Consider the following 57,671-nt stretch of genomic DNA (forward strand, 5'->3'; position numbering starts at 1 on the left):
CAGCCGTCGCGCTGGCCCAGCACCACGGCGCCGAGCAACTGGGTTTCCTCGCCGCGCATGACGTCGGCCGACGGGCCGCGACGGTACGCGTAGCCGGGCACGATGTGGCAGTTGGCCGACCAGGGAGCTTCATTCACCTGCGCCAGGTGCGCCGGCAATTCGGTCAGCGGCACCGAGGCGTCGAGGTAGTTCACTTCCTGCCAGCCCGAGGCGCTGCCGACCATGCCGGACATGATGACCGGGACGGCGGCATCGATGCCCATGGCGGCGCGCAGGCTGTCGAGCGAGGCGCCGAAGCGCTCGCGCCCGCCCACGGCCAGCATGCCCTGGTCATCCTCGTACTCGGCCAGGCAGTTGGCTTGTTGATCGATCAGGTAGGCGCGCCGGTTGCTGGTACCCCAGTCAACGCCGAGTATGGTCTTGTCCACTATGAAATCCTTTTCTATGCTGCCAAGATGTTACGGAATCGACAGTCATGCCGCCAATGAAATATCAGATAGGAGTAATACCAAAATTGTATAGGCTTATGCGTTACCCTGTTGGCTTGCCCAGCCGCAAACGTTGCCCGATGGTTGCCTTTGGTTTAGTATGTCCGTCTATAAAATAGTTTTGTCTATTCATTATGGCTTCTCCGTCTCTCCCGCCCCGCCTGCTGTTCACCGCCGGTGCTGTCATCGCCGTCCTGATCGGCGTCGGCGTGTACGTTAGCAATTCGACACCGGAGCCTGCTCCCGCCGTCCCTGCGCAACCCGCACCGATCAAGCCCCTGCCCACGCCACCAGCAACGCCGCCGGCCGCCAAGCCAGCGCCACGTCCACCGGCAGCGGTCGAACCGGCCGCGCCGGCGGAACCGAAAGTCACGCGCACCAAGGACCAGGCCTCGGCTGCCCTGCTGGCGTTGCCGGAACTGCGCGCCTGGTCCACCATGCTGGAGAAAACCTCGAACGGGAAAGTGCACGGCGCGCTGATCGAATACGATCCGGCGCCGCGCAAGCTCAACGGCAAAACCTATTACCAGTTCAGCTTTGTGGAAAACAGCGCCGACGCGGCGCTGCGGTGGGAAAGTTTCCTGGTCTCAGCCAATGACGACGAGATACTGGTGGAAGACGCCACCAACGATGAAGTGATCAGCCTGGCGCGCTGGCGCCGTGAAAAGCATCCGGAAAAACGCACCAGCGTTGATGGCTGATGCGTTTGATTTTATAGGAGGGCGGGTCTCAAGTCCGCCGCCCGCCTGACCTTCCCCACCCACAATACCGACAGCACCGTCAATCCCGCCGCCAGCCAGCCATTGAGGCCGTAGCCGATGATGTGCCCGGCTGCGTCCGTGTGCAGCGTCATGCCGCCCAGCAGGGCGCCGGAGCCGCTGCCGATCGACTGGATTGCCGAATTGGCCGACAGAAAACCGCCGCGACGCGACGGTTCCGGCACCGTGGTCATCAAGGCCTGCAACGGGATCGTCCGGCCCGACACCGCCGTCATGAAGAACGGAAAGAACAGGATCACGGCAATCAATGGCATGGCCGGCATATGGGTGACGAACAACATCGGCACCGCCGACGCCAGCGCCATGTAGCGATAGACCTTGTGCGCCCCCACCCGGTCCGACCAGCGGCCGATGCGGCGCGCGGTAAACAGCGTGGCCACGCCGCCGGCCAGGTACACATACGTCACCTCCGCCGGCGCGATGCCTAGATTGCTGACCATGACCGGTGAAATAAACGGAATCACCAGCATGCCCGTGGCCATGTTCATGAACGACAGCAGGAAGGCCCGCAAGTGGTTGGGCACCCGGTACAGCGCAACCAGGTTCGGCAGCACCGCCTTGAGCGGCACCGGGTGGCCCAGGTGACCATCGATCGCCGGCAACGCGCGCGCGGCCAGCAGCCAGACCAGCACCGACAACACCACCAGCAGATAAAACGGCGAAGCCCAGCCGAAGTGCGCGGCCAGCATCACGCCGGTGGGCACGCCGGCCACGGCCGCCATGCTGAACGAGGTCATCACCACGCCGGTGGCGGCGCCGCGCCGGTCGGCCGGAATCAGGTCGCCGATGATGGCCATGATGATGGCGCCCAGCACGCCACCGGTCACGCCCGCGAATGCGCGCGAAGCGATCAGCACCTCGAACGTGGGCGCCAGCGCGCACGCCAGGTTAGACAAGGTAAACAGCGCAAACATCCACAGCAGCAGCTGCTTGCGGTCGAAGCGGTCGATATACATGACCGCCAGCAGGCCGGACAAGCCGGCGCACCAGGCATATGCCGACACCGCGCCCGAGACGGCGGCCGGCGTGATCGAAAACGCCGTCATCAGCTGCGGCGCGAGCGGCATCATGACCATGAAATCCATGATCACGGTGAACTGCGTGAGCGCCAGCAGCCACAGCACCAGGCGCTCGCGCGCCGGGGTCAGTGCAGAACCAGGCGCGGGGATCAATAAGCCAGCCGCGGTCATGCCAGCGCCGTGATGTCGGCCGTGGCCTGGCGCAGGATGGCGCGGATTTGCTCGAGCTTGGCGGGCGTCGGATGGTTTTCCTGGCCCTGGGCGATCACCGCGTGCTTGAGCTCGTGCATGATGGTGCGCAGGTCGTCGCGCGCCTCGGCCGGGTCGCTCATGCGCGCCACGATGGCATCGACGAACTGGCGGTTCTCGGCCAGGAACGCCTCGCCTTCCGGGGTGATGGTGTGCAGCTTCTTGTTGCCGTCGGGCGAGGCGGAGACATGACCCATATCGAGCAGCATCGACAACAGCGGGTAGATGGCGCCGGGGCTCGGGGTGTAGCCGCCGCCGGAACGCTGTTCGAGCTCCTTGATGATCTCGTAGCCGTGGCGCGGCTTTTCGGCGATCAGTTGCAGCACGATATAGCGCATGGCGCCGGCGTCGAACATTTTCGGGCCGCGCGCGCGGCCGCCGCCACCGCCATGACCGTGATGGCCGTGGGCAGCATGGTGGCGATGGGAGTGGTGGTGTGGATTGGTCAGCATGGCAATGTCCTTGTCAGGTGGAAAAACCTCGTTACGACATAACGAGTTAAGATATAACTTAGTAAGACATATCTTATCCTGTTTACGTCAGACTTCAAGCAGCAATTTGTAACAGGCGAAAAAAAGGCAGACCGCGCTGGTCTGCCTTTTCCAAGGGGGATGGACGACGGTCAGCCGTCCAGGTGCGAAATCAGCAGCCGGCGGCCATCGGCCTCGCCCTTGGCTTTATGTTCGACGACCAGCTTGCCCTGCTGGGCGTCGAGCGAGATTCCCACCGACAGGATGTCGATCAGCAGCAGCTGCAAGATGCGCGAGATCATCGACAGGAACGTGGTGCTGTCCTCGGAGTGATCGACCGCCAGGCACACGCTGGCCTTTTTCGCCAGCGGCGAGTTGCTGGCCGTGATCGCAATCACGTCCGCGCCGGCCGCACGCGCCACATCGACCGCCTCGAGCAGGTCGGGCAGCTTGCCCGAGTTGGAAATGGCGATCACCACGTCGCCCGGCTTGAGCAGCTCGGCCGCCAGGTTCAGCAAGTGCGAGTCGCCGTACGCCGACGTCGGAATGCGGAAGCGGAAGAACTTGTGCTGACCGTCCAGCGCCACCACGCGCGAATTGCCCATCGCGTAAAACTCCACGCGCTTGGCCTTGGCCACCAGCGCGATGGCCTTGTCGATCGAGCGCACGTCGAGCTGGTCGCGGAATTTCAGGATCGCGGAAACCGTATTATCGATCACCTTGGCGCTGAGGTCGTGCGTGCTGTCGCTCACCCGCACCTGGCTGTGACGCACGGGAATCGCGCCCGTCAGGCTGCTGGCGAACTTCAATTTAAAATCGGCCAGGCCGAGGAAACCGAGCGAGCGGCAGAAACGGATCACGGTCGGCTGGCTCACTTCGGCCAAGCGCGCGATGTCGGCGATCGGCTCGTTAAGCACCAGGCGCGGTTGTTCCAGCACCAGCTGCGCCACGCGCTGTTCGGCCGGCGTCAACTCGTGCTGCAAGTGGCGCACGCGCTCCATCAGCGTATTGGCGCCGCTGCGGCCACGCAGGTGTTCGGACAGGATGGTGGCCACGCCGTAAAACGCCGGGTTGGGCGTGGTGATCACGTAGGTCGGAATCTCGGACAGGTAGCTGGTAAACCGCCCTTTCGCCTCGAAGCGCGAGCGGAACGGCGACTGCGCGAACCACTCGCCCATGCGCGGCACGATGCCCCCGCCAATGAACATGCCGCCAAACGCGCCCAGGGTGACGGCCAGGTTGGCGGTAGCGCCGCCGAGCATGGCGCAGAAGCATTCGAGCACCTCCAGGCACAGCGGGTCCTTATCGGTGAGCGCGCCGGCCATGATCTCCTGCGAGGTCAGGTCGCGCACTTGCCGGCCGTTGCGCTTGGCGATCGCGCGGTAGATGATTTCCATGCCGGGGCCCGAAATCAAGCGCTCGGTCGAGACATGCGACCAGGTTTGCCAGGCGTACTGCAGGATCGAATATTCGCGCTCGTCGGCCGGCGCGAAGTTGGTGTGGCCGCCTTCGGAACCGAGCGTGACGAAACCATCGACGGTCGGAATCACGCCCGACACACCGAGGCCGGTGCCCGGCCCCAGCACGCCGATCACGGAGTTGAGCGCCGGCTTGCCGCCGCCCACCTGCATCAGGTCTGCGGGCTTCAAACCAGGCAGCGACATCGCCAGCGCCGTGAAGTCGTTGACCACCAATAAAGTGTGCAGGCCCAAGGCGCGGCGCACTTCGTCGGTGGAGAATTCCCAGTCGCGGTTGGTCATGCGGATGTAGTCGCCGCTGACCGGGTTGGCCACGGCCAGCGCCGCGTGGTTGAGCGTGATGTCGGCGTGGTCGGCCAGGTACGAGCGCAGCATGGCCACAATGTCGGCATAGTCATCGCACTTGAGCACGCGCACGGCGCGGAACTCGCCCGGCGCCGTCTGCAAGGCGAAGCGCGCATGCGTGGCGCCGATGTCGGCCAGCAGGCGCGGGCCGTCGGCAAAGGCCGTGCGGTTGAGTTTTTGATCCACTTCGGATTGTTTCATGTTGGTTCAGTCAAGGCAGTTGGCGGAAGCATACCCGAAATAGTGCGTAGCAAGAAGTCAACGCCGCATTCGACCGGCGCTTACGCCGCGTAGCCGAACCATGCACCGAACGCCGGCAGCGACACGACGCCGTTATCGATCGCCCCCGGCAAGCCGTAGCCTTCCAGCTGCTGCGCGCCAGCCGCCTGCGGCAGGCTGAAACTGACCGGCTCCGCGCCGAGGTTGAACACGGCAATCACACCGCGCTCGCCGTCGAGATCGCGGCGCAGCGCCAGCACCGGTTCCGGCGCATCGTAGAAGCTGATTGCGCCGCGCGTCAGTTGCGGCAGCGTGCGGCGCCAGGCGATAAAGGCGCGGGTAAAGGCCAGCGTCGATGCCGGATCGTTTTCCTGCACGGCCGCCGCGCGTTCGCGGTGCTGCGGCGAGACCGGCAGCCATGGCGCGCCGGTGGTGAAGCCGCCATGGTCGTCGCCGGTCCAGGCCATCGGCGTGCGGCAGCCATCGCGGCCCTTGAACTCAGGCCAGAACGTGATGCCGTACGGGTCTTGCAGCAGCTCGAACGGCACATCCGCTTCGGCAAACGCCAGTTCGTCGCCCTGGTACAGGCACGGCGTGCCCTTGAGCGACAGCTGCATCGCCAGCGCCAGCTTGGCAAACGCCGGCGGCGCGTCCGGGCCGCCCCAGCGCGAGGCCACGCGCGGCACGTCGTGGTTACCGACCGACCATGACGCCCAGCCGCCTTTCACCCGTTCCTCGAACTGCTCCACCTGCTGGCGAATGTAGTGCGACGACAGGTGATTGACCAGCAGATTGAAGCTGTAGGCCATGTGCAGCTTGTCGCCGCCGGCCGTGTATTCGGCCATGGTGGCCAGCGAATCGTCGGAGCCCACTTCGCCGATCGAAATCGCCTGGTATTCGTCGAGCAGCGCGCGCAGCTTTTGCAGGAACGGCAGGTTTTCCGGGCGGGTCTTGTCGTAGTCGTGCGCCTGCATGCCGTACGGGTTTACATCGGTGACGGTGATCGAATCGCGGTTGGTGGCCGGCGGATTGCTGCGCAGTTGCTGGTCGTGGAAGTGGTAGTTGCACGCGTCGAGGCGGATGCCGTCCACGCCGCGTTCGAGCCAGAAGCGCAGCGCGTCCAGGTGCGCCTGCTGCACTTGCGGGTTGTGGAAATTGAGCTGCGGCTGGCTGGCCAGGAAATTATGCATATAGTATTGACGCCGGCGCGTATCCCACTGCCACGACGAGCCGCCGAACACCGACAGCCAGTTGTTGGGCGGGTTGCCGTCGTCCTTCGGATTGCTCCACACGTACCAGTCGGCCTTGGGGTTGTCGCGGCTGGCGCGGCTTTCCCGGAACCACGGGTGGTCCTCCGCCGTGTGCGCCATCACCTGGTCGATCATGATTTTCAGGCCCAGGCTGTGGGCGCGGGCGATCAGCGCGTCGAAGTCGGCCAGCGTGCCGAACATCGGATCGACATCGCAGTAATCGGCGATGTCGTAGCCGAAGTCCTTCATCGGCGACGTGAAGAAAGGCGAAATCCACACGATGTCCACCCCCAGCGATGCGATATAGTCCAGCTTTGCCGTAATCCCCGGCAGGTCGCCGATACCATCGCCGTTGGTGTCGTAGTAGCTGCGTGGGTACACCTGGTAGATGATGGACTCGCGATACCAGTCTTTGGCATGCGGCGACACTTGAGTTAGTTGCTGAGTCATAAGAGAATCCGGGGTTGGCTAGGCAAGGAAAAAGAATTTGTACAGAATATACATGACGAACATGTTTTTTTCAATGCGATTGCCGGTGGGGAATTATCACATTTAATTCTTCAAAATCAAATACTTAGAGATTTCAACAGGAATTTCAAAGGTAGAAATCAGTAGTCAAACTACATAAAATCAGGAGAAAGACCAGTGAGCAGCAACGCCAGCACCGTCGATATCAAGGACGGCAACGGGCCCTTGCCTCGGCAGATCCCGTACATCATTGCCAACGAAGGCTGTGAACGCTTCAGTTTTTACGGCATGCGCAACATCCTCACGCCGTTCCTGCTCAGTACCCTGCTGCTGTTCATTCCGGCCGAACACCGCACCAACGAAGCCAAGCACGTGTTCCACACCTTCGTCATCGGCGTGTACTTCTTCCCGCTGCTGGGCGGCTGGCTGGCCGACCGCTACTTCGGCAAATACAACACGGTCTTCTGGTTTTCCCTGATCTACGTGGCCGGCCATGCGTGCCTGGCGATTTTCGAGCACAACATCAAAGGCTTCTACTTCGGGCTGGGGCTGATCGCGTTCGGCTCGGGCGGCATCAAGCCGCTGGTGGTGGCGTTCGTGGGCGACCAGTTCGACCAGACCAACAAGAACCGCGCGCGCCTGGTGTTCGACGCGTTCTACTGGATCATCAACTTCGGTTCGTTCTTCGCATCGCTGCTGATGCCGCTGCTGCTGCGCGACTACGGTCCGTCGGTGGCCTTCGGCATTCCCGGCATCCTGATGGCGATTGCCACGCTGGTGTTCTGGATGGGCCGCAAAAAATACGTGCACGTGCCGCCGGCCGCGCCGAATCCCGATTCGTTCAGCAGCGTGGCGCGCACCGCGCTGCTGGCGCGCGTGGCCGGCCAGTCGCGGCCAGGCCTGATGGTGGCCGGCGTGGGCGCCCTCGCCGCCCTGGTTTCGCTGTGCATGATTCCGCAGTGGGGCTTTGTGATCGCCTTCTGTACCGCGCTGGTAATGCTCTTGGCGTTCGGCTGCTTCGGCGTGTCGATGCAGCTGGACCGCGCCCGTGGCATCCATACGGCCGAAGCGGTGGAAGGCGTGCGTTCGGTGCTGCGCATCCTGATCGTGTTCGCACTGATCACGCCATTCTGGTCGCTGTTCGACCAGAAGGCTTCCACCTGGATCGTCCAGGCCAACGCCATGAACAGCCCGCAGCTGTCGCTGTTCGGCTGGGACTTCACGCTGCTGCCGGCGCAAATGCAGGCGATCAATCCGATCCTGGTGATGCTGCTGATCCCGTTGAACAACGTGGTGCTGTACCCGCTGATGCGCGCGATCGGCATCACGCCCACGCCGCTGCGCCGCATGGGCGCCGGCATTGCGCTCTCGGGCCTGTCGTGGATCGCCGTGGGCGCCATCCAGCTCAATATGGACGCGGGCGACAAGGTCTCGATCTTCTGGCAACTGCTGCCGTACGCGCTGCTCACGCTGGGCGAGGTGCTGGTGTCGGCCACCGGCCTGGAGTTCGCCTACAGCCAGGCGCCCGCACCGATGAAAGGCATCATCCTCAGCTTCTGGTACCTGGGCACCACCATCGGCAACCTGTGGGTACTGATCGTCAACGCCGGCGTGAAGAACGATACGGTCAGTGGCCACATCGCCAGCACGGGACTGTCGGAAAGCGCCTTCCAGATGTTCTTCTTTGCCGGCTTTGCGCTGGTGTGTGCGGGATTGTTCGCACTCTATGCCACCCGCTACAAGATGGTCGATAACTACCGCAAAGCATAACCGTCCGTACCAAAACTACAGCTTTTAGATTACCATAGGCCGGCAATTCTCCTTGAATTGCCGGCTTTTTTGTAACAGCACTACTAAATCTATAGTTTGGAGACGAGATTGGCCAAGATTCTTACCGGCGTCGCACTGGCGCTGAGCTGCGCGGCAGCAACCGCCGCCCCCACCATCGCCGACTGCGACGGCCCGTTTGCCACAGTACTGCAGGCCGGCGCCGCGCCGGCCGCCGAGGCGCGCGCCTACTGGCTGGACCGCCAGCTGATCCAGTGGCCGGCCGCCGACACCACCGGCACCTTCAAACTGTATTACTCGGCCACCGCGCAGCTGCGCGCCACCGCCGGCCAACGCGTGACCGGCGCGGACGGCGCCGTGCTGCTCTCGCCATCGATCACGCCGGCTCCGGCCGCGCTGGCGCAGCGCTTCAAATTCATCGGCAAGGGGCCGCTGCTGGCCGTGGCGCCAGGTGATGCCGCCCGCATCCCGGCCCTGCTCACCGGCCAGTTGCTGCTGGTGCGCGAAGCGCCCGATGGCACGGTGCTCGATGCCACCACCGCGCAACTGCCCGGCGCCCTGGACGACCTGTACGCCAGCGCCGCCCAAGCGCCCGACCTCGGTGTGACCGTGCGCGCCAAGGCGGCCGGCTTCAAGCTGTGGGCGCCCACCGCACAGAGCGTGGCCGTGTGCACCTACGCCAGCGGTTCTTCAACAGCGACAGCGCTGACCACCATGCGCCGCGACGATGCCACTGGCATCTGGTCCGCCGAGCTGCCCGGCCAACACGCGGGCAAGTACTACCAGTACCTGGTGGACGTAGTGGCGCCCACCGCAGGCCTGGTGCGCAACCTGGTCACCGATCCGTACTCGGTCAGCCTGGCCACGGATTCAAAGCGCAGCTACATCGCCGACCTGGGCGCGGCCAGCCTCAAACCGGCAGGCTGGGACCGCACGCCGATACCGAAACGGGTGAGCGCACAGCCGGACATGGCGATTTACGAGCTGCACGTGCGCGACTTTTCGATCAACGACGCCACCGTGAGCGCAGCCAACCGCGGCAAGTACACGGCCTTCACGGAAACCGGCTCGAACGGCATGCGCCACCTGCAAGCGCTCAGCAAAGCCGGCATGACCGACATCCACCTGCTGCCCGTGTACGACATCGCCACCGTGCCGGAACAGGGTTGCAAATCCACGCTGGAGGAGATCGCCGCCCTGCCCGGCTTGACACCCGACGGGCTGGCACAACAGGCGGCCATCACCGCCGTCAAGTTCACCGACTGCTACAACTGGGGCTACGATCCGTACCACTACAGCGCTCCCGAGGGCAGCTACGCCACCGATGCAGCCGATGGCGCCAAGCGCATCGTCGAATTCCGCCGCATGGTGCAGGCGCTGCACAAGATCGGCCTGCGGGTAGGCATGGACGTGGTGTACAACCACACCTTCATCGCCGGACAGGATCAGCGATCGGTGCTCGACCGCGTGGTGCCCGGCTACTACCACCGGCTCGATGCGAAAGGCGCGATCGAGCGCTCCACCTGCTGCGACAACACCGCCACCGAACACGCCATGATGGCCAAGCTGATGATCGATTCGGCCGAGCTGTGGGCGGTGCAGTACAAGATCGACTCGTTCCGCTTCGACTTGATGGGCCACCAGCCGCGCGCAGCGATGGAACAACTGCAGGCGCGCGTGAACCAGGCCACCGGCCGCCACATCAACCTGATCGGCGAAGGCTGGAACTTCGGCGAAGTGGCCGACGGCGCGCGCTTCGTGCAGGCGTCGCAGCTGTCGTTGAACGGTACCGGCATCGGCACCTTCAGCGACCGCGCGCGCGACGCCATGCGCGGCGGCGGTGCAGCCGACGGCAGCGCGCAAATCGCCAGCCAGCAGGGCTGGATCAATGGCCTGGTATATGACGCCAATGCCAGCGCGGCGCCACGCACCAAACAAGACCTGATGGACGCAGCCGACATGGTCAAGGTGGGCCTGGCCGGTTCGCTGCGTGGCTTTACCATGCAAACCCGCCAGGGCGAGCGCAAGCGCCTCGAAGACATCGTCTATGGCGGCAACCAGCCAGCCGGCTACGCCAGCGAACCGGGCGAGACCGTCAACTACGTGGAAAACCACGACAACCAGACCCTGTTTGACATCAATGTCTTCAAGCTGCCGCTGGGTACCACCACGGCCGAGCGGGCGCAGGTGCAAATACTGGGCGCGGCCATCAATGCGTTCAGCCAGGGCGTGCCCTACTTCCACGCCGGCTTCGACATCCTGCGATCGAAATCGCTGGACCGCAACAGCTTCGAGTCCGGCGACTGGTTCAACCGCCTGGACTGGACCTACCGCGACAATTACTTCGGCACCGGCCTGCCGCGCGAGGAGGACAACGGCAAGGATTACGCGCTGATGCGCCCCCTGCTGGCGCGCGCGGCGGACATCAAGCCCACGCCGCAGGACATCGCCTGGACCCGCGACGCCTTCCGCGACCTGCTGGCCATCCGCGCCAGCAGCACCCTGTTCCGCCTGCGCACGGCCAAGGATGTCGAACACCGCCTGCGCTTTTACAACACCGGCGCGCAGCAGGTGCCGACCGTGATCGTGGGCCACCTCGACGGCGCCGGCTACCCGGGCGCCCATTTCAAGGCCATCACCTACGTGATCAACGCGGACAAGGTGGCGCAGCAGGTCGCCGTCAACGCAGAACAGGGCCGCCGCTACCGGCTGCACCCGGTGCACCTGCGCGCTGGGGCAGCCGACCGTCGTATCGCCGGCGGCGCGGCATATGCCACGGCCACCGGTACGTTCTCGGTACCAGCGCGTAGCGCCGTGGTATTCGTGGAAGAGTGAACTGGTGCGCCTTGGTGCACGATTGGCCCACGCACCGCGGCAAAACTTAAATCATGGTACTATTAATTTCACGAGCGCAATAATATTACGATTTATGCAATCGATTGTATCCACGCCGCCCTGCATTCAATAGCTCGTTGTCACGCAGTGGGCAAGCCACCGCCCGCTGGCACCACCAAAACGAAAACGACCATGACTATTTCTTGCCAGACCACGGAACGACAGCGCCTCGATGCGCTCCACAAGCTCCATATTCTCGACACCCCGCCCAGCGAAGCGTTCGACCGCATCACGCGCCTGGCCGCGCGCCTGTTCAATCTGCCCATTGCCGCCGTCTCGCTCACCGACAGCGACCGCCAGTGGTTCAAGTCGCGCGTGGGCATCGATCACTGCTCGATCCCGCGCGTGAAAGCGCCGTGCGGTAACGTGGCCGACAATGCCGAGCTGCTGATCGTTCCCGACCTGCAGGACGATGCGTACTTCCGCGACAGCCCGCTGGCTGCCAGCGGCATCCGCTACTACGCCGGCGCGCCGCTGGTGACCGCCGACGGCCACTGCCTGGGCGCCATGTGCGTGCTGGGCACCGAGCCGCGCGACACCACGCCGGAAGAACTGACCATGCTGTGCGACCTGGCGGCGATGGTGATGTCGCAAATCGAGATGATGCACGCGCTCGGCCGCGTCGATCCGATCAGTGGCCTGCCCAACCGTAACCAGTTCATCGAAGATTTCCAGGATCTGCAACGAGACAGCGCCGAGGGCGCCGAGCGCGTGGCGGTGCTGATCAACCTGGCCACACCGGCGCAACTGGCGCACGCTGTGCGCGCCATGAACCCGCGCTACCTGGACGAACTGGTGACCGACGCTGCCGCCTGGATCCGCGCCGAACTGGGGGCCGGCCGCAAGGTTTATCACGTGTCCACCACCCAGTTCGCCATGCTCAACACGCCGCAGGTGAGCATCGACCAGTACACGCCGCTGCTCGAGGCCAAGCTCGATCGCGCGATTGCCACCGTCAAGAGCCGCTTCGTGGCCACGCCCACCATCGGCGTAGTGCCTTTTGATATCAGCAACACCGACGCCCTGAGCGTGTTGCGCCGGGCCCAGAGCGCGGTACAGGACGCCATTGAATCGGGACGCAGCGTGGCCATGTACTCGGCCGGCGAAGACCAGGTGTACCGCCGCCGCTTCAACCTGCTCAACGACTTTAGCACGGCGCTCGAAAGCGCCGACCAGTTGCGCCTGGTGTTCCAGCCAAGGATCGACATCGCCAGCGGCCTGTGCGTGGGTGCGGAAGCGCTGCTGCGCTGGGACCACCCCACCCTGGGCGCCATCGGCCCCGGCGAATTCATGCCCATCGTCGAGCGCTCGCGCCTGGCGCAGGCGGCCACCACCTGGGTACTCAACACGGCGCTCGACCAGCAACTGGCCTGGCGCCATGCCGGCCTGGCGCTGCAGCTGTCGCTCAACGTCTCCGCACCCAACCTGCTGGAAGCCGACTTTGCCGACCGCGTGGTCGAGGGCCTGCACCGGCGCGGCCTGCCGCACCATTGCCTGGAACTGGAAATCACCGAGAGCGCCATCATGGAGCATCCGACCAAGGCGCACGCCACGCTCGATGCGCTAGCCCATGCCGGCATCCACCTGGCGATCGACGATTTCGGCACCGGCTACAGCAGCCTGGCCTATTTGCAGCGCATGCCGGCCGACGTGGTCAAGATCGACCAGTCGTTCGTGCGCGGCATCGAACACGACCAGCGCCAGCAAGGGCTGGTACGCGCCATGATTTCGCTGTCGCAGGAACTGGGCCACCGGGTGGTGGCCGAAGGCGTGGAAAATGGCGCGGCGCTGGCCTTCCTGCGCTCGGCCGGCTGCGACGAGGCGCAAGGCTATTTATTTGCCAAGCCGCTGGAAATGGCCGATTTCGCCCGCTGGCACCAGGCCCAAGCCGTGCAGGACGAGGCGCCCGCGCCCGATATCGACAGCGCACTGGAAGCCGTCGAACGCGCGTTCACCATGCGTGCGCCGCGCGTGCTGTGCACCACGCCATCGCCGCGCATTTTGCTGGCGGCAGCGCGACGCCGGCCTTTGATACGTTAATCGGCCTGGCCGATCAACACGATCGGATTACGGGTGCCGAAATTGACGCTGCCCGCGCGTACCACGGCGGTCTTGCCCGAGTAGTAGTCGCGCACCTTCTGGCCGTTGGCAAACACGCCGTGCACCTTGATGGCGCTGGCCTTGTCGATCGGCAGGTCGAGCGCGACGACCACCTGGTCGCGCAGGCCATCCTTGTCGTACGTGCGTTTGAAGATGTAGGGCTGTGCCTGCAGTTGCTGGTGTACGCCAGCGCCCACCGCCACGTGGGCGCGGCGGAACTGGCCCAGTTTGCTCCAGTGCGTGTACACGTCGCCGACCTTGTAGCCGTCGCGCTGCGTATTTTGCGCCAGCTCGTCCCAGTTCATGAACGAGCGCAGCTTGGCGTCGCCGGTGGCGTCGGCGATATCGAGCTTGCGCGCGGTTTCGTCGCCGTAATAGATCTGCGCGGCGCCGGGCGCCAGCAGCAGCTTGGTCGCGCTCTCGAACGGACGCTTGCGTGCGGCGTCGAATGGCGGCTCGTAGTCGTGCGAATCGATGTAGTTCAATACCGAGTAGCCTTGCAGCGCGCCGCCATGCAGGATGTTCGAGTAGCTCGAGAACAGCGCCTCGTAATCCTTGTTCGCGTCGCGCACCAGGCCGAAGTTGATCAGGCTGTCGAAGCCCTGCTGGTAGTAGTTGGCGATGGTGCCGCCACCAAGGTCATGGGTCTGGCCGTGGGCGATATCGTAGTTATAGACCTCGGCGGTCATGTAGAACTTGTCGCCGAGTTTCTTGTCCGGGTTGGCCTGCTTCCAGTCCTCGTAGGCCGCATCGGCCACGGTGCGCAGTTCTTTCCACACCTTGGGTTCCACGTGCTTGACGGTGTCGGCGCGGAAGCCGTCCACGCCGAACTTGCGGATCCAGTCCGCGTGCCATTTCATCAGGTAGTAGCGCGGTGCGCGCGGGTAGCCGGTCTTGGCGAAGAACTCGTCGAGCTCCCTCATTTGCTGCGTGTAGCGCCCTTCGCGGCGCCATTTTTCCACCAGTTGCGGCGGCAGTTCCACTTCGGCGTCGCTGTCGGTGCGGATGTCCGGCAGGTTTTTCACCAGGGTGCAGTCGATGGTGGTTTTCGCGTCTTTATAGGTACAGGTGGGGTCGGTGCGCACCCAGTCCTGCGGCCATACCGGGTCGATCGGGGTGACCGGGCCGGTGTGGTTCATCACCACGTCGAGGATCACGCGGATGCCGCGCGCATGGGCCGCTTCGACGAAATTGCGGAAATCGTTCTCGGTGCCGAGGTTGGCGTCCACCGCCGTAAAATCGCGGGCCCAGTAGCCGTGGAAGCCGTACGACTTGCCGGTGCCCTCGTCGGTACCCGCGTGGATCTGTTCGACCGGCGGCGTGAGCCAGATGGCGTTCACACCCAGTGCGTCGAAGTAGCCGTCGTTGATCTTGTTGATCAGGCCTGCGAGGTCGCCGCCCATGAAGCCGCGCAGCGGCGCCGCGTCCTTCTGGCGACCATATGCCAGGTCGTTGCCGGTAAAGGCATTATTAAAACGGTCGGTCAGCACAAAATACACGGTGGCGTTTTCCCACAGGAAGGGCTGCGCCGCCTTGGGCGCCACGATGGGCGGCGGGCCTTTCTTCTTGACGCCGGTGGCCTGGGCTGCGGCGTTGCCGCCGGTTGCAGCCAAGGTAATGGCCGTCGTCAGTGCCAGGGAAAGCTTGGTCCACCGTGTGTATGTCATGCTGTCTTCCTTATGGTTTTACGTGGTAACGGTCGGACGCGCGCGTCCGGTCCAGCCCTCGATGCCGGCCACCTGTTCGGCAAGCAGGATCAGGGCCGAGAGGGCCTGCTGGGTAGGCAGGTGGTGCAGTTCGGGATCGGCTTCGTAGCGCTCCAGGTACACGCGCAGGGTGGCGCCTTCGGTGCCGGTGCCCGACAGGCGGAACACGATGCGTGAGCCGTTGGTCATCACGATGCGGATGCCCTGTTTTTTCGAGACCGAGCCGTCGATCGGATCGGTGTATTCGAAATCGTCGGCGAAATCGACCACGTAGGCGCCCAGGTCCGCGCCCTGCAGGGTGGCAAGCTTGATGCGCAGCGAATCCATCAGCTCATTGGCGCCCTTGGTTTCCACCGCCTCGTAGTCGTGGCGCGAGTAATAGTTGCGGCCGAAGCGCGCCCAGTGTTCGCTCACCAGTTCTTCCACCGACTTGCCGGTCGCGGCCAGCAGGTTGAGCCAGAACAGCACGGCCCACAGGCCATCCTTTTCGCGGATGTGATCGGAACCGGTGCCGTAGCTCTCTTCGCCGCACAGGGTGGCCTGGCCGGCGTCGAGCAGGTTGCCGAAGAATTTCCAGCCGGTCGGGGTTTCAAAACTCGGGATGCCCAGCGCTGCTGCCACGCGGTCCGACGCCTGCGACGTCGGCATCGAGCGGGCGATGCCTTTCAGGCCGGCGCGGTAGCCCGGCGCCACGGTGGCGTTGGCAGCCAGCACAGCCAGGCTGTCCGATGGCGTAACGTCGAACTTGCGGCCGACGATCATGTTGCGGTCGCCGTCGCCGTCGGAAGCAGCGCCGAAATCGGGCGCGTCGTCGGCCGCCATGATCTCGATCAGCTGGGCGGCGTTGACCGGGTTCGGGTCCGGGTGCAGGCCGCCGAAGTCTTCCAGTGGCTCGCCGTTGATGACGGTGCCGGCTGGTGCGCCCAGCATGCCTTCGATGATGGCCTTGGCGTACGGGCCGGAGACGGCGGACATGCCGTCAAAGCACATGCGGAAACCGCCGCCGAACAGCTTGCGGATGGCGTCGAAGTCGAACAGTTGCTGCATCAGTTCCGCGTAGTCGGCCACCGAGTCGATCACGACGATCTCGGTCTGCTCGATGTGCGAGGTGCCCAGCACGTTCAGGTCCACGGCGGGCGCATCGCTGATGCGGTACTCGGTAATCGCTTCGGTGCGCGCGTAGATCGCCTCGGTGATGCTCTCGGGAGCCGGGCCGCCGTTGGCAATGTTGTACTTGATGCCGAAGTCGCCGTCCGGGCCACCGGGATTGTGGCTGGCCGAGAGCACGATGCCGCCGGCGGCGCCGTGCTTGCGGATCACGCAGCTCACGGCCGGGGTGGACAGCACGCCGCCCTGCCCGACCAGCACTTTGGCGTAGCCGTGGGCCGCCGCCATGCGCAGGATGACCTGGATCGCTTCGCGGTTGTGGTAGCGGCCATCGCCGCCGACCACCAGCGTTTTGCCGGCGACGTCGCCCAGCGTGACGAACACGCTTTGCACGAAGTTTTCGAGGTAGCCCGCCTGCTGGAAGACGGTGACTTTCTTGCGCAGGCCGGACGTGCCGGGACGCTGGCCGGAAATCGGTTGGGTAGTGATGGTTTGAATGCTCATAGTCGCTCCGCGTGAATGAAGGGGCGACGCGTTGCCACGCCGCCGTCGTTGCCATTATCTCACGGGCAATATTACATTATTAACGTTCGGGGGCTGCGTTATCTTGCACGGCCAGCGTCAAAATCGCCGCCACCAGCATGCACACGCCGCCCAGCATCAGGGTCTTGACCGCCTCGCCCATGAACAGGTACTTGGTCACAAAGCCGAGCAGCAAGCCGCTGACGATCTGCGGAATCACGATGAAGAAATTGAACACGCCCATGTAGTAACCCATGCGCTTGGGCGGCAGCGCGCCGGCCAGGATCGCGTACGGCATGGTCAGAATGCTGGCCCAGGCGATGCCCACGCCCACCATCGGCAGGTAAGACAGCTGCACATCGTGGACCGCGAACAGGCTGATCAGGCTGACGCCGCCGATGGCCAGGCACAGCGTGTGGGTGAACTTGCGGCTGGTATGGCGCGCCAGCACCGGCAGCACGAACGCGGCCAGCGCAGCCACGCCGCTGTACACGGCAAACATCACGCCAACGTGGCTGCCCGCCGCCTGGAACGCGGCCGACTGCGCGTCGGTGGTGCCAAAGACATTTTTACCGATGGCGACGTTGGTATAAATCCACATCGCAAACAGGCCGATCCAGGTAAAGAACTGCACGGCCGCCAGTTGCACCATGGTCTTGGGCATGCCGGCAAAACCGGCCAGGATTTCCTTCAGGGCGTGCAGCAGGCCCTTGTTGCGGCGCTGCTCGGCGCGGAACGCTTCCATGTCGTCGGGCGGCAGTTCCTGCGCGGTGAGCACGGTCCACAGCACGGCGCTCATGTAGATGGCGCCGCCGGCGTAGAACGAGTAGCGCACGGTATCGGGAATGGCGCCAGCCACCGACTCGTTGGACACGCCCAGATAGTCGGCAAAAATGGTGGGCAGCAGCGAAGCGATCACCGCGCCCCAGCCGATAAAGAAGGTCTGCATGGCAAAGCCGGCGGTCTGCTGCGACGGTCCCAGCTTGTCGCCCACGAAGGCGCGGAACGGCTCCATCGACACGTTGATCGCGCCATCGAGCATCCACAGCACGGCCACGGCCATCCACAGCGCCGACGAGTGCGGCATCAGGAACAGCGCGATCGACGCGAACAGCGCGCCGAGGAAGAAGAACGGGCGACGGCGGCCCCAGGTCGGGTGCCAGGTGTTATCGCTCAGGTAGCCGATAACCGGCTGCACCAGCAAGCCCGTGACCGGCGCGGCCAGCCAGTACAGCGACAGGTTGTCGGGGTCGGCGCCGAGGGTGGAGAAGATCCGGCTGGTGTTGGCGTTTTGCAGCGCGAAGCCGAATTGAATGCCGAAAAAGCCGAAGCTCATATTCCACAACTGCCAGAACGACAATATGGGCTTCTTGAGGTGTGAGTGCATGCTGCGCGTCCCGAGTATTTTGAATTTGTAGCAAAATAACATGCAGACACAGGTGTGTCAAATGAACTTTTCCCTAGTAAAATAACGGCAAACCGCAGTTTCACTACCGATTTTTGTAGTCAAATGTAGCCAAACAACAAAACGACGGGGCACCACACTGACATGATACGCATTTCCTTCTCCCAACTCGCCACCAGTGTACCGCTGGTCGTCCTGGCGCTGGCCCCGGCGGCCGCTGCCGAGCGCACTTTCGAGTCAATGGTGGCCGCCAGTGGCCAGCTCGACATCCGCACCAGCGATGGCCGCTACGTGATCAAGCCCTACTCCGCCGCCATCATGGAGACCACCTTCATCCCCGCCGGCGAAGCGTTCGATCCGGCCTCGCACGCGGTCGTGCTGGCGCCAGCGGCAGTCAAGGCCACGGTCCAGGACCAGGGGGATCGCATCGAATACGCCACGCCCGGCATCGCGGTCACCATCACCAAGTCGCCGCTGCGCATCAGCTACAGCTACAAGGGCAAACCGCTGGTGGCGGAAAAGCGCGGCTACCTGAAAGTGCGCGACGACGTGGTCACCGGCAGCAAGGACATCAACAAGGGCGAAGCGCGCGAACTGGACGCCATCGAATTTGCGCTCGACGCCAATGAGGCGCTGTACGGCGCCGGCGCGCGCGCCGTGGGCATGAACCGGCGCGGCAACCGCTTTACCTTGTACAACAAGGCCGACTACGGCTACGGCGCCACGTCCAAGCAGCTCAACTACGGCATGCCGATTGCCATGTCGTCCAAGCTGTACGCGCTCCACTTCGACAACGCCCAAACCGGCTACCTCGATTTCGACAGCAGGAAGGACAACAGCCTGACCTGGGAAACCATCGGCGGCCGCAAGACTTACCAGGTGGTGGCCGGCGACACCTGGCAGGACGTGGTGGGCAACTACACCAGCCTGACCGGCAAGCAGCCATTGCCGCCGCGCTGGGCCTTCGGCAACTTCGCCATGCGCTTCGGCTACCACACCGAGGCCGAGGCGCGCAAAACGGTCAACCAGTTCGCCCTCGATGACATCCCGCTCGACGCCATCGTGATGGACCTGTACTGGTTCGGCAAGGAGGTCAAGGGCACCATGGGCAACCTGGCCTGGGACAAGGACAGCTTCCCCACCCCCACCGGCATGATCGCCGACTTCCAGAAACAGGGCGTGCAGACGGTGGTGATCTCGGAGCCGTTCATCGTCAACACGTCGAGCCGCTGGCAGGAAGCCGTCGATAAAAAAATCCTCGGCACAGGGCCGGATGGCAAGCCGCTGTCGTACGATTTCTTCTTCGGCCACACGGGCCTGATCGACATCTTCGGCACGCCAGGCCGCGACTGGCTGTGGGATATCTATAAAGGCCTGCGCCAGCAGGGCGTCAAGGGCGTCTGGGGCGATTTGGGCGAGCCGGAACTGCACCCCACCGCCATGCGCCACGCCACCGGCAGCGCCGACGAAGTCCACAACATCTACGGCCACCAGTGGGCGCGCCTGGTGGCCGAGGGTTACCAGAAGGACTTCCCGACCGAGCGGCCCTTCATCCTGATGCGCGCCGGGTATTCGGGCACGCAGCGCTACGGCATCATCCCGTGGTCGGGCGACGTCGATCGCAGCTGGGGCGGTTTGCAGTCGCAACCCGAGATCGCGCTGCAAATGGGCATGCAGGGCGCCGGCTATATGCACTCGGACCTGGGCGGCTTCGCCAACCCGGTCGAAGACGATGAACTGTATGCGCGCTGGCTCCAGTACGGCGTGTTCCAGCCCGTGTTCCGCCCGCACGCGCAGGAAGAAGTGCCGTCGGAACCGGTGTACCGCAACGCGGCAACCAAGGCGCTGGCGCGCACCGCGATCCGCCTGCGCTACGCGCTGCTGCCGTATAACTACACGCTGGGCTTCGAAAACAACCAGCGCGGCCTGCCGCTGATGCGCCCGATGGTGTACGAGGAACCAGGCAATCCCAAGGCACAGTCGATGTCGTCCACCTACCTGTGGGGCAAGGACTTCCTGGTGACGCCGGTCATGACCAAGGGCGCCAGCACGGCTGATGTGTACTTCCCGGCCACCGCCGCCTGGTTCGACTTTTATACCGGTGAGCGCCATCCGGGCGGCGCCAGCAAAACCGTGGCATTGAAGGCCGACCACATTCCCGTGTACGTGCGCGCGGGCGCCTTCATTCCGATGACGGCCGTGGTGCAGACCACGCGCGACTACAACACGCGCCGCATCGCCCTGCACTACTACCACGACGCCTCGGCCACCGCCGGCAGCGGCCAGCTGTATGACGACGACGGCGCCACCGCGCAGGCCTACGAACAGGGCAAGTACGAACTGCTGCGCTTTGCCAGCGTACTCAAAGGCCGCACCTTGACCTTGAACGTGGCGTCGGAGCTGGGCCGGCAGCAAACCCGCCAGCCCCGCGCCTTCGATGTCAGCGTGCACAACGTGGCGAACAAGCCGGCCAGCGTGAAGGTCGATGGCAAGGCTGCTGCCTTTGCGTGGGATGCTGCCAGCAAGCTGTTGACGGTGACCTTGCCGGCCAATGCGGCAGCTGCAAGAAGCGTGGTGGTAACGCTGTAACTAAGGCTGTAACCAAGCTGTAAATCAAGCTATAAAACGCATCGAGCGCTTCACACGCCCAAGGAGTGTGAAGCGCTCGATGCTATCGAACTACAACCGCCGGTGATCAGGTGCGCTGATACACGTCCTCGAAACGGACGATGTCGTCTTCGCCGAGGTAGCTGCCGGACTGCACTTCGATCAGGTGCAGCGGCAACTTGCCCGGGTTTTCCAGGCGATGGTTCATGCCGATCGGAATATAGGTCGACTGATTTTCCGACAACAAGGTGACGTTCTCGCCGCACGTCACGCGCGCCGTACCGCTGACCACGATCCAGTGCTCGGCGCGGTGATGGTGCATTTGCAGCGACAGCTTGCCACCCGGATTGACGGTGATGCGCTTGACTTGGAAGCGCTCGCCGATGTCGATACCCTCGTACGAACCCCACGGGCGATACACCTTGGTGTGGTGCAGGTGTTCGGTACGGCCGTCGGTGTTGAGATGCTCGACTACTTTCTTGACGCGCTGCACGTGGTCGCGGTGAGTCACCAATACCGCGTCGGCGGTTTCCACGACCACCAGGTCCTGCACACCGATAACGGCCACGATACGGCTTTCAGCGCGCACCAGGCTGTTGGTCACGCCGTCCAGGTACACATCGCCACGACTGGCGTTACCCTCGGCGTCGCGCTGCTGCACTTCCCACAGCGCCGACCACGAGCCGACATCGTTCCAGCCGATGTCGGCAGCCACCACGACCGCACGGCGCGTGTGCTCCATGACCGCGTAATCGATCGATTCGGACGGCGACGCGGCGAACGATGCTTCGTCCAGGCGGCAAAAGTCGAGATCGCGGTACGCCATGCGCACTGCTTCGGCAGCGGACGCTTCCATGGCTGGCTGCAGGGCGCGCAGCTCGTCCAGATAGGTTTTGGCCTGGAACAGGAACATGCCGCTGTTCCAGTAGTACGCGCCGTCTGCCAGGAAGCCCTCGGCGGTGGCCAGGTCAGGCTTCTCCACGAAGCGTTCGACGCTGTAGCTGCCGGACTCGGCAACTACTGGCGCACCGCGCCGGATATAGCCATAACCGGTTTCAGGAGCGGTAGGCACGATACCGAACGTGGCCAGCGCGCCATCCTTGACCAGTTCGGCCGCGTGCGCGATCGCTGCATGGAAGCCGGTGCGGTCGTTGATGACATGGTCGGCCGGCAGTACCAGCATGATCGCATCGGGATCTTGCGCCAGCAGGAAATGGGCGGCGGCAGCCACCGCAGGCGCGGTATTACGACCGACACATTCGAGCAATATGCCCAGCGGTGTAATGCCAATTTCGCGCATTTGTTCAGCCACCATGAAGCGGTGCTCATTGCCGCAGACGATCAGCGGCGCCGCCACTGTAGCGCCCTCGGGCAGGCGCAACACGGTCTCCTGCAGCATGGAGCGTTCCGATACCAAGGGCAATAATTGCTTCGGCATCAACGCGCGCGACAGCGGCCATAAACGGGTACCGGCGCCGCCGGACAAAATGACTGGATAAATTTTCAAGTGATATTCTCTTTCTGAGCTACGACTACCGCGTCGATACCATGCTTGCTGCGGCGGCCCCATACTTTGGTTAATTCAATTCGAGTGTTGCTCGGTGCGACAACATTATATAGCCTGTCACCATCGGCACCAGGCCGGCGCCATCTTGACATTTTCACTAGTATCCCACTTGTAGCGGCGGCGAACAAAAAAAAACCTCCGCCGGTTTCCCCGCGGAGGTCCAAATACACTGCGGAGACAGCAGCTTAGAACTTGTAGTTCACGCCCGCGATCACGGTACGACCATACTTCGCATATTCCAACTGCTGGGCGCGGTCGCCGTTATAGGTTTCGTAGGCGGCGTTGCGCAGGTTGTTCACTTGCAGCACCAGACCCACCCCCTTCATCGCACCGGTATTGAAGGTATAGCCGATCTGGAAGTCGACGATGTTTTCACCGACAACATAGCGCAGCGCGCGGTCGTTGGAGAAGTTGCCGATCTCGCCGACGAAGTCGGAACGGCGACGCTGGCTCACGCGGGTTTCGAAACCATCCTTCTCGTAGTAGGCGGTCAGGTTGGTCGTGCGCTTGGACAGGCCCGGCAGAGGAATGTTGTTGCCGATGCTGCCGCTTGGATCTTCGATGGTGATCTTGCTGTCGGTATAGGTGGCGCTGGCCGACACACCGAAGCCGTCGAGGGTCTTGGTCAGCATGTTCAACGGCATCGAGCCCGACAGTTCCAAGCCTTTCAGGATACCGCCATTGCCGTTATAGGCAGCGCTATAGTCACCGATGCGCGAGCGCAGCGGCTGGCCATTGGTCATCAGGAAGTCGGCCGGGAAATAGTTCGAGAAATCGGTACGACGGGTCTGGGTGAAGATGTACGTGTCGAGTTTCTTAAAGAAGCCCGCCACCGCAAAATACGCCTTCTTGTCGAAGTACTTCTCGTACGAAATGTCGAATGCCTTGGCGCGCCACGGATCGAGCTGCGCATTGCCGCCGCTGCCGTTTGGTTCGCCCTTGGTGGTATCGACGTTGATTTCCAGCGCCGAACGCAGCTGGTCCACGCGCGGGCGCGCCAGTTGCTTGGCCAGGGCCACGCGCACGGTCTGCTGGCCGTCGAAACCGAACGCCAGGTTCATGCTTGGCAGGATGTCGGTGTAGCTCTTGCCATCATGAATCGGCTGGATCTGGTTGCCGGCTGGTTTGCTGTTGTCCAGGTAGCGCGAGTCCGACGACTGCTTGGTGTTCTGCATCTGCACGCCGATGTTGCCACGCAGACTCACCGCAGGCGACAGCTCCGCATCGATATTCGCCTTGGCAAACGTCGTGACGACCTTCTCGTTGACGGTCCACGCTTTTGGAATCAGGTAGGTCAGGTCTGCGCTTGGACGGAACGACATGTACTGGCTGACGAAGCCTGGCACGTTCCAGCTCGGAATCGAACCGGCGCCGGCGAAGCCGAGATCGATCGAACCGTATTGCAGGTTGCCCGGCACGGCCACTGCGCCGCCAACCAGGTCGATGGCGCCTTCGGCTTGGGTCTTGCTCTTGCTGCGGTCGGCGTAGTTGACGCCGAAGTCAAAGCTCGAGAATGCTTTTTCCAGCTCTCCCGATGCGCGTACATTTGCGGTCAGCTTGGCGCCTTTCAGCTCGTCTTCCACGCTCGGCACCTTGCCGTAGCCCGAGCCGTAGATGGTGTTACCCACGTACAGGTTGTTCGAGTTGCTGTAGTCGAGGCCCGGGGTCAGTTGCGAGAAGCCGCCATTGCCGTAGCCTAGGTTGACTTTGTCCAGGATGGCCGACGCGCCGCCATTGCTGTATTGCAGATTGTTTTCCAGACCGGTCTCGTTGCGCTTGGCCTTGGAGTAATTGATGTCGCCGAAGATGGTCCAGTCGCTCGACTTGTACTCGTTGCTCCAGCCGAAGGCGCGGATGTCATCCTTGCGCTTGTTGTACATGCCACGCACCAGCGGACGCACATTGTTGAGCGTGCCGCCAGCGATGGTGCCATTGTTGACCGTGACCGGGTTATAGTTCGACTCCGACTGTGACAGGGAAATTTCCAGCTGGTTGGCGGTCTCCTCAGCCTTGAAGCGCGACGCATACACATCGATGATGCTGGTCCATTGCTTGTTCGGACGGTACTGCAGCACGCCCATCAGGCCGTCGCGTTCGTTGCGCCCGCTGCGGGCCACGGCCTTGATGCCATCCGAAGCGAAGGTGCCGGCCGGCAGGCCAGTGCGCGTATCGCGCTTCCATGGCTCGTACAGGCCCGTCTCGTTCGACAGGATCGGGGTTTCCAGGCGGGCGTAGCCCAGCGCCACACCGATGGTGCGGTCGGCAAACTGGTCGATGTAACTGGCCGAGAAGCGGGTGCCGGTATCCTTGGCGTTACCGATCTTGCCCAGCGAATTTTTCTCGCCGCGGGCGTTGAGCGCCACGGTGCGGCCGGAGAATGCCAGCGGACGCACGGTTTGCATGTCGATGGTGCCCGACAGGCCCTGGCCGACCAGGCCGGCGTCCGGGGTTTTATAGACGGTCACGCCCGCCATCAGTTCCGACGGATACTGGTCGAACTCGACGCTGCGGTTGTCGCCGGTCGAAACTTGCTCACGGCCGTTCAACAGGGTGGTGGCAAAGTCCGGCGACAGACCGCGCACGCTGATCACCTGGGCACGACCGGCCACCCGCTGGGCAGACAGGCCAGGCAGGCGCGAGATCGACTCGGCGATACTGACGTCGGGCAGCTTGCCGATGTCTTCGGCGGAGATCGCCTCAACGATGGAATTCGAATCCTTTTTGACCGAGATGGCGTCCTCGATACCGCGACGGATACCAGATACAACCACGGATGCGATCGGCGCCTGGGCCGCCGCAGGGGCTTCCTCGGCTGGCGCGGTCTGGGCGAAAGCTGGCATGGCGAAGGCGGCGACAAACAACGCGCACCCCGCTGCGACCGGATTGAGTTGGAAGGCAGCTGTGCTGCGCTTGTTGGCGAAGATACTCATTGATGTCCCCTCTACACGACACTAATAATTTCTCTGTAGTCAACGACTACATGAGAACCAAGAAAATAACGTTCTAAAGACGTTCCGAGAAGAATTTTGTACTAAAACTAGATTCGATGTCAATTGAACTTCCTGCCAACTACACTTTACCACTGGCGCCATACGGGGCTTAGCCTGGGATCACGCGGTTCTCGTTGTATTTCAGCTACAATACTTCGTCAAAGCATATGTAGCAGAACTACAGTTTTCTCGCAAAAACCATCCATTTCTGAAAGCAAATGCCAGAAAACTGCCTTTCCTAAAAAATCGCCGTGTAGTACGACTACGAACGGCAACGGAGAACCTCATGCACACCACACAATTACAACTGCGGGCGCTGGTCACCGCCCTCCCCATGGCGCTGGCCCTGCCCGCCGCCATGGCGCAAACCCCGGCCAGCACCACGGCGCACTACCCCACCTGGGACGGCCAGCAGAACACCGTGCGCTATGCCACGCCCGACGCCGGCGCTGTCCTGCGCAACTACACGCACGCGACCACCCAGCGCGTACGCCAGGGCGAGGCCCTTGATGGCAAGCAGGAAACCGGCTACGCGGAAACCGCGCAACTCCCCACCGTGCGCACTGGCAATCTCGGTTTCGACGCGCTGTTCGCGCTGGCAGGCGTGGAAATGCGGCGCGATGCGGTCAGCCAGATCCAGGACGGCAGCTACAACGGCGGCCAGCCGATCGCCTGCGATTGTTTCAAGACCGGTGAACTGTGGCATTACGTGTGGACCCGCGACCTGTCGTACGCCGCCGCGCTGTCGCTGGCCATGCTCGACCCGCAACGCGTGCGCAACTCGCTAGCATTCAAACTGGCCGGCTACCGCGCCGGCGTCACGCCCGGCCCCGAAGTAGCAGGCACGGCCGACGGCCTGCAAATCGTCCAGGACACGGGCAGCGGCGGCAGCTGGCCGGTCAGCACCGACCGGATGAGCTGGGCCTTCGGCGCCGACGAAGCGTTGAAGGCGCTGCCGCCCGCCGAGCGCCAGGCATTTGCCGTCACGGCACTGAAAGCCCTGCGCAACACGCTGGAGAACGACCGCCTCGCCGCCTTCGATCCGGTGGATGGCTTGTACAACGGCGAGCAATCGTTCCTCGATTGGCGCGAACAAAGCTATGCCGCCTGGATCCCCGGCGACCTGGCCAGCATGGCCACCGCCAAGGCGCTTTCCACCAACGTCGCCCATCACCAGGCGCTGACCCTGGCCGCCAAACTGGCGCGCGAGCAGGGCGAGTCCGCACCGGCCGCGCGCTACGCCGGCTGGGCTGCCGACCTCAAGGCAGCCATCAACCGCCGCTTCTGGCAGGCCGACGCCGGCATGTACAGCAGCCTGACAGCCGGCCACTTCGACGGCGCCGCACTCTACAAGTACGACTGGCTCGGCCAGTCGCTGGCCATCCTCCACGGCATCGCCGACCCCGCGCAGGCGCAAAGCATCCTCGCCCGTTACCCGCACGGACCACTTGGTGCGCCCGTGATCTTCCCGCAGCAGCCGGGCGTGGCGGTGTATCACAACCGCGCCATGTGGCCGTTCGTCACGGCGCACGGCCTGCGTGCCGCCGCCATGACCGGCAACGTAGCCGTGGCCGATGCCGCCTACGACACCTTGCTGCGCGGCGCCGCCCTCAACCTGTCGAACATGGAAAACTTCGAATGGCTGTCGGGCGAACCGCTGCTGGCCGACAAGCAGGCGCAAGCGGACCTGAGCGGGCCCGTGGTCAATTCGCGCCAAATGCTGTGGTCGATCGGCGGCTACCTGGGCATGGTGGTGGGCGAGATCTTCGGCGTGCACACCACCGACACCGGCCTCGCCCTGCGGCCGTTCGTGACGGCCAAGCTGCGGCGCGAAGCGTTCGGCGCCAGCGACACTGCCACCCTGAACAACCTGCAACTGCGCGGCAAACGCCTGCAGGTCAAGCTGCTGTTGCCACCGCTCGCCACAGCACCTGTGGGCCGGCAAGGCTATTACGCCATCGACCGCATCACCGTGAACGGCCAGCAGGTCGGTGCGGCGCTGGACTGGTCGGCGCTGGCGGACGATAACCTGGTCGAGATCCGCCTGGGAGCACTGCTGCCCGGCCAGCAGGCGATCCGCCGCGTGGACGGCCAGCCGTACCAGGCCGATCCCGCGCTGTATGCGCCGTTCGAGCCGCGCGCCACGCTGGCACCGAGAACCAGGGGCGCCACCACAGTGCGCATCGCCTACCCCGGCGACACCCAGGGCGTGGTGTACAACATTTACCGCAACGGCCAGCAGGTCGCACAGGGCTTGAGCGCCAGCACCTGGACCGACCGCTCACCGGGCAAGACCGGCAACGCCTGCTATGCGGTGGAAGCGATTTACACAAGCTCGGGCAACCGCAGCCACCACAGCGCACCAGCATGCGTGCAAGCCGGCCAGACCATCGGCGCCGGTGACGCGCGCGTGCGGTCTAACCTCCGCGCCGAGACCAGGACCGGCCGCATTTCCCACTGGGGAGCCCCCGCCGACACCTTTAGCGTGCGCAAGATCCGTATCGCACGCGGCGGCGACTATGCGCTGCAAATTCTGTATCGAAATACCGCGCACCAGATCAACCTGGGCATCAGCGGCGGCGTGAAATGGCTGGCGGTGATGGATGCAGCTGGACGCCAGATGGCAGGTGGCGTGGTGCAAATGCCACACTCGCCTGAAAGCGCGGGGCCGTCATACTCGACTCCGCTGCACGCCAACCTGGAGCCGGGTAACTACCGGCTCGAGTTGCGCGATTTTTACAATATGAGTTACTTACAGAGCAATAGTACTTATGGCGATGCCGGCGGCGCCCAAGGGGCGTCCAACCATGTCGATCTGTACGGGGTACGCATCATGCCCGCTTTTCGTCCGGAGCCTCAGGCAAGCCTGTTCGGTGATACCATCACGCGCCCAAACGGCCTTGACGCCGATAAATGACCAGCGCTAAACCCGCGCTGATCCGCTCAGTCTTGTCGCGCAAATATCACAATCAATGCAAAAACAACGCAAGGTTATCAATAATCACTTGCAATTTAGAAATTATTTTCCATATCCAATTGATTGATAAACAAAAGCCGGTACAATGGCTATCGTAGTCAAGATGTCTCTTTACTTACCTCAGAGGACCAACATGAAAAAAATCGCTATCACCGCCGCAGTTCTGGCATTCGCCGCTGGCCAAGCTTTCGCTCAAACCGCACCTGCTCCAGCTGCTGGCACCACCACGACCGGCGCTGCTGGCGCTGGTGCCGGTGCTGGCGCCGGTACTGCTGCCGGCGTTGGTGCCGCAGCTGGCCTGAGCACTGGTGCCTTGGTTGCTATCGGCGCAGCCGTAGCAGCTGTTGGCGCGGCTGCTTCGGATTCGAACTCCGGCACCACCCACCACGCAACCAGCCACCACGCTCGTTAATTATTGCGGTTGCTACCGTGCCACGTGGTACGGTAATGATCGTGCACTGCGGCCGGCCCTTGGGCCGGCCGCAGTTTTCTTGTTCTCCCCCATGAAAAACCAGCCCTTCTACAGGCGCCTCGGGTTTGCGTGGCATGGCATCGTCAGTGCATGGCGCACCGAAATGAGTATGCGCCAACAATCTGCCGCCGCCGTGGGTGTCATCATCACCCTGCTATGGCTGCGACCTGCCCCCGTGTGGTGGGCCCTGTTGTTGCTCAATTGCGGCCTGGTACTAGCTGCGGAGTTATTCAATAGCGCGCTCGAGCATGCGCTCGACCATTTGCATCCCGCCCCCCATCCCGCCATAGGCCTGGCCAAAGACTGTGCAGCAGGTGCCGTATTGTTGCTCAGCGTCACTGGAATTGCTTTATTTACATGTTTTTTGTACGAAACATTTCTTGTGCAATATTGACGTGTTGCGTCGCAACATCGCTCGCTTAGCAAATATGGAATGTTACATGAGCGAAATTGCAGAGACTTCCCCCGGCAAGTACAATGCCTTAACGTTTAAATTTCTTTTTTCAACAACACAATGAAGCGATCACATGATCGTATTTGATACCGTGATTCCACACACCAGCGGCGTATGCCGTCGTAGCTTGCAGCGTGCAATCTGCACAAATGTCGCCCATTCCGGCGTCAATTTCTTTTTCGCAGGGAGCCGCGACGCATGAAGCCAATTGATGCATTCCTTCTGCCAAGCAAAGCCTGGCATGCCAGTAAGGTCGCCGAGCGCAATTTGCTGCTTGGCAGCGACCTGCTGGCAATGGCAATGACCACCGCGCTGACCCATGTCCTGATGCTGCTCACGGGCATCTCTGCCGGTGACAGTGTCAATGGCGCGTTGGTGTCACTGTATCTGGCACCACTGGCGCTGGTGATTTTCTGGACACAGGGTCATTACAGCAAACGTAAGCCTTATGCCCGCGAAGTGCGCGAACTGCTGCACGCGTGTGTCGGCTTGCTCCTGGCGCAGGTGGCGCTGGCATTTTTCAGCGATTGGGAAATGCCCCGCCTGTTGCCACTGGTGCAGTGGACGCTGGCACCGATTCTGCTGCTGAGCCTGCGCGCAATCCTGAAATTCACCATGCTGCGGCACGGCAGCTGGAGCCGTCCGATGGTCATCGTCGGTACTGGCGCCAATGCCCGTGAAACCGCGCGCGTGTTCGAAGCCGAACGCCTGATGGGCTATCACCTGATCGCCTTCCTGGACCTGCCAGGCAGCGCGCCTACTGCCACCCAATATCACGATCGTCGCGGCCGCTCGGTGCCGTGCCTGCACCTGGGCTCGCAAACCGATATCACCCTCAAGCAGCTCGGCTCGCCGCACGTGGTGTTGGCGCTGGACCAGGGCGGCATGGAATCGTCGCAAATGCTGATCCAGCAACTGAGCCGCGATTGTGCCAACCTGCAAATCGTGCCGTCCCTGCGCGGTCTGCCGCTGCACGGCATGTCGATCAACCATTTCTTTGCCCACGACATCATGGTGCTGGGTATGCGTAACAACCTGGCGCAGCGCGGCCCCCAGATGCTCAAGCGTGCGTTCGATGTGTTCTGTTCTACCCTGCTGCTGGCCATGACTTCCCCGCTGTTCCTTTGGGTGGCAATCCAGGTAAAACTCGGTGGCGGTGGCGGCGTGTTCTTCGGCCACATGCGTATCGGACAGAATGGTGTGCCATTCCCTTGCTACAAGTTCCGTACGATGGCAGTAAACGCCGATGTCCTGTTGAAAGAATTGCTGGCAAACGATCCTGTCGCCCGCGAAGAGTGGGAACGCGACTTCAAGCTGAAGAATGATCCACGCGTAACCAAGATCGGTCGCTTCCTGCGTAAGACCAGTCTCGATGAATTGCCACAATTGTGGAACGTGCTCAAGGGTCAGATGAGCTTGGTCGGTCCGCGTCCGGTCATCCAGGCGGAGCTGGAACGTTATGGCGACCAGGTGGGTTACTATCTCGAGGCCCGACCGGGCATCACCGGTTTGTGGCAAACTAGCGGACGTAACGATGTGAGCTATGAAACCCGTGTTAACCTCGATGCTTGGTACGTCAAAAACTGGTCGATGTTTACCGACCTGGTGATCTTGATCAGAACGTTCAAGGTGCTGGTTGTCAAAGATGGCGCTTATTAGCCTGTTCGTTCTCGAATAAACTCAGCAATTTGCGCCTGTCAGCAGGCGCTTTTCCATTGTGACACTGACAGGTAGCAAATGCGCGGTACATGCCGCGCATGTTAGCTGTCACGACTTTCAAAACCACCCAAGCAAAGCAAACAAGGCAAGGACACTGCGGTCACTAAAGCGTCGTCGGCCGTGGTTAAAGCTGAGCTCCGACAGCTTAAGTCGGCGCGACAATGATGGAGATGATTGCAGTAGCGCGTCCAATGCCATTGCTCTCCGACCATGACCGCCAGCCAATCGAAATATATTCAGGGCAATCACTAACTGCTTTATATACCATCCCTGCTTGATCAACGCTACCCGACGTTTCAAACCGGCAACGCCACCGCGGGCCCCCATATCGTTATTATCGTGCTGACGATACCGCATCGCAGGAGCCGGGTCGAAATGCCAGAGACCACCATTGGTCCGGACGAGGATATAAATAAGCCAATCGTGAAAATGAAACTCTGCCAGCGCAGCGGCATGCTGCCGGCAGAACAACTGCACGTTGTTCATGACTGCAACTGGCAGCACGAAGGTGCATCCTTGACCAGCGCCCTCGAAAATAAAATCGAGCTCCCTGGTATGGGGAGACTGCCCCAGAAGGCGCTCTTTACCATTCGGCCAGATTGCAGTTACCGCGGCAGAGTAACCGAGCGCCCCGGTGCTTCGCAGAGCCGAAATTGCCCTGCTCATTTTATCGAGGTACCAGATGTCATCCTGATCGGCCAAGGCAACGTAGTCGAACCCGGAAAAATCGGCCTTTGCGATCAATTTGCGAAAATTCGCGCCAGCAGACCCTGTGCCGACCTCGTTGAGGCGAACAGTTACTCGTTCCGGATGCTTGGTGGCATAATCGGTGATGATTGCAGGCGTGCCATCCGAGGACTTGTCGTCCTGAATCAGCAGTGAGATGTGAACATCTTGCTGCGCAAGAATTGTGTCGAGTTGCTCTCGGATCCAGTTCGCGCCATTACGGCAGGCTAGTAACACCAATATTTTTTTTTTATTTGACATAGATACTTCGTTAAATTTTATGAGGAGTACATTGGCCAACTTAAAGGCTGCTCAGCACGTCCCAGTAACCTCGGCCCGTTTGATCCCATGAGAATTGAGCGGCGCGAACCAGGCCTTCAGCGCGTAGGCGTGCGTGCAATTGGGTGTCGCTGCACAGACGACGCATTCCAGCCGCGATGTCGGTAGCATCGTGGGGGTTGACCAACAGTGCGGCACCACCCGCCACCTCAGGAAGGCATGAAACGGTTGAAGTCAACACTGGCGTACCGCTGGCCATTCCCTCGATAACCGGCAATCCGAAACCTTCGTACAGCGATGGAAAGGCCACCATGCAAGCGCCGCGATAGAGTGCAGGCAGATTGGCTTCTTCGACAAAACCAAAGTAATGAATGCTGCCTTCAATGCCATACTGGCGCTCGAGGGCACCCATCAGATCATCTTTTTTGCCGGTAAGACCTAAAACATATCCTTCTTTAGCAAGGCCGCTTTCGGCGAAGGCCTTGACCAGACCATCGATGTTCTTGTTACGCCGGCGATTGCCTATATACAGAATATATGGACGACCTATGTCAGTCACCGGACCTTCGGGAGTAAAGGCGGGGTCCACACCGTTATATATGCGCACCACTTTTTCTGCGGGCAATTTGGCCCATTCAATGATCTCATTCCTGGCATGATCAGAGACTGTAAAAATCACATCAACCGTGCTTAAAAGCGGTTTGATTACTGCGTTGTAATAAGCTTTATGCTTCCAATCGAAGTAATGGAGATGCGTCAGATCATGGATTGTAATCGCACTAGGAACTCCAAATGAGGTGACGGGTGGAATGAATCCAGGAGACCAGAATTTATCAGCACCGGACTTTTTTATGCTGAGCGATAACGCCGCCGTCGTCAGTATTGCCGAATTCGGCTTCCCTTCGCGGATGCTGATCAACTCAACTTGCTTTGGCTTTCTAGCAAGCACCTCGTTCAACATTCTTCCTATCCCGGTGGGACCGCTCCAACTAGATTCAACTGCGATTTTCATATTGCGTGACCCAATAATAACGCTTATTTTAAATTCAGACTCAACGCAATGATCGCTTTGCGATTGTTTTGCGGCTGACGTTGTGTGTGGACAAAATCGCGGACTGGCCCCTTGTTTACCAGCTTGAGCGCATGCACCAGCGACTCGCCATCGGTAAACCGCAAACGTTTTTTTGTCACCCCGCGCATGCCAGTAATGTCGCGGACCACACATGGCAATCCGCGCGCGGTGAACTCGCGCACGACCAGCGGTTCGCCTTCCCAGCGCGAGTTCATGATCAAGCTGTCTTCAGTGCCCACGAATGTATCCACGCCGGCAACCGACATCCAGGGCTGGAAAGCTACCTTGATATGCTTGGCAGCTTGGGCTTTGGCAACGATCGCCGCACGGTCGGGACCATCACCGATCATGACCACGTCGGCATATGGATTGTCTTGGTGGTCGAGCAATTCGATCATTTCGACCAGTCCTTTCTGACCATCGTCGAATCGTCCCAGGAAGATCAGGCGCTTACCTTTGGTAGTGACCGGCGCGTGTACCGTCTGGATCGCGTTCTCCAGTACCCTCACAGGACGCCCGTAATGTTTGCGCAGAAGGTGGGCCTGGATGCGGTTGATGGTAAGGTACTCATCGACCACGCCCGCCATCCGATTGACGATGACGTTATAGACACGGCCCACCATGCCATGGGACAGCGAACGATCGATATACATCGGCACATAGGCCACCACCTTGGTGCTGGACTGGCTAAGTTTCGCGGCTCTTGCAGCGCCGATACAAGCCTCGATCGTACCGCCGCTGACCATTACGGTGGCCGCCTGGGCAAACTCGGGGGCGAGCGCGGCTGCGATGTCCGGCGCCGAGCGCCACTGATGCCACACCTTTCCCTCAGAGCCGAATGCAACATGATGCACTGGACAGCTAAGCGTAGAAAAGTACACATGGGTTGCTGCGGCGTGGCAAACAACCTCCACTTCGTCGTGAATCGCACACAGATCTTCTAAAATAGTTTTGAGTTGAATTTCATGTCCGCCAACTACTTGTCCAGAAACCACTACTAGGATCTTACGTCCCATAAATTCAAACTTTCATCGAATTGATAGGGGAGCACCCATCATTTTTCATTTTAAGATCAGTAAATTTTTTACGAGAGATGATGTAGACAAAAAATGCAAGAACTATATGCTCAGGCAACAAATTACCAACCCCGATAGGTATTAGGACGATTCCGATCAGATAACATAGCAGAATAAAATCACCCGGATTTCCGTACATCCGCAGCCGGGCAATGAGCGTTCGAGACGACATCCCACCAATGAATCCTGCAATTGTGGATAATGGTATAACCAGCAAACCTACATCGGCATAAAAGGCACCCACACCGAACGAAGGAACACCTGCATCACGGTAAAAGGAATCTGGAAAATACTGCAAGGCAAGAGCAAAACTTCCAAAATCTTTAGGCTTATCTGGATAAAATGCGCGCGGAATACGCGAGAAAAAATTATCCTCGAAGAATATTTTTCCAAATTCGAAACCTCGACTCGAATCAATTAACATCACCGCGTTACGTGTATAATCCGAATAACCTGCCATAACCAATATTAAATCTTCAATTTCAACACCTTTTACCGAGCTATAGAATGCTGTAGCGCCGACCACACCAAATATAACAACAATTACCGACGCCACCCAGAATTTCAATTTTCGTGTTGAAGTGCAAATAAAATAAACCAAAACTACGAACAGAATCGTCATGACTTGCCCTTTACTCCCATGTATGAAAGCAAAAAACGAAGAAAATAGAACAGCAATCGTTTTTAGAGGAGTACCCCACGATGAATTAAATAGGGCTAAAATTAAAAAAATATAGCAAGCGACAGCCGATCCATAATAGCTCAAGCCGAATCCACTTCGTGTTGCTGTATAAATCGCTCTCGGACTCAAAAGATCGCCTGCAAATTCTTTCATCACGGGAAGATAAAGAAAAACCGCAAAAAAGAGAAATACAAGGGCAGGTTTTGTTGTACTTGCAGTCGTGCTTTTTATTAACACAAGAGTTTTCAGCGGTGCTACATACATGTAACCGATAGAAAAAAACAATACCGGCAACGTGTAGACTAAATAAACAATACAATATCCAATTTCAGAGAGGGGGTCGACATTATGATATAGGTAAAACATTTCAAAAATATAGAGCGTAGGCATACTCAGGATAAACATTGGCGTAAGAATATTTAACCAGGACTTACACTTAATTGAAAAAATACAATATATTGACATATTCAACAGGAATGCCAAAAAAACTATAGAAAACTTCATGTCGAATATTCCCAATATTGCAAAGCTGTTAGGGCATCAAATTTTACACGTTCGAAAATTAATTCAAAAATTAACGTCTAAGGCGACGTTTTATGTAAATAGGACTCAAAAATCTCAATATGCCGGTGGCTGTATAAAAACGTGGATATTTACGCAACGCATTTTTTGCCATTTTGAATCGAAATATCTCAAGCATTCGATCCCAATGAGCAAACATTGGAAGATGCCCAACCTGATAATTCTCGTAAAAAGTAATATGATCCTGAAGGAATTCAGGTTTAACCAACGTGGAATTTTTAGAAGCTGAAATAGAATTTTCGCTCACCCTATAGGCGACAAGTGGTTCAGGCAGCCATACAATTTTTTTTCCATGAAGTAACAAATTAATCCACAAAGGCCAATCATCAAGATGAAAAAACCTTCTATCAATTCCACCAACATTTTCAAAATCTTCCTTTTTTAACATTACACTTGGCGCAGGCAACACATTGCGCACCCGAAGGATTTTTAGAAGATCGAGAGTATCGGATTGGATGGCTTTCGCGTCCTCAGGAGAAGGCATGACTTCACCGAAAACGTTTCCCACATGAGAGGACTTTTTAAATGTTTTCATCTGAGAAACTATCACCGAACAATCGTTGTCCGATGCAATTTCCATGAAACGCCGGATCGCACCACCTAACAGCATATCATCACCAGCAATTGGCTTTATCCACTTACCACGAGCAACAGCGTAACCCCGTGCAACGTTTGCACAAATTCCCCCATTTATTTCAGCCTGAATTACCTCGATGCGCTCAAAATTGCCGCCGTTCGCTGAGATCCACTCTGTAACAACCGCGATTGTCAGATCCTTTGATCCATCATCGGCAATGATCACTTCCAAGGCCGGATAATTTTGGTGGAGTAAACTAGCCAGTGTCTCAAGAATCGTTTCTGCGCTATTAAATGTGAGGACGACGATCGAGACCAAGTCGCTCTTCGGAGGCAGAAGTACCGGGGCTGGAATATTTTCTTGCATATGGTGCATATCGTGCATCGACCAATTCAATTCAATTTCATTCATACGACAAAAGAAAACTAGAGCTTTGAAACTATTTCTGGAGCCTTGATCGGGGCTTAAGTCGCCATTCAATCACAACCACATACATAACTACCAAATAGAGAAGGTAATTAAATGCGTATGCCATCGAGACGCCTACAAAGCCAAACTCATGCGTTGCGCATATAGTAAATATATACAAGGAAAATGAAAAAATCACTTCCGTAACAATAAACACTTTCATCATAGCTTTGCCTATTAAAACATAAGCCAGCAGCCAGCTAGCTATTTTAAGAACGTCGCCAATCATTTGCCAACCGAAGAGCTCAGTCATGACCTGAAATTCTGACGAAAATAATATTTTAACAATCGGCGCACGAAGAATAAAAATTACAATCGAACAAAAAATCACCAGTGGCACAATTATTTTAAATGAGCTGCCGATTTCTTTTCGAAGTTCGCTATCATCTTTAATCTCGGCAATTCGAGGAAGATAATATAGCGACAGCGTAGTGGTAACTAAAGATAGATAAATAGTACTTATTTTATTCATGGCATCCCAATAACCAGCATGAGACACGCCGAAAATTGAGATCATCTCACTTCGTATAAGCATTTGGGTAAGAGGCACTGCCAATGCGGCAACTAAAGCCATGGCAACATAACGCACCAGGAGCAGCAACGTGACTTTATCGACTCTACCCCAAAAAGTCGGTAGTCGACACCAGCTCAGGCCGCGGCAAAAATATAAGGTAGTCAAGAGCGCCAACGCCTGTCCCAGACTTAAGGCTATCAACGCACCACGCAAACCCAAAAACCAAGCCAATGTTCCCGAAATCACCAGCCCTATTATGGAACTTGCTATATTGGCGATGACATAGCGGCGTACCTCCTTCTGTCCAGCTAAAACAGCCAAAAGCATGGCGTTCAGACTGATCATTAGCAGACAAGCTGAAAGAAAAATTAGCGCTTCCTGATAATTTTCACCGCCAAAGAGCCACGTATTGATAGGGCTGCTTAGCGCAACGAGAACAACGCCGGCAAATAACGAACCAACTATGGTCATCGTGCCAGCAGTTTGGAATAATTGCTTTTTTCGATCAGGCTGGTCGTAATACTCAGCGGTGTACTTAGTAACGCCTGTATTGATCGCACCGGCTGCGAAGCTGGTTACCATCGCGATAAAGTTTTGGAGCTGCCCAATGGCGGCAAACCCACTAGGACCAAGGTGAATCGCAAATATTTTATTCAGTACAAGTCCGGTCGCCATTCTTACGACCACCGCTATGCCATTCAATAGGCTAGTTTTTAATAAACTCATTCAAATCTATTTTCATATTAAATTAAATGCGCTTATCACCATTTCATGGATTGCATCAGCTGTTCCCAATGAGAAGCATTTTCAGGATTATTCTTGATCCTGACCATTACCTCACGAGCAAACGCATAAAACAATGCAAGAGTAAACGCGACAAAACCTGCGAGCAGCACCATCAGGCTGCGCTTTGGCGACGCCTTTTTATCTGGGACGACAGCAACATCGAGCACCTGCACCAGCGTGCCTTCTTTGGCTTCATCAATCTTCGCCAGTTCAAACTGTTTGGCAAATAACTCCAGCAGTGTTTCCTGGTATTTCACCTCACGCAGATTGCGGACGTATTCCAGGCCCACCTCGGGAATTGCGCGGATCGCCACCGAGATATCACCTTGGCCACCGTTCGCACCGCGCTCGATCTTGCTCAATTGAGCGCGCAATCCAGCCAACTCGGTTTGCGCGCGTTGGAATTCTGGATTGTTGCTGGTGGCAAAAGTGCGCAGTCCACCCAGTGCCACTTCTTTTGCCGCAATTTCAGCCTTGATGCTGGCGGCAGCTTTGATCACACCTTCGGCTTGTTCATTTGGTTTGATCAGACCGGTAGCTTCCTGGGTCTTGCGCAGGTTCATTTCGGCCGTCACCAACTCACCCTTGGTCTGCTGCAGTTGTTTCTCGAAGAACAGTCGGCGGCGCGAGGCTTCAGTCACCGCCACGGTCGACGTCAGCTTTTGCAGTTCACTGACATAGCCGTTCGCAAGGGCGGCAGCCAGCTTCGGATCCTCGTCGGTAACATCGATCATGATGACATTCTCCTTGCTACTCATGATGGAGCTGGCGTTTTGCAGTTCCACCCGAACGTCGGTATGAATCTTCTTGTCGTACACCTGCGCCAACTTGAATTGGGCGATCAAGTTATCGGATACAGTTCTGCTGCCGAGCATGCCGATATAAGTATCGTTGGGATTTTTCAGGGCACCGCCGGCCAGTCCGCTCAAGCTACCCAGCTGCCCCAACAGGGCGCTGGAACCGGACTGCGATTGCGGTGGCAGAACTTGCGCGCGCGCAGTGTATTTGTTCGGTATCAGCAAAGTCAGTCCAGCTACCATTACCATGACCACCACGGTGAACACGACAATCATCTTTTTGTTTTTAGCAAGGACGATCGCCAGATCCAGCAGCCCAATACTGTCGCCGCTGTCGAAATTCTCGCGCTTTTGCAGCGACGCGTCGTTATTCATTGCCATTTCCTCGCTCATTATCTTATACCCAGTTTCGCCACATAATTAATTTCGAATGTCATGGACCACTCAATGCCTCAGGCGCTGTTTGGTCGATCCTTGACATAACGCGCAGGAACTCCTGCGACGATCGTGTATGCCGCCACATCTTTGGTAACGACTGCTCCGGCCGCCACGATGGCGCCATTGCCTATGGACACCCCCGGCATCACCTGGGCGCCGCATCCAATCCAGACATCATCACCAATGATGACATTGAGCCTTGAAGCATCCCAGGGCTGATCGACGATGCACCGGCTTCGGTCGATCGAATGATTGCTGCCGATGATGCTGACCTGCTGCGAAATCAGGCACTTGCGCCCGATCTGTACCAGAGCGCCACCCAGCCTTATATTGTTCATTTCGCCGATATATGTATGCTCGCCGACAACCAGTTTTGAGGCACTCTGATGGGTGCTGTCTTCGTTGGTGCAATGAATTACTGTATGCGCGCCGATGCTTACATTGGGAGCCAGGACCACGTCCGTAACTCTGTCGTAGAAGATCCGTGCCGTGCTATCGATACGACAATTAAACTTCGATGACAGCAGCAGCAAACGGGCTTTCATCTTGAAAAACTGGTACGCATAGCGAGCGACCACCAGCGGAATGAACTGATTCTTTATATTGTATTGAGAGCCCATATAGACGCATTCACCTCGGTGACCGTTAATCCTTCAAGACTTTCAAGCCGGCTGCGCCCAAGCCGAACTGGTAGAAAATCGACGTCCATTCCTTCAAACTCTGCATGAAGGTGCTGCGGTCAATTTTTTCTGGCACCACGACCGTATCTCCCGGATTGAGCGTGTCGCCGCCGAGGCTGTTGAACCAGCCGCTGCTCTGGCTACTTTGAGCCGTGCCATCGGCGCGAATGATATACATTTCAGATTTGTTCGCACCCGCAGTCAACCCACCAGCCTGGTTGACATAGTCGTTCACGGTGCGACGGGGACGATAGACAAACGCGTTCTGCTGGAATACGGAGCCCAGCACGTCAACCGTACCCGGACGGCGCGGAATATAGATACTGTCGCCATTCTGCAGCGGGATATCCGGCAAGTTTTTCATTTGCGTTTCAACGCCGGGCAGTTCAAGAACGATACGACCCTCGGCTTTGATGGTCCGCAATTTCTGCACGATACGACGTTGCTGCTCCACCTCGGCTGCCAACTTGGCCACAGCAGCTGGCTCGCTGGCGCTGCTCAGACGCTGGGTAGAATTGGACTCCGTTTCACGTTCGAAGCGGGCTGCCACCTCGTCCAGTTTTGCCTGCTGCTGTTTACGTACGGAGTCGCGGGTTAGCTGCATTGCATAAAGATAGCCGTTTTCATTGGCGCCACCCACGCGGCTGATCAGCTCGCGCAAGGTTTCGCCTTTCTTCAAGCGGAAAATACCGGTTTGCTGGACTTCGCCGCCGATGCGCACATATTCGTTCTGGATTTGTGCTTGCACCGGCACTGCGCCTGGTGCGAAGGCGCGCAGGACGTCGGTTGGCTTGACGGGAATGGCGGCCAACTGCTTACTACTGACGACGTTGTCAGCCGTAAATTCCGCCACGGTGACGTATTTGTTGTCGACGTTCTTCTCAACGATCACCTGTTTGGTTTCAGCGGCAGAGTCAAAGCCGCCAGCCCAGTTGATGACATCGCCGAGGTTGGCATCGCCCTTCAACTCGAAGATGGCTGGCTGCTTGACATTGCCGGTCAGTGCCACCAGCGGACCAACTTCCGGAATATAAATGACATCGCCATCGCGCAAGGTCGCGTCGCTGCTCTTGTCGCCCTTGGTCAAGATGTCATACAAGTCGAAGCTGGTAATGGTTTGCGCGCCGCGTTTGAGCTGGATATTGCGCATACTGCCGGTCGCATCCGGACCGCCCGATGTGAACAAGGCGTTCAACAGGGTGCTCATGGCGCTGAGCGTGTAAGTGCCTGGTCGCGTGGCATGGCCGACAACGTAAATCTGTACTGAACGGGTCTGCGCGATGCTGGCGGTGAGTTCAAAATTATTGTAAATCTTGCCAACCGCCTTCTTCAGGTAGCCCTGCAAGTCCTTGTACTGCACGCCGCTGACCTTGACGGAACCCACGCGTGGAATGAAAATCGCGCCGCTGCGATCGACAGTGGCGCTGACATCGATATCGACCATGCCCCAGCCGCGCACCTGCAGTTCATCGCCAGTGCCGATCACGTAGTCCTGGTTAACCTGCACACTGTCAAACGGCGCAAAGGTCGAAGGCACGTCGCTGAACAGGTCGCGGCCGAAAATCTTCAGCTCTTGATCGGTCACACCGGTGGCATACCTCTGGAACGGGCCAGCTTCGGCCGGGGCACGCGTATCCGGGCGAGTCAATGGCGGCGTCGTTACCAGGCGCGAATCGGCACGGCTGCGTATGGTCGGCAAGTTGCCGCCCTCCGAGGCCGCTTGCGCCTTGGCGAGATCGCCAAGCGAAAGTTCCTGGGCCACGGAAAAGGAAGTGCTCGCTCCAAGCAGGCAAGCAGAGAGTATCAATTGTTTCATAAGAGGCTGGGATGGGCGCAATTGCTTTTTCATGCTGGTCTTTGTCTGAATGATGAATATTGGGTCAATGTGCGATGCAGGCGTTCGCGCTAGGGGTCAACTGCCACTTAATATTTGGTTTGCCAGGTCACACTGATTTCCTTCAGTCCCGGCACAATCGACAGGCCCGACTTGGTCTGGTCGCGCTGCGCGTGCCACAGCCAGCTGCCAACCGCGTAGCCAAGGACGCCGCCGGCGACGGTATCGGATACCCAGTGCTTGCGTCCTGCGACACGGCCTGCAGAGCCGAGTGCCGCAACGCCATACAGCCAAGGGGCGTCATACTCCTTGGCAAATGGCGTCACTGCGGCAAACGCCACTGCCGAATGCCCGGACGGGAAAGAAGCATCCGACCGGGAATAGCCATCGCTGACGCGTGACCATGGACCGCGCTCTTCTTCCGGACGGGCACGGCCGACTGCGTACTTGCCCACCAACGACACGCCGGTGGCGGCAGCAATCGACTGCATGGAAATCAGGCCGGTATTTCGCATGCGTTCGTCACCCAGCGCGAAGGCGGCACCAGCGGCGCCTACCAGCACGTAAGGCAGTGCATTGCCATAAGTATTTAAACCACGCAGCACTTTTTTGTCATGGTATTTTTTCATCTGGCGATCCACCGGCTTGTCAGCCAGCGCCGATACCAGCACCGCGCCGATGGCCAGGCTGGCCGGCCGCAGCCACTCTCGTGGCGCAGGCACGGCATTGAGCGACTGGTCGATGCGCTCATGGACCACCGGGATTGGATTGTCGAACGGCACATCGGGTGGGTTTACCGCTGGCAGTTGCTGCTCGTCGGGACGCTCCGCAAAGTTGCCCAGGCCATCATGGGTATTCATGTGGCGACGTGGCTGTTCGATCATGTCATACAGGTCGCCGGGGGACGCCACCATCTGACCCACGTCGCGGGTCCACGGCGAGATCGAGAAGCCGGCGAGGCCCTGCGAATCCATCGGCAGCATGACGTTGAACGGCACCGACAAAAAGATGCCGCGGTCGTGATATGGCTGCCCTGGCCTGCCCGGCGGCGTGATGTCGTTGCCGTCAGTGCGGCTGTACCATGCGCCGACTTCTATGCCGGACTGGAAGCGTCGCTTGAACTCGACACGCACGCCCTCATCTTTGGCCAGGAAGCGGCCTGCGCGCGCGGTTACGGTAATGCCCCGTGGCAACCTGTAATGCAGCGACGCGATGGCGGTCACGGTCTTGTAGTCCAGGCTATCGAACAGGCGTTTGTAGCCACGCTGTTGCAGCGCATCGACCGACAGGTCGACCGCCCAGCGGCTGTCCTTGGGCAGATACAGCATCTGTCCGCCCACACCGCGATACATATCCTCGTACAGCCCTACAGAGCCACGCACATACAAGCGTTCAGCCGGGTTCAGATACTTGTTGAGCAGTACGCGGCTCAAGGCGAAACGGCTTTCACCTAAATACTTGGCCACGTCGGTGCGGACGTGGGGCAGATTGCTGTTGGACGGCTGCTTGACGCCCGATACAGTTTCGATCAGTGTCAGGCCGGCTGCCGCATTCAAATACAAGCCGTCGCCGAGGCGGCGATCGTAGTTAGCGGCAGCTGAGAGCGAGTACCGGAAAGCCCCACTCGGGTCGTTGAAAAAGAAACCGAGCTTCGGCGCCACCTTGAAACGGTTGCTCTCCCTGTCCACCGACGTTACCTGAACCACATCACCCTCGTGCCCCATGGCAACCCGCAACTTGCCATCGCTTTCCACCTGGCGCGCATTGGCGGCCACTGCGGGAACTGTCGCCGAGACCGCCGGTGCATGCACCTCAGCCACGCCAGTTGCCGGGCTGAGCGGAACCGGGGGCAGTGCAGGAGAGGAAGAGGTGTCGGACGCGGCTGACACGGAAGCGGCTGCAGGTGCCTTTACCGACGCCGGGCCATCGAGGAGGCCGGCCAGCCAGCCCTGTTCGGCATCGCTGATCACGTCATCTGGGCGCGGATAGCGCACCAGCACCGCTTCATCGAACGTCGCCCGATCGATTTTGCCGGCAAGATAATCATTTAGCCTAGGCAAGTCGAAGAACTCGTACGTCGTCATCGGCTGGTCCAGCACCGTGTAGGTGACGTTGATTGCGGTCGCCCCGGCCGGCATGAAGGCCAGCGCCGTGCGCACCGCACGGCCCACGGCACGTCCCATATTGGAAATGCGGCTGTTGGTGAGTGTCAGGTGCAGCACATTCCCGTTCAAGCTCACCCGGATGTTCTTGAAATCCTGCGCCACCAGTGCCTTGACCAGGTCGGCGCCATATTCCGGATCCTGGCGCCACTCCCGGTTCGACGGCGGCGTAATCGGATCCTTGTCCTGAAAATAGGCCGGCTCGTAAATTTTGGGGACGTATTCGCGCTCGCCGAAAGGTATGCTCACGAAGGCATTAACGCTGAAATGATCACGTCCACGCGCCGCCTGGATGCCCAACCAACCCCAACGGTATTCGATGCCAACTGCAGGGCCTTTGCGACGCTTGGCCGCACCGGTGGCTTGCGGTAGATAATCTTGTTTGTAATCGATCGAGTTATATTCTGCTACAACTGACCAATTTGGATGATTAAGAGACGTCCAGCGGGCACCGGCAAACAGACCATCAATGCGCTTGGTTCCATAGCCAAGACTCCACTCCATATTGCGGGCAGCGCCCACGGTCTTGCTGGCCACAACATACTGACTCTTGAACAATGCCGTACCAAACACATCGTTGGCTCCGACGGCTACCGACGGCATCCAGTCTCGTTCCTGCCACAACTGTAACTTGCCGTCGACAACTTTGTCCTTGTAGCGGCCATAGCCGGCGCCATATTCGGGATCGGTGACCGAATTGGAAAAGGCGGGAACGCCAGTAATGGAAACGTAGCGTCCGGTCACCTGCAAGGCAGGCAAGATAGTGGATGTTACCCACATCTGACCATAAGGACTGTCGTAGCCATAGCCAACACTGAACGTGCCATCGGCCTCCACCACCGCGCTGGGCGTATTGATATACCCCGACTGGCCGTTGTTGCCCGGCGTCGCGGCGAAGCTGTTCTGCCCTGCGAGGATCAGGCAGCCACACCAGGTATATTTAACCGATTTTCTAAGCGCGCTTAACAAGTCCAACTACCCAAAAAAATACTCCTAATTCGCTACTTCCTTGTAGATCAGGAGCCGAGCAAGCTGGAGGTGGAATTCGAACCAAAGAGAAGCATGGCGCCCATCTTCTGGTATGTGTGATCACGTGATACCGCTCTCCGGTGCACGCGCCGCCCGCATGATACATGAGCGGACCACGAGTTTCACGGACGGTTTTGATTTTTAACAAACTTCAGCAGTCAATCGCGACCATTTTACCATCGTTAGCAAATAAGTACGCTGAATTATTGCTCCAAAGCTCTACCCGAAAGACGCTATCGGCGTCAAAAACCACACTGATATGCATCTGTCAAGATGGGAAATCAATCGCATAAATATTCGTCGGCCGCTCTCCCGGCGGTAACAACCTTATTTCCTGAAACCGCAGCCCGAGCTTGTTTAACAGCCGGATCGAGTTGACGTTGCCCGGCGCGGTCAGGCCCAGCACGCGAGTGATGCCGAGCGGTCCGCGCGCCAGTTGCAGCACGGCCTGGGCCGCCTCGTAGGTGTAGCCGCGCCCGAAATGCTCGGGGCGGATGGCATAGCCGATATCGACATCGGGCAGGAAATCGCGGCGGATCAGGCCGCACATGCCCAGCGCCTGGCCGTCTTCCTTGCGCTCCATGATGTACAGCGAGTAACCGTGGCGTTGCTGCATTGCCAGCGGGCCGTCGATGAGGGCGGTGCGGGCCTGCTCGACGCTGCGGATACCCTTGTCGCCGATGAATTCAAGCCAGGTGGGGTCGTTGACCAGGGCGTAATAAAAGGCGGCATCGTCGGTCTCGACGGTGCGCAGGCGCAGGCGCGCTGTCTCCAGGATGATCATGCGTCGGGCCAGTGCGAGGGGTCTTCCAGCAACTGGTACATCACGTATACATCGACATAGCCGAGGTACTGGTGGTAATAGGCGCGCGGCAGCGTGCCGACGATGGCAAATCCGAGCTTTTTCCACAGCAGCACGGCGGCGACGTTGGAACTGACCACGTAGTTGAATTGCATGGCCAGGTAGCCGTGCCGGCGTGCCCGCGCCAGGCAGTCGCGCCCCAGCATGGTGCCCACCCCCACGCCCTGCGCCGCCGGCCCCACCATGAACGAGGCGTTGGCCACGTGGGCACCACGGTCGCGCTGGTTGGCGGTGAGGCGGTACATGCCAAGCAGGCGGTCGCCGTTGAGCTCGGCTACAAAGCTCTCGATGCCGGGGCCGAACCAGTAGGCGTGGCAATCGTCGCGGCTGGTGTCGGCAGCAAAATAATAGGTGTCGCCGGTGGCGATCAATTCCTGGAAAATGGCCCACATGGCGCCGAAGTCGGCTTCCGTGGCGGGGCGGATCGCGATTTCTTTCAAGACAGCTCCATGCGATGGCGTCGGTGTTTGATTGTCATGGATTTCTGCTGGCAAGTCCAGCGCACCGCCGCCGCGCCCACTAGCGTGTCAGGCGGAAATCGACGACATCGGGCCGCCCCGGCAAACTCAACCGCGCTTGCGCGCGCGGCGACTCGGCCACGATCTGGCCGCGCCGCATCACCAGCCGGCGCGCGGCGCGCAGGCGGATCGCTTCCACCGGGTCGGCCGCATCGAGCAGCACCAGGTCGGCATGGCAGCCGACCGCCACGCCATAGCCGTCCAGGCCGAGGATGCGGGCCGGGGTGTCGGTTACGGCCGTGAAGCAGGCGCGCATGGCGTCCTGCCCCGTCATCTGCGCCACGTGCAGGCCCATATGCGCCACTTCCAGCATGTCGCCGGAGCCCAGGCTGTACCACGGATCCATCACGCAGTCGTGGCCAAAGGCGACGTCGATGCCGGCGGCCAGCATTTCCGGCACCCGCGTCATGCCGCGCCGCTTGGGATAGCTGTCGTGACGGCCTTGCAGGGTGATGTTGATGAGCGGATTGGCTATTGCCGCCACCCCGCCCTCGCGGATCAGCGGCAGCAGCTTGCTGACGTAATAATTGTCCATCGAGTGCATCGAGGTCAGGTGCGAGCCGGTCACGCGGCCGTGCAGGCCCAGCCGGTGGCTGTGGTATGCAAGCGTCTCGATGTGGCGCGACAGTGGGTCGTCCGACTCGTCGCAGTGCATGTCCACCCGCAAGCCCTTGTCGGCGGCAAATTCGCACAGCAGGCGCACCGACTCGGCGCCGTCGGCCATGGTGCGCTCGAAGTGCGGAATGCCGCCCACCACGTCGACGCCCATGGCAATCGCCCGCTTGAGGTTGGCGAACGCGGTAGGACTGCGCAGCACGCCGTCCTGCGGAAACGCCACCAGTTGCAGGTCCAGGTACGGCGCCACCCGGCGCTTGACGTCGAGCAGCGCCTCGACGGCCAGCAGGCGGTCGTCACAGACGTCCACGTGCGAGCGGATGGCCAGCAGGCCGCGCGCCACCGCCCAGTCGCAATACTGCAAGGCGCGCTCGACCAGCGCCTGCTGGGTCAGCTCGGGTTTCAGTTCGCCCCACAGCGCAATGCCTTCGAGCAGCGTGCCGGACGCGTTGACGCGCGGCAGGCCATAGCTGAGCGTGGCGTCCATGTGAAAATGGGCATCGACGAACGGCGCGCTGACCAGGTCGCCGCCGGCATCGATCTCGCGCCCGGCAGTGACGGCCAGGGCATGGCCGATGGCAGCAATGCGGCCGTGTTCGATGGCAATATCGACGCCGGTCTGGCCGTCGGCAAGGTTGGCGTTACGTATGACCGCATCCATGGGAACCCCGGCTAGTTGTTGATGTCGTTGATTGTAGACAGTTTCAACGGTTTGCACTAATTGTTGCGTCGCGGTAATCGATAACCGATATTTCTGACTTAAATTTGCGATAGATCAAATGTGCCATAATCAGTCTGGACACCGCATTTTTCCATGTGGCACTCTTGCAGCACTCTAATTGCGCCCTTTACCCCCATAGCACAAAAAATAACTTTTCAAGCCCCGTGTTCGTGGCTAGAATGTTCCAATATTGCATCGCAACAGACCCGTCGCCAGGAGAAACCATGTCTTCGATTACCGAACAGTTTTCCGCCGTTACCAAATCGCAACTGGAAGCCCAGTTCCAGATCTTTAACAGCCTGGCCCACACCGCGGTCGACAGCGCGGAAAAGTTGATTGCGCTGCATATCAACACGACCAAGGCGTCGGTGGAAAAATCATCCGCCGCCGCCAAAAAGCTGCTGGACATTAAGGACGCCAAGGAACTGTTCAGTGCCAGCCGCGATACCCCGACCGGCCTCGACAGCCTGCTGGCGTACAGCCGCGAACTGTTTGCCATCGCCAGCGGCGCCCAGGCCGAGCTGATCAAGAGTACCCAAGGCACTACCCTGCCGCAACTGGCTGCACCTTGGGCGGCACCGGTGGCCGAGGCGGCTAAAACAGCAGCAACGCCAGTGGCTGAAGTTGCGAAAACAGCGGCAGCACCGGGGGCCCAGGCAGTGCAGGCGGCTACGCCCACCGAGACCGCAGCAGTACCACCAGCAGCAGAGCCTGCTCCCGCCCGGGCAGCGGCACCGGTTACAGCCGCTACTGCGGAACCTGCAGCGGCACCAACGACCGCCGCCGTGACCGAGGAGCCGGCGCCACCCGCCACCACGATCCAGGCAGCCGTGTCGGCCGCGGTGCATCCGGATGCAGCGTCCGCCGTCGCAGACACCCCGGCGCAACTGGCACCGCAGCCGCTGGCCGCTACCGTCGCCCCCACCGCGCCGGAAGCCATCCAGCCGGCGCTCAAACCGGCCACCGAGACCGCGCCACCTGCAGCAGCGAAACCGGCATTCCCGGCCGCCAAGCCGATCGCGCTGGCCGCCGACACCAAGACTTCCAAGCTGAAAACCATCGCGCCAAAAGCCAAGCCCGCCGACGCACCTGCCTGTAAACACAAGAAGTAAAATCAGTCAGCACCGCCGGCAATCACTGCCCGCCAAGCCGCCTGTCCCCTCCCCCTGGCGCCGCGCCGTTCGGATGCCCCCTCGGGCTCCGAACGTTGCCCCGACAGCGCCTCGAAGAGGTTCCCGAACGGGTTCCCGAACGGGTTCCCGATTAGGTTCCCGAAAGGTCCCGAACGGCCTCCTGAAAGGGCTCCACCAGGTCCCATTAAAGGGCTCGGCCGGATCCCGATTCGGGCCGTGCGCCCACCCGATCGCTTGCCTTGCTGTATCCTAGCGGACTACGCGCTGGCAGTACGCTGCCAGCCCCAACGCTCACCGAGGCAACATGTCTACTCTCTCCGCGCTGCTGGGCGGTTTCATCCGCCAGCACAAGCGCGCCTATGCCCTGTCCGGCCTGATGCTGGCGGGCGTGGCCGCGCTCAGTATCTGGGTGCCGCGCAAGGTCGGCGCCATGATCGACGGGCTGGCCGCCCACACCCTGTCCGGCGACGCCCTGCTGCTGGAAATCGGTTCGCTGCTGTTGATCGGCCTCGCGATTTATTTCCTGCGCGTGGCGTGGCGCCAGCTGCTGTTCGGCGCCGCCTATAAACTCGGCGTGTCGCTGCGCACGCGCCTGTACGCCCGTTTATCCGAACAGGGCTCCGCCTTTTACCAGCGCCAGCGCACCGGCGACCTGATGGCGCTGGCCACCAACGATATCGACGCCATCGAAATGGTGGCCGGCGAAGCGATGCTGGCCGGCTTCGACGGCGCCCTCACGCTGGTGATGGTGCTGGGCGTGATGCTGCTCGGCGTGGACTGGCGCCTGGCCTGCATCGCGCTGCTGCCGTTCCCGCTGATGGCATGGGCGTTCTGGTATATCTCGGGCCACATCCACACCGCGTCCACCGATTCGCTCAAGCGCTTCTCGGACCTGAACGACCATGTGCAGGAAACCTTGTCGGGCGTGCGCACCCTGCGCGCGCTGGGCCTGGAACAGCGCAGCGCCAAACAGTTCTCCGAACTGGCGCAGCGCGCATCGGACGCCAGCTTGCGCGCGCAGGTGTGGGAGGCGGCGTACGAACCGGCCGTGGGCCTCACATTGGCTGCCGCCAGCACGCTCACGCTGGGCCTGGGCGGTTACCTGGTGTGGCACGACCAGCTCACCATCGGTTCGCTCACCGCGTTTACCATGTACCTGGGCCAGTTGATCTGGCCGATGTTCGCCGCCGGCTGGGTGCTGTCGCTGATCGAACGCGGACGCGCCGCCTGGCAGCGCCTGCAGCCGATGCTCGCTGCGCCGCTGGCCATCGACGACCATGGCACGCTCACCACCATAGCCCCCGGCGCGCTGGTGCTCGATCACGTGCGCTATGCGTATGCCGACCAGTCGGTGGCCGCGTTGCAGGACATCTCGCTCACGCTGGCACCGGGCCAGACCCTGGGCCTGGTGGGACCGACCGGCAGCGGCAAGTCCACCCTGCTGCGGGTGCTGATGCGCCAGCTCACGCCGCAGGCAGGTACGGTGACGTGGAACGGCCACGCGCTCGACCAATATACGCTGCACACGCTGCGCGCCGGTATCAGCTGGGTGCCGCAGGAGTCGTTCCTGTTTTCGGCGTCGATCGCCGACAATATCGCGCTGGCACGCCCGCAGGCCACGCGCGCGCAGGTGGAGCACGCGGCCAACCTGGCAGCGGTGCACGACGACATCCTGAAATTTGCGCAGGGCTACGAGACCGAGGTAGGCGAAAAAGGCATCACGCTCTCCGGCGGCCAGCGCCAGCGCGTGGCGATTGCCCGCGCGCTGCTGGCTGATAACGACCTGCTGCTGCTCGACGACGCCTTGTCGGCGGTCGATACCGGCACCGAAACGCGCATCCTCGAACACCTGGAAGAACTGCGCCAGGCGCGCGCGGGCCGCAGCGCGGTGATCGCCAGCCATCGCCTGAGCGCAGTGGTCAACGCCGACCTGATCCTGGTGCTGCGCGACGGCCGCATCAGCGAATCCGGCAGCCACGAACAACTGCTGGCGCAGGACGGCTGGTATGCCAGCCAGTGGCGCTACCAACAACTGGAGGCCTCGCTCGATGCCGCCTGATTCCATGCTCACCACACCCGACACCACCTCGATCGGCGCCCAGACGCGCCAGGCCTTCTCGCTCCTGCGGCGCGCCGCCCGCCCCGACCAGCACCACCTGGGCTGGGCCGTGCTGTGGCTGATGCTGGCCGCCCTGTTCGAAGTGATGGGCCCCATCATGGGCAAGGCGCTGATCGACGAACACCTGCTGCCGCACCACCTGGACTGGCCGCGCATGGCCCTGTTGCTGGCCGGCCTTCTGCTGTCCGGCTGGATCGCCAGCGGCCTGCGCTACCTGCAACTGGTGCGCCTGTCGGGCCTGGCCATGCGCTCGGTGATGCGCCTGCGCGAAATGGTGTATACCCACGTGCTGCTGCTGCCGATGTCGTTCTTCGATCGCGCCATCACCGGCCAGCTGGTCTCGCGCGTGACCAACGATACCGAGGCCGTGAAAAACCTGTACATCCAGGTGCTGTTCGTCATCCTCGACAGCACCATCGTGCTGGTGGGGACGATAGCCGCCATGGCCTGGCTCGACGTGCGCCTGATGGGCATGGTGCTGGCGCTGCTGCCGGCGGTGCTGGTCATCGTGTTCCTGTACCAGCGCTGGAGCGCGCCGGCCGTCACCCGCGCCCGCGCACTGCGCAGCGACATCAACGGCCAGATGGCCGAGTCGATCGGCGGCATGAGCGTGCTGCAGGCGAACAATGCGCAGCAGCGCTTCGGCGACCGCTTTGCCGCCACCAACCAGGCCCATTACACCGCGCGCCAGGCCGAGCTGCGCGCCAACGCCTGGCTGCTGCGGCCCGCGCTCGACCTGTTCAACGTGATCCTGCTGGCAGTCGTCATCTTCGTGTTCGGCCAGCGCCAGATGACCGCCACCGAGGTGGGCGTGCTGTATGCATTCATCAGCTACCTGGCGCGCGTGATCGAGCCGCTGATCCAGATCACCATGCAGTTCAGCCAGTTGCAGCAGGCCGTGGTGGCCAGCGCCCGCGTGGCCACGCTGCTCGACGAGGCAGAAGCCAAGGAACACACTGCAGCTGCCATCGGCCAAGCTGCCGCTGCCGACCAAAGCTCGTCGGGTCCGCAGCCAGCGGTGGCGATCCGCCACCTGGACTTCGCCTACAACCCCGGACAGCCGGTGCTGCACGACCTGTCGCTGGAAATTCCCGCCGGCGCCTTCATCGGCATCGTGGGCCATACCGGCAGCGGCAAGTCCACCCTGCTCTCGCTGCTGCTGCGCTTTTATCCGGCGCCGCACGGCAGCATCACGCTGCACGGCGTGGCGCTCGACGACATCGACAACGAACGCTTCCGCGCCGAAGTGGGCCTGGTGCCGCAGGATCCGTTCCTGCTGGCGGCGTCCGCGCGCGACAATATCGACATGGGGCGCGGCCTCACGCAGGCGCAGATCGAGACGGCGGCACGGGCGGCGCATGCGCACGACTTCATCATGGCGCTCGAACGCGGTTACGACACCGAACTGGGCGAAGGCGGCTCGCGCCTGGCCGTGGGCCAGAAGCAGCTGATCGCCATTGCCCGCGCGCTGGCTGGCCAGCCGCGTATCCTGCTGCTCGACGAAGCGACGTCGCACATCGATTCGCAGACCGAGCAGGTGGTGCAGGTGGCGCTCGACGAATTGCGCGGCAAGGTGACGGTGATCGCGATTGCGCACCGCCTCTCCACCATCCGCGATGCCGATCGCATCATCGTGCTCAATCACGGCCGCATTACCGAGACCGGCCCGCACGAGGAACTGATGCAGATCGAGGGCGGCCTGTACCAGCGCCTGTACCTGCTGCAGCAACTGAGTACCAGTTGACCACCAGTTGAGCACCTGCCAACCTGTTGCTCGCCGTCGCCATAGTGTGTCTTTGCACGCACAAATGCGCGATGGACGCTGAATTCTCGATTGCAATACGCCTATAATTGATTTCGCTAAACAAGACAAATGCGAAGGGGCGGCGTTGGCGGGATCGGGATATCGGGGACGGACGGGCAAGGCGCACACCAGCGTCCTGGCGCTAGCATTGGCTGGCGCCCTGGCGTCGGCGCTGGTCCCCGCCCTGGCGGCAGCGCCGGCGCCAGCACAAACCCAGTCTCAGGCGGACAACGAGGCGCTGCGTGCGCGCCTGATCGAGATCCGTGAACAAAGCCGCTTCCTGCCTGAAAAGGCCCTGGCCGCGCTCGACCAGATCGGCCCCGAACTGGAAGGCAAAGCGGGCGCCCTGGAGGCCGACCTGCTCACCATCGAAGCGGACGCCCGCATGCGCCAGGGCCGCTACGATGACGCCATGGCCGCCGCCGAAAAGGCCATCGCGCTGGGTCGCGAGCTACACGATGACGCGGTCGTTGCCAAGGCCCAGCTGACCAAGGTCTATGTGCTGTTTGCGCGCGCCGATGTCGATGCCGCCCACAAGCTGGCATTCGAGGCTGAAAAGCTGGCCATGCGCACCACCAACGCCGCCGTGCGCGCCCAGGCCACCATCACTGCCGGCCAGACCCACGCCGAGCAGGGCAACTTTCCGGCTGCACTGATCAAACTGCAGCAGGCGGTGGAAATCGCGCGCGGCGTCACCAGCGACCCCACCACGCTGGCGGCGGCGCTCAATGCGCTTACCCGGCTGCTGGTGCAAATGAAGGAGTTCGACCAGGCCGCCGCCAGCCTCGACGAGCTGATGGCCGAAACGGTGAAGCTCAATTCGCCGGGCCGCATGTCGATCGCCAAAAACGCCGAATACTGGCTCACCAGCGATACCGGCCAGATGCAGCGCGCCATGCGGGCGCTGCGCGCGGAACTGGAGATCGAGCGCAAGATGGGCGCCGAGCGCATGGCCACCACCACGCTGGTCAACCTGGCCGACCTTCACCTCAAGCTGCGCGACTTTCCGCGCGCCGCCCAGTATGCGCAGGAAGCGCTGCATGTCACGCAGCGCAACAACGACGCCTCCACCGAAGCCACCGCCCGCGTCAACCTGGGCAACGCGCTGCTGGCCATGGGCCGCATCGGCGAAGGCAAGCGCCAGTTCGAAGCAGGCATGGAACGCTACGAAAAGGAAAACAACAAGCCGGAGCTGCAACTGGTACTGCGCGAGTACGGCGTAGCGCTGGAGAATGCCGGCGACCTGGCCGGCGCCCTGAAAGCCTACCACCGCGAGCGCGCGCTGTCGGACGAACTGTTCGAACGCCAGCGCCAGAAGTCGATGCTGGAGCTGCAGGAAAAATACGAGACCGACAAGAAGGAGCGCCAGATCGAGCTGCTCAGCCGCGAAAACCAGTTGCAGACGGCGGAACTGGACAATCGCGCGCTGCAGCAGCGCGTATGGTGGTTGCTGGCGCTGGTGTTCGCGCTGGCGGCGGTGGTGGTGGGCCTGTTGTACCGCAAGGTGCGCCAGACCAATGCCCGGCTCGAGGAAAAGAATCTCGAACTCAAGGCCCAGTCCACGCTCGATCCGCTGACGTCGCTCTACAACCGCCGCCACTTCCAGGACTACATGCGCACGCTGGCGCCCATGCCGGCAGCGGCGCATGCGGGCTGGCCGCAAACCGAGCAGCGCGTGCACCGCAGCGACGACCTGGTGGGCGCGCTATTCCTGCTCGACGTCGACCACTTCAAGCATATCAACGACAGCTACGGCCACGCTGCCGGCGACGCCGTGCTCAAGAAAATCGCCGAAAACCTGCGGGTGGCGCTGCGCGAGACCGACATGATCGTGCGCTGGGGCGGCGAGGAATTCCTGGCCTTCATGCCGGCCGTGCCGCGCGACGGCCTCGACGAGATCGCGCGCCGCATCCTGCAAGGCATTTCGGCCCAGCGCGTGACACACCAGGAGCACGAGATTGCGGTCAATGTGTCGGTGGGATTTGCGCCGTATCCGCTGGCGCCGGGCGCCACGCCGCTGGCGTGGGAACGGGCGGTGAACCTGGTGGACATGGCGCTGTACCTGGCCAAGGCCCACGGCCGCAACCGCGCCTACGGTGTACGCGGGTTTGCCCATTTCGAGCGCACGTCGATGGAGTCGATCGAACAGGACCTGGAACGCGCGTGGCGCGAAGGCTACGTGGACCTGAGCGTGGTGCTGGGCGGCGCGCCGGAAGCACCGCCGCCGTCGCAGGACAACGTGGTGCGGTTCAGGCGCGCCGGCTCTTGATTGTTGCGGTAATTACTTGGTGGCTTCGCGCTCGGCAGCCTTCTGCTGCATGTTTTCGCCCGCCTGTTCCAGCTTGCGGCCTGCGGCATCGGTTGCCTGATTGAGCTTGGCGCCGGCGGTGTCCGCTGCGCGGTCGAGTTTTTCGCTGGTTTCCTTGGCAGCCTGATCCATCTTGTGGCCGGCTTCGGTCATTTTCTGGTCGGCTTCGCGCGACGCCTGGTTCAGTTCGGCACTGGCGCGCTCGCCGGCTTGGTCGATCTTGCGGCCGGCGGTTTCAGCCGGACCGGCGCCGACGGTGTCGTCCTTCTTCTGGCAGCCGCCCAGCAGCGCGGCCATGACCAGCACCGCACCGGCGGTTTTACCCAATGTCGTGATATTCATGTGCATCTCCTTGAAGAATGATTGTTGTCATTAGCATACAAGGAGTTGTGCCGATGCAGCGCACGCTACAACCAGGTTCAGGTATTGATTTTTTTCGGTGGCGGCGGTGGCGCAAAGACAATGTTTTCGGACTCGGGCGCGGTCGCCAGCGCGTCCGACGTCTCGAGCCAGTGCCGCAGTTTTTCCATACGGCGGATCAGGATGCCCTTGCTGTTGATGTAGCCGACCTGCTCGAAGTTCTCCGGCTTGCTGATCATCTTGGAGACCGTGGGCAGGTTGTCGGCCAGTCGGTCGAACGCCTTGCGCGCCTTTTGCTCCCACTTGACCAGGTTCGGTTCGTTGAAGCGGTTGCTTTCGTAATAAATCGTCAACGTACGGTCATGGTTGCCGAAACCGACAATCGCCGCGCCCCGCCGCACGGTGTCGAGCACATCGTCCTTGATGTTCGCCGTGGGCACGAACAAGGCGGCCCGCGCGGTGGCGCTATCGGGTCGTTCCAACGGCAAATCCTGTCCCATTAATACGGTCATACACATCCTGTTCTGATCGCCAAGGAGTTGCTGTTAGGCTATATTCTTGATTTTATATCGCGGTCACGGCGCAAGACAAGGAGAAAGGCAGTGGAAAGCCCGCAGAACCGCCTGCGGCGTGGCGCGCATGCGAATCCGGGGGCTGCAGTGGCCTATAATGCCCGCTCCAGCGATCATTCCAGCCCCTTCACGATGTCTTCACCTGCCCCCGCCGCCCTCCCTGGCGCCAGCTTGTCTGCCAACTGCGGAACCATTCCCGCCGCCGCCGTCGATGCCGCCGAGCGCCATCTGCGCGACACCCTGGCCATCGCCATCGGCCACGCGTCGCCGCACGCCGCGCTGATCGTGCACGACACCCGCACCGACCTCAATCTGGCGCTGACCGAAGCCTACCGGCGCGTGGTGCCCGATGCGCGCTTCATCGACTTCGACGCCGTCGCGCCCGAGGACGTGCTGGCCGCGTTTGCGCTGCTGGACGCCGGCGACCTGGTGGTGCTGGTCCAATCGACCAGCTTCCGGCTCGAGGCCTTCCGCATCCGTATCGAGCTGTTCAAGCGCGGCCTGAAGGTGATCGAGCATGTGCACCTGGCGCGCATGCCCGGTGCGCAGGGACTGCACTACATCGAGTCGCTGGCCTACGACCCCGCCTACTATCGCGGCGTGGGCCACGCCCTCAAGGCGCGCATCGACGCCGCCAGCCATGGCATGGTCGATAGCGGCGACGGCGCGCAACTGGTGTTCGGCTCACCATTCGAAGCGGCCAAGCTCAATATCGGCGACTACACCGGCATGAACAACATCGGCGGCCAGTTCCCGCTTGGCGAAGTGTTTACCGAGGCGCGCGACCTCGAAGCCGTGAACGGTCGCGCGCGCATCTTCGTGTTCGGCGACACCTCGTTCCACGTCAATCAGCCGGCGGTGCCGGTCACGGTCATCATCGAAAAGGGCCGCGTGACGGGCACGGAGAACAGCACGCCGGAATTCGACAACATGCTGGCCATCATCCGCGCCCACGAGGGCGAGGTATGGTTGCGCGAACTGGGCTTCGGCATGAACCGCGCCTTCTCGCGCACCCGCATGGTGGACGACATCGGCACCTACGAGCGCATGTGCGGCATCCACCTGTCGCTGGGCGCCAAGCACGGGGTTTACACGAAGCCGCAATTCAAGCGCAAGGATGCGCGGTACCACGTCGATGTGTTCGCGGTGACCGAGGGCGTGTATCTCGACGGCCAGCAGGTGTATGCGGACGGCGCCTGGCAGCCCTGATGATGTTTACAGGCCGCGCAACGCGCGGTCCCACGGCGGATCCGGCTGGTACTCGGCCACCAGGTGATCGATCAGCGCCCGCACCTTGGGCGACGGCTGGCGGCTGGCCGGATACAGCGCGGACAGGTGGTTGAGCGGCAGCTCCCAGTCGGTCAGCACAGGCACCAGCGTGCCCTCCTGCAGCGCGCGCCAGGCCAGGAAGGTGGTGTGGTACACGATGCCCAGCCCCTGCTGCGCCGCCTGGTGCAGCACCAGGCCATTGTTGGCGGTGAACGCCGCCTGCACCCGGACCGTCTCCCTTCGCTCGCCTTGGGAAAAATGCCAGGCCGTGCCGGCCGTCAGGTGACTGAAGTGCAGGCAGCGGTGCGCGTGCAGGTCGTGCGGCGTGCGCGGCGTGCCGTGGCGCTCCAGGTAATCGGGGCTGGCGCACAGCACGGCGCGGCATGGCGCCAGCGGCCGCATCGCCAGCGCGTGCACGTCCGGAATGCCGCCCACCCGTATGGTCAGATCGAACCCGTGCTCGATCGGGTCGAGCAGCGCGTCATCGACGTGCAGCGACGGCGCCAGTTGCGGATGGAGCAGGTTGAACCGCGCCACCGAACCGGCCAGCCACTCGCTGCCAAAACTGGACGGCGCCTGGATGCGCAGCGGCCCGGCCAGTTCATCGCCAGCGC

General features: G+C 60.8%; 40 protein-coding genes (2 of these 40 cut by a window edge). 13 read left to right on the forward strand and 27 right to left on the reverse strand.

Going from position 1 to position 57,671, the window contains the following annotated elements; translation table 11 throughout:
• Positions 1-428: the 5' end (the start) of a 2-dehydro-3-deoxygalactonokinase gene (locus ASF04_RS10825; RefSeq protein ID WP_056141044.1), read on the reverse strand. 469 nt of this gene lie to the left of the window's left edge; the window shows 428 of its 897 coding nt (coding positions 1-428); the start codon lies at positions 426-428; its stop codon lies off the left edge, out of view.
• A 194-nt stretch (positions 429-622) separates the two neighbouring features.
• Between ASF04_RS10825 and ASF04_RS28590 the strand changes: the two genes are divergently transcribed.
• Positions 623-1,189, forward strand: coding sequence for a hypothetical protein (locus ASF04_RS28590; RefSeq protein ID WP_304438335.1), 567 nt, complete (start codon positions 623-625; stop codon positions 1,187-1,189).
• Positions 1,190-1,200: 11 nt separating this feature from the next.
• On the opposite strand, the gene ASF04_RS10835 is transcribed toward ASF04_RS28590, so the two are convergent.
• From ASF04_RS10835 to ASF04_RS10850, 4 genes are all read right to left on the reverse strand, one after another.
• Positions 1,201-2,457 (reverse strand): MFS transporter, encoded by a 1,257-nt coding sequence (locus ASF04_RS10835; RefSeq protein WP_056141046.1) that lies wholly within the window; start codon positions 2,455-2,457, stop codon positions 1,201-1,203.
• Positions 2,454-2,987, reverse strand: coding sequence for a PadR family transcriptional regulator (locus tag ASF04_RS10840; protein ID WP_019922993.1), 534 nt, complete (start codon positions 2,985-2,987; stop codon positions 2,454-2,456). The genes ASF04_RS10835 and ASF04_RS10840 overlap by 4 nt, the downstream gene beginning before the upstream one ends.
• Before the next feature lie 170 nt (positions 2,988-3,157).
• Positions 3,158-5,029, reverse strand: a complete 1,872-nt coding sequence (locus ASF04_RS10845; protein ID WP_056141048.1) for a glucokinase — start codon at positions 5,027-5,029, stop codon at positions 3,158-3,160.
• Between the two features lie 80 nt (positions 5,030-5,109).
• A complete protein-coding gene (locus ASF04_RS10850) occupies positions 5,110-6,747 on the reverse strand; it encodes an alpha-glucosidase (protein ID WP_056141050.1) in 1,638 nt (545 codons plus the stop codon).
• A gap of 195 nt (positions 6,748-6,942) precedes the next feature.
• Between ASF04_RS10850 and ASF04_RS10855 the strand changes: the two genes are divergently transcribed.
• From ASF04_RS10855 to ASF04_RS10865, 3 genes are all read left to right on the forward strand, one after another.
• Positions 6,943-8,535: an oligopeptide:H+ symporter gene (locus ASF04_RS10855; RefSeq protein ID WP_082488683.1), complete on the forward strand. Its 1,593-nt coding sequence runs from the start codon at positions 6,943-6,945 to the stop codon at positions 8,533-8,535.
• Between the two features lie 108 nt (positions 8,536-8,643).
• On the forward strand, positions 8,644-11,388 hold the full coding sequence (gene pulA, locus ASF04_RS10860) for a pullulanase-type alpha-1,6-glucosidase (protein ID WP_056141053.1): 2,745 nt from the start codon (positions 8,644-8,646) through the stop codon (positions 11,386-11,388).
• 192 nt (positions 11,389-11,580) lie between these two features.
• Entirely contained in the window at positions 11,581-13,488 is a 1,908-nt protein-coding gene (locus tag ASF04_RS10865) for a sensor domain-containing phosphodiesterase (protein ID WP_056141958.1), read from the forward strand.
• Here ASF04_RS10865 and ASF04_RS10870 read toward each other — a convergent pair.
• The 3 genes from ASF04_RS10870 to ASF04_RS10880 all read right to left on the reverse strand — a co-directional run bounded on the left by ASF04_RS10870 (position 13,485) and on the right by ASF04_RS10880 (position 18,270).
• The gene (locus ASF04_RS10870) at positions 13,485-15,215 is read right to left on the reverse strand and encodes an alpha-amylase family glycosyl hydrolase (RefSeq protein WP_056141055.1); all 1,731 of its coding nucleotides are present in this window, start codon (positions 15,213-15,215) and stop codon (positions 13,485-13,487) included. The two genes, ASF04_RS10865 and ASF04_RS10870, sit on opposite strands and share 4 nt — an antisense overlap.
• Before the next feature lie 18 nt (positions 15,216-15,233).
• Complete coding sequence (locus ASF04_RS10875; protein ID WP_056141058.1) at positions 15,234-16,865, reverse strand: alpha-D-glucose phosphate-specific phosphoglucomutase; 1,632 nt, start codon at positions 16,863-16,865, stop codon at positions 15,234-15,236.
• 79 nt (positions 16,866-16,944) lie between these two features.
• The gene (locus ASF04_RS10880) at positions 16,945-18,270 is read right to left on the reverse strand and encodes an MFS transporter (RefSeq protein WP_056141961.1); all 1,326 of its coding nucleotides are present in this window, start codon (positions 18,268-18,270) and stop codon (positions 16,945-16,947) included.
• 162 nt (positions 18,271-18,432) lie between these two features.
• Between ASF04_RS10880 and ASF04_RS10885 the strand changes: the two genes are divergently transcribed.
• Entirely contained in the window at positions 18,433-20,877 is a 2,445-nt protein-coding gene (locus ASF04_RS10885) for a TIM-barrel domain-containing protein (RefSeq protein ID WP_056141062.1), read from the forward strand.
• Between the two features lie 106 nt (positions 20,878-20,983).
• On the opposite strand, the gene ASF04_RS10890 is transcribed toward ASF04_RS10885, so the two are convergent.
• Entirely contained in the window at positions 20,984-22,402 is a 1,419-nt protein-coding gene (locus ASF04_RS10890; RefSeq protein ID WP_156368598.1) for a mannose-1-phosphate guanylyltransferase/mannose-6-phosphate isomerase, read from the reverse strand.
• Positions 22,403-22,647: 245 nt separating this feature from the next.
• Positions 22,648-25,392, reverse strand: coding sequence for a TonB-dependent receptor (locus tag ASF04_RS10895; protein WP_056141070.1), 2,745 nt, complete (start codon positions 25,390-25,392; stop codon positions 22,648-22,650).
• Positions 25,393-25,738: 346 nt separating this feature from the next.
• On the opposite strand from ASF04_RS10895, the gene ASF04_RS10900 reads away from it, so the two are divergent.
• Together ASF04_RS10900 and ASF04_RS10905 are read left to right on the forward strand one after the other, a co-directional pair.
• Positions 25,739-28,369 (forward strand): esterase, encoded by a 2,631-nt coding sequence (locus ASF04_RS10900; protein WP_229205002.1) that lies wholly within the window; start codon positions 25,739-25,741, stop codon positions 28,367-28,369.
• Positions 28,370-28,932: 563 nt separating this feature from the next.
• Positions 28,933-29,295 (forward strand): diacylglycerol kinase, encoded by a 363-nt coding sequence (locus tag ASF04_RS10905; protein ID WP_056141072.1) that lies wholly within the window; start codon positions 28,933-28,935, stop codon positions 29,293-29,295.
• 129 nt (positions 29,296-29,424) lie between these two features.
• On the opposite strand, the gene ASF04_RS27450 is transcribed toward ASF04_RS10905, so the two are convergent.
• A complete protein-coding gene (locus ASF04_RS27450) occupies positions 29,425-29,676 on the reverse strand; it encodes a hypothetical protein (RefSeq protein ID WP_156368599.1) in 252 nt (83 codons plus the stop codon).
• Between ASF04_RS27450 and wbaP the strand changes: the two genes are divergently transcribed.
• On the forward strand, positions 29,656-31,014 hold the full coding sequence (wbaP, locus tag ASF04_RS28175; RefSeq protein ID WP_229205003.1) for an undecaprenyl-phosphate galactose phosphotransferase WbaP: 1,359 nt from the start codon (positions 29,656-29,658) through the stop codon (positions 31,012-31,014). The two genes, ASF04_RS27450 and wbaP, sit on opposite strands and share 21 nt — an antisense overlap.
• Before the next feature lie 117 nt (positions 31,015-31,131).
• Here wbaP and ASF04_RS10915 read toward each other — a convergent pair whose 3' ends face one another.
• The 13 genes from ASF04_RS10915 to ASF04_RS10965 form a co-directional block, all read right to left on the reverse strand.
• A complete protein-coding gene (locus tag ASF04_RS10915; RefSeq protein ID WP_156368600.1) occupies positions 31,132-32,061 on the reverse strand; it encodes a glycosyltransferase in 930 nt (309 codons plus the stop codon).
• Positions 32,062-32,101: 40 nt separating this feature from the next.
• Positions 32,102-33,040 carry a glycosyltransferase family 1 protein gene (locus tag ASF04_RS10920; RefSeq protein WP_056141077.1) on the reverse strand — a complete coding sequence of 313 codons (939 nt, stop codon included), beginning with the start codon at positions 33,038-33,040 and terminating at the stop codon, positions 32,102-32,104.
• A gap of 74 nt (positions 33,041-33,114) precedes the next feature.
• Positions 33,115-34,167 carry a glycosyltransferase gene (locus tag ASF04_RS10925; protein ID WP_082488686.1) on the reverse strand — a complete coding sequence of 351 codons (1,053 nt, stop codon included), beginning with the start codon at positions 34,165-34,167 and terminating at the stop codon, positions 33,115-33,117.
• Positions 34,168-34,171: 4 nt separating this feature from the next.
• On the reverse strand, positions 34,172-35,413 hold the full coding sequence (locus ASF04_RS27460; RefSeq protein WP_156368601.1) for a hypothetical protein: 1,242 nt from the start codon (positions 35,411-35,413) through the stop codon (positions 34,172-34,174).
• A 70-nt stretch (positions 35,414-35,483) separates the two neighbouring features.
• A complete protein-coding gene (locus ASF04_RS26750; RefSeq protein ID WP_162241433.1) occupies positions 35,484-36,452 on the reverse strand; it encodes a glycosyltransferase in 969 nt (322 codons plus the stop codon).
• Between the two features lie 55 nt (positions 36,453-36,507).
• Entirely contained in the window at positions 36,508-37,776 is a 1,269-nt protein-coding gene (locus ASF04_RS10930; RefSeq protein WP_082488688.1) for an O-antigen translocase, read from the reverse strand.
• A gap of 35 nt (positions 37,777-37,811) precedes the next feature.
• The gene (locus tag ASF04_RS10935) at positions 37,812-39,008 is read right to left on the reverse strand and encodes a Wzz/FepE/Etk N-terminal domain-containing protein (protein ID WP_056141085.1); all 1,197 of its coding nucleotides are present in this window, start codon (positions 39,006-39,008) and stop codon (positions 37,812-37,814) included.
• Positions 39,009-39,085: 77 nt separating this feature from the next.
• Positions 39,086-39,691 carry a DapH/DapD/GlmU-related protein gene (locus ASF04_RS28595; RefSeq protein WP_056141088.1) on the reverse strand — a complete coding sequence of 202 codons (606 nt, stop codon included), beginning with the start codon at positions 39,689-39,691 and terminating at the stop codon, positions 39,086-39,088.
• A gap of 25 nt (positions 39,692-39,716) precedes the next feature.
• Positions 39,717-41,600, reverse strand: coding sequence for an SLBB domain-containing protein (locus tag ASF04_RS10945; protein WP_082488690.1), 1,884 nt, complete (start codon positions 41,598-41,600; stop codon positions 39,717-39,719).
• 74 nt (positions 41,601-41,674) lie between these two features.
• Complete coding sequence (locus ASF04_RS10950; RefSeq protein ID WP_229205004.1) at positions 41,675-44,722, reverse strand: YjbH domain-containing protein; 3,048 nt, start codon at positions 44,720-44,722, stop codon at positions 41,675-41,677.
• Between the two features lie 322 nt (positions 44,723-45,044).
• The gene (locus ASF04_RS10955; RefSeq protein WP_056141093.1) at positions 45,045-45,560 is read right to left on the reverse strand and encodes a GNAT family N-acetyltransferase; all 516 of its coding nucleotides are present in this window, start codon (positions 45,558-45,560) and stop codon (positions 45,045-45,047) included.
• Positions 45,557-46,078: a GNAT family N-acetyltransferase gene (locus ASF04_RS10960; protein ID WP_056141095.1), complete on the reverse strand. Its 522-nt coding sequence runs from the start codon at positions 46,076-46,078 to the stop codon at positions 45,557-45,559. The genes ASF04_RS10955 and ASF04_RS10960 overlap by 4 nt, the downstream gene beginning before the upstream one ends.
• Before the next feature lie 79 nt (positions 46,079-46,157).
• Positions 46,158-47,432 (reverse strand): amidohydrolase family protein, encoded by a 1,275-nt coding sequence (locus ASF04_RS10965; protein WP_056141098.1) that lies wholly within the window; start codon positions 47,430-47,432, stop codon positions 46,158-46,160.
• Positions 47,433-47,716: 284 nt separating this feature from the next.
• Here ASF04_RS10965 and phaP point away from each other — a divergent pair, with 284 nt between their 5' ends.
• From phaP to ASF04_RS10985, 4 genes are all read left to right on the forward strand, one after another.
• Positions 47,717-48,604 (forward strand): phasin family protein, encoded by an 888-nt coding sequence (gene phaP, locus ASF04_RS10970; protein WP_056141100.1) that lies wholly within the window; start codon positions 47,717-47,719, stop codon positions 48,602-48,604.
• A 325-nt stretch (positions 48,605-48,929) separates the two neighbouring features.
• Entirely contained in the window at positions 48,930-50,684 is a 1,755-nt protein-coding gene (locus ASF04_RS10975) for an ABC transporter ATP-binding protein (RefSeq protein WP_056141102.1), read from the forward strand.
• On the forward strand, positions 50,674-52,488 hold the full coding sequence (locus ASF04_RS10980) for an ABC transporter ATP-binding protein (protein WP_156368602.1): 1,815 nt from the start codon (positions 50,674-50,676) through the stop codon (positions 52,486-52,488). The genes ASF04_RS10975 and ASF04_RS10980 overlap by 11 nt, the downstream gene beginning before the upstream one ends.
• 208 nt (positions 52,489-52,696) lie before the next feature.
• A complete protein-coding gene (locus tag ASF04_RS10985; protein WP_307140326.1) occupies positions 52,697-54,817 on the forward strand; it encodes a GGDEF domain-containing protein in 2,121 nt (706 codons plus the stop codon).
• A 12-nt stretch (positions 54,818-54,829) separates the two neighbouring features.
• Here ASF04_RS10985 and ASF04_RS10990 read toward each other — a convergent pair whose 3' ends face one another.
• Positions 54,830-55,198, reverse strand: a complete 369-nt coding sequence (locus ASF04_RS10990) for a hypothetical protein (RefSeq protein ID WP_056141109.1) — start codon at positions 55,196-55,198, stop codon at positions 54,830-54,832.
• 77 nt (positions 55,199-55,275) lie between these two features.
• Complete coding sequence (locus ASF04_RS10995; RefSeq protein WP_227012184.1) at positions 55,276-55,698, reverse strand: hypothetical protein; 423 nt, start codon at positions 55,696-55,698, stop codon at positions 55,276-55,278.
• A 222-nt stretch (positions 55,699-55,920) separates the two neighbouring features.
• Here ASF04_RS10995 and ASF04_RS11000 point away from each other — a divergent pair, with 222 nt between their 5' ends.
• Positions 55,921-56,997: a hypothetical protein gene (locus ASF04_RS11000; RefSeq protein WP_056141973.1), complete on the forward strand. Its 1,077-nt coding sequence runs from the start codon at positions 55,921-55,923 to the stop codon at positions 56,995-56,997.
• Between the two features lie 6 nt (positions 56,998-57,003).
• On the opposite strand, the gene ASF04_RS11005 is transcribed toward ASF04_RS11000, so the two are convergent.
• Positions 57,004-57,671, reverse strand: the 3' portion of a protein-coding gene (locus tag ASF04_RS11005; protein ID WP_229205005.1) for a LysR family transcriptional regulator. The gene runs 253 nt beyond the window's last position; 668 of the gene's 921 nt are visible here — the last part of the coding sequence; the start codon falls outside the window, past its right edge; it ends in the stop codon at positions 57,004-57,006.

It is taken from the genome of Duganella sp. Leaf61 (assembly GCF_001421905.1).
GTDB lineage: Bacteria > Pseudomonadota > Gammaproteobacteria > Burkholderiales > Burkholderiaceae_D > Rugamonas > Rugamonas zoogloeoides.

Excerpts from the sequence above, each read along its gene's own strand:
- ASF04_RS28590 (WP_304438335.1), top strand. The coding sequence starts at position 623 with ATGGCTTCTCCGTCTCTCCCGCCCCGCCTGCTGTTCACCGCCGGTGCT.
- ASF04_RS10835 (WP_056141046.1), bottom strand. The coding sequence starts at position 2,457 with ATGACCGCGGCTGGCTTATTGATCCCCGCGCCTGGTTCTGCACTGACC.
- ASF04_RS10840 (WP_019922993.1), bottom strand. The coding sequence starts at position 2,987 with ATGCTGACCAATCCACACCACCACTCCCATCGCCACCATGCTGCCCAC.
- ASF04_RS10845 (WP_056141048.1), bottom strand. The coding sequence starts at position 5,029 with ATGAAACAATCCGAAGTGGATCAAAAACTCAACCGCACGGCCTTTGCC.
- ASF04_RS10850 (WP_056141050.1), bottom strand. The coding sequence starts at position 6,747 with ATGACTCAGCAACTAACTCAAGTGTCGCCGCATGCCAAAGACTGGTAT.
- ASF04_RS10865 (WP_056141958.1), top strand. The coding sequence starts at position 11,581 with ATGACTATTTCTTGCCAGACCACGGAACGACAGCGCCTCGATGCGCTC.
- ASF04_RS10870 (WP_056141055.1), bottom strand. The coding sequence starts at position 15,215 with ATGACATACACACGGTGGACCAAGCTTTCCCTGGCACTGACGACGGCC.
- ASF04_RS10875 (WP_056141058.1), bottom strand. The coding sequence starts at position 16,865 with ATGAGCATTCAAACCATCACTACCCAACCGATTTCCGGCCAGCGTCCC.
- ASF04_RS10880 (WP_056141961.1), bottom strand. The coding sequence starts at position 18,270 with ATGCACTCACACCTCAAGAAGCCCATATTGTCGTTCTGGCAGTTGTGG.
- ASF04_RS10885 (WP_056141062.1), top strand. The coding sequence starts at position 18,433 with ATGATACGCATTTCCTTCTCCCAACTCGCCACCAGTGTACCGCTGGTC.
- ASF04_RS10895 (WP_056141070.1), bottom strand. The coding sequence starts at position 25,392 with ATGAGTATCTTCGCCAACAAGCGCAGCACAGCTGCCTTCCAACTCAAT.
- ASF04_RS10900 (WP_229205002.1), top strand. The coding sequence starts at position 25,739 with ATGCACACCACACAATTACAACTGCGGGCGCTGGTCACCGCCCTCCCC.
- ASF04_RS10905 (WP_056141072.1), top strand. The coding sequence starts at position 28,933 with ATGAAAAACCAGCCCTTCTACAGGCGCCTCGGGTTTGCGTGGCATGGC.
- wbaP (WP_229205003.1), top strand. The coding sequence starts at position 29,656 with ATGACCACCGCGCTGACCCATGTCCTGATGCTGCTCACGGGCATCTCT.
- ASF04_RS27450 (WP_156368599.1), bottom strand. The coding sequence starts at position 29,676 with ATGGGTCAGCGCGGTGGTCATTGCCATTGCCAGCAGGTCGCTGCCAAG.
- ASF04_RS10915 (WP_156368600.1), bottom strand. The coding sequence starts at position 32,061 with ATGTCAAATAAAAAAAAAATATTGGTGTTACTAGCCTGCCGTAATGGC.
- ASF04_RS10920 (WP_056141077.1), bottom strand. The coding sequence starts at position 33,040 with ATGTTGAACGAGGTGCTTGCTAGAAAGCCAAAGCAAGTTGAGTTGATC.
- ASF04_RS10925 (WP_082488686.1), bottom strand. The coding sequence starts at position 34,167 with ATGGGACGTAAGATCCTAGTAGTGGTTTCTGGACAAGTAGTTGGCGGA.
- ASF04_RS27460 (WP_156368601.1), bottom strand. The coding sequence starts at position 35,413 with ATGAAGTTTTCTATAGTTTTTTTGGCATTCCTGTTGAATATGTCAATA.
- ASF04_RS26750 (WP_162241433.1), bottom strand. The coding sequence starts at position 36,452 with ATGCACGATATGCACCATATGCAAGAAAATATTCCAGCCCCGGTACTT.
- ASF04_RS10930 (WP_082488688.1), bottom strand. The coding sequence starts at position 37,776 with ATGAGTTTATTAAAAACTAGCCTATTGAATGGCATAGCGGTGGTCGTA.
- ASF04_RS10935 (WP_056141085.1), bottom strand. The coding sequence starts at position 39,008 with ATGAATAACGACGCGTCGCTGCAAAAGCGCGAGAATTTCGACAGCGGC.
- ASF04_RS28595 (WP_056141088.1), bottom strand. The coding sequence starts at position 39,691 with ATGGGCTCTCAATACAATATAAAGAATCAGTTCATTCCGCTGGTGGTC.
- ASF04_RS10945 (WP_082488690.1), bottom strand. The coding sequence starts at position 41,600 with ATGAAAAAGCAATTGCGCCCATCCCAGCCTCTTATGAAACAATTGATA.
- ASF04_RS10955 (WP_056141093.1), bottom strand. The coding sequence starts at position 45,560 with ATGATCATCCTGGAGACAGCGCGCCTGCGCCTGCGCACCGTCGAGACC.
- ASF04_RS10965 (WP_056141098.1), bottom strand. The coding sequence starts at position 47,432 with ATGGATGCGGTCATACGTAACGCCAACCTTGCCGACGGCCAGACCGGC.
- phaP (WP_056141100.1), top strand. The coding sequence starts at position 47,717 with ATGTCTTCGATTACCGAACAGTTTTCCGCCGTTACCAAATCGCAACTG.
- ASF04_RS10975 (WP_056141102.1), top strand. The coding sequence starts at position 48,930 with ATGTCTACTCTCTCCGCGCTGCTGGGCGGTTTCATCCGCCAGCACAAG.
- ASF04_RS10980 (WP_156368602.1), top strand. The coding sequence starts at position 50,674 with ATGCCGCCTGATTCCATGCTCACCACACCCGACACCACCTCGATCGGC.
- ASF04_RS10990 (WP_056141109.1), bottom strand. The coding sequence starts at position 55,198 with ATGAATATCACGACATTGGGTAAAACCGCCGGTGCGGTGCTGGTCATG.
- ASF04_RS11000 (WP_056141973.1), top strand. The coding sequence starts at position 55,921 with ATGTCTTCACCTGCCCCCGCCGCCCTCCCTGGCGCCAGCTTGTCTGCC.